Origin of the sequence: Nonomuraea sp. NPDC049309, assembly GCF_043196965.1 — a bacterium.
Lineage (GTDB): Bacteria > Actinomycetota > Actinomycetes > Streptosporangiales > Streptosporangiaceae > Nonomuraea > Nonomuraea fastidiosa.
Window position 1 is genome coordinate 972,841 of record NZ_JBICSH010000002.1, and the last position, 55,025, is coordinate 1,027,865.

At 71.4% G+C, this 55,025-nt stretch carries 50 protein-coding genes, 1 tRNA gene, 1 other RNA gene and 2 pseudogenes (2 of these 54 only partly in view); 26 read left to right on the forward strand and 28 right to left on the reverse strand.

Going from position 1 to position 55,025, the window contains the following annotated elements; translation table 11 throughout:
• Positions 1-241, reverse strand: partial view of a neutral zinc metallopeptidase gene (locus ACGFIM_RS18500; protein WP_393201723.1) — the 5' portion only. Its footprint begins 698 nt before the window's first position; the window shows 241 of its 939 coding nt (coding positions 1-241); the start codon lies at positions 239-241; its stop codon lies beyond the left edge, outside the window.
• A 97-nt stretch (positions 242-338) separates the two neighbouring features.
• Between ACGFIM_RS18500 and ACGFIM_RS18505 the strand changes: the two genes are divergently transcribed.
• Together ACGFIM_RS18505 and ACGFIM_RS18510 are read left to right on the forward strand one after the other, a co-directional pair.
• Complete coding sequence (locus ACGFIM_RS18505; RefSeq protein WP_393201726.1) at positions 339-980, forward strand: LysE family translocator; 642 nt, start codon at positions 339-341, stop codon at positions 978-980.
• A 350-nt stretch (positions 981-1,330) separates the two neighbouring features.
• Positions 1,331-1,759, forward strand: coding sequence for a DUF6463 family protein (locus ACGFIM_RS18510; protein ID WP_393201728.1), 429 nt, complete (start codon positions 1,331-1,333; stop codon positions 1,757-1,759).
• 141 nt (positions 1,760-1,900) lie between these two features.
• Here the strand turns inward: ACGFIM_RS18510 and ACGFIM_RS18515 are convergent.
• A tRNA-Ser gene (locus ACGFIM_RS18515) sits at positions 1,901-1,985 on the reverse strand.
• A gap of 104 nt (positions 1,986-2,089) precedes the next feature.
• Between ACGFIM_RS18515 and ffs the strand changes: the two genes are divergently transcribed.
• Together ffs and ACGFIM_RS18525 are read left to right on the forward strand one after the other, a co-directional pair.
• Positions 2,090-2,185: signal recognition particle sRNA small type (ffs, locus tag ACGFIM_RS18520), an RNA gene on the forward strand.
• 31 nt (positions 2,186-2,216) lie between these two features.
• Positions 2,217-4,847: a DNA polymerase III subunit gamma and tau gene (locus ACGFIM_RS18525; RefSeq protein WP_393201730.1), complete on the forward strand. Its 2,631-nt coding sequence runs from the start codon at positions 2,217-2,219 to the stop codon at positions 4,845-4,847.
• A 347-nt stretch (positions 4,848-5,194) separates the two neighbouring features.
• Here ACGFIM_RS18525 and ACGFIM_RS18530 read toward each other — a convergent pair whose 3' ends face one another.
• Positions 5,195-6,634: a GAF domain-containing protein gene (locus tag ACGFIM_RS18530; protein WP_393201732.1), complete on the reverse strand. Its 1,440-nt coding sequence runs from the start codon at positions 6,632-6,634 to the stop codon at positions 5,195-5,197.
• Positions 6,635-7,142: 508 nt separating this feature from the next.
• Here ACGFIM_RS18530 and ACGFIM_RS18535 point away from each other — a divergent pair.
• The 5 genes from ACGFIM_RS18535 to ACGFIM_RS18555 all read left to right on the forward strand — a co-directional run bounded on the left by ACGFIM_RS18535 (position 7,143) and on the right by ACGFIM_RS18555 (position 11,038).
• A complete protein-coding gene (locus ACGFIM_RS18535; protein ID WP_364064462.1) occupies positions 7,143-7,493 on the forward strand; it encodes a YbaB/EbfC family nucleoid-associated protein in 351 nt (116 codons plus the stop codon).
• A gap of 2 nt (positions 7,494-7,495) precedes the next feature.
• The gene (gene recR, locus ACGFIM_RS18540; protein WP_101787599.1) at positions 7,496-8,095 is read left to right on the forward strand and encodes a recombination mediator RecR; all 600 of its coding nucleotides are present in this window, start codon (positions 7,496-7,498) and stop codon (positions 8,093-8,095) included.
• Positions 8,088-8,618, forward strand: a complete 531-nt coding sequence (locus tag ACGFIM_RS18545) for a DUF5063 domain-containing protein (RefSeq protein ID WP_393201735.1) — start codon at positions 8,088-8,090, stop codon at positions 8,616-8,618. The genes recR and ACGFIM_RS18545 overlap by 8 nt, the downstream gene beginning before the upstream one ends.
• 84 nt (positions 8,619-8,702) lie before the next feature.
• Positions 8,703-9,977, forward strand: coding sequence for an aspartate kinase (locus ACGFIM_RS18550; RefSeq protein ID WP_393201737.1), 1,275 nt, complete (start codon positions 8,703-8,705; stop codon positions 9,975-9,977).
• Positions 9,974-11,038, forward strand: coding sequence for an aspartate-semialdehyde dehydrogenase (locus ACGFIM_RS18555; RefSeq protein ID WP_393201740.1), 1,065 nt, complete (start codon positions 9,974-9,976; stop codon positions 11,036-11,038). Before ACGFIM_RS18550 ends, ACGFIM_RS18555 begins: the two co-directional genes overlap by 4 nt.
• Positions 11,039-11,176: 138 nt before the next feature.
• Here ACGFIM_RS18555 and ACGFIM_RS18560 read toward each other — a convergent pair whose 3' ends face one another.
• Positions 11,177-12,145 (reverse strand): hypothetical protein, encoded by a 969-nt coding sequence (locus ACGFIM_RS18560; protein ID WP_393201742.1) that lies wholly within the window; start codon positions 12,143-12,145, stop codon positions 11,177-11,179.
• A 156-nt stretch (positions 12,146-12,301) separates the two neighbouring features.
• Between ACGFIM_RS18560 and ACGFIM_RS18565 the strand changes: the two genes are divergently transcribed.
• The 4 genes from ACGFIM_RS18565 (at position 12,302) to ACGFIM_RS18580 (ending at position 15,894) form a co-directional block, all read left to right on the forward strand.
• On the forward strand, positions 12,302-12,970 hold the full coding sequence (locus tag ACGFIM_RS18565; protein ID WP_364064447.1) for a TetR family transcriptional regulator: 669 nt from the start codon (positions 12,302-12,304) through the stop codon (positions 12,968-12,970).
• Between the two features lie 56 nt (positions 12,971-13,026).
• Positions 13,027-13,983, forward strand: coding sequence for an LLM class F420-dependent oxidoreductase (locus ACGFIM_RS18570; protein ID WP_393201745.1), 957 nt, complete (start codon positions 13,027-13,029; stop codon positions 13,981-13,983).
• Positions 13,984-14,000: 17 nt separating this feature from the next.
• Entirely contained in the window at positions 14,001-15,419 is a 1,419-nt protein-coding gene (locus tag ACGFIM_RS18575) for an amidase (protein WP_393201747.1), read from the forward strand.
• A 73-nt stretch (positions 15,420-15,492) separates the two neighbouring features.
• A complete protein-coding gene (locus tag ACGFIM_RS18580) occupies positions 15,493-15,894 on the forward strand; it encodes a YkvA family protein (RefSeq protein ID WP_393201749.1) in 402 nt (133 codons plus the stop codon).
• A 162-nt stretch (positions 15,895-16,056) separates the two neighbouring features.
• On the opposite strand, the gene ACGFIM_RS18585 is transcribed toward ACGFIM_RS18580, so the two are convergent.
• The 4 genes from ACGFIM_RS18585 to ACGFIM_RS18600 form a co-directional block, all read right to left on the reverse strand.
• Complete coding sequence (locus ACGFIM_RS18585) at positions 16,057-17,253, reverse strand: amidohydrolase family protein (RefSeq protein WP_393201751.1); 1,197 nt, start codon at positions 17,251-17,253, stop codon at positions 16,057-16,059.
• A gap of 159 nt (positions 17,254-17,412) precedes the next feature.
• On the reverse strand, positions 17,413-18,156 hold the full coding sequence (locus tag ACGFIM_RS18590; RefSeq protein WP_393201753.1) for a tyrosine-protein phosphatase: 744 nt from the start codon (positions 18,154-18,156) through the stop codon (positions 17,413-17,415).
• Between the two features lie 10 nt (positions 18,157-18,166).
• Positions 18,167-18,970: an SURF1 family protein gene (locus ACGFIM_RS18595; protein ID WP_393201755.1), complete on the reverse strand. Its 804-nt coding sequence runs from the start codon at positions 18,968-18,970 to the stop codon at positions 18,167-18,169.
• A 38-nt stretch (positions 18,971-19,008) separates the two neighbouring features.
• On the reverse strand, positions 19,009-19,485 hold the full coding sequence (locus ACGFIM_RS18600) for a winged helix-turn-helix transcriptional regulator (protein ID WP_393201757.1): 477 nt from the start codon (positions 19,483-19,485) through the stop codon (positions 19,009-19,011).
• Positions 19,486-19,543: 58 nt separating this feature from the next.
• On the opposite strand from ACGFIM_RS18600, the gene ACGFIM_RS18605 reads away from it, so the two are divergent.
• Both ACGFIM_RS18605 and ACGFIM_RS18610 read left to right on the forward strand, forming a co-directional pair.
• Entirely contained in the window at positions 19,544-20,062 is a 519-nt protein-coding gene (locus ACGFIM_RS18605; protein WP_393201759.1) for a GNAT family N-acetyltransferase, read from the forward strand.
• Entirely contained in the window at positions 20,059-20,652 is a 594-nt protein-coding gene (locus ACGFIM_RS18610) for a TetR/AcrR family transcriptional regulator (RefSeq protein ID WP_364064423.1), read from the forward strand. Before ACGFIM_RS18605 ends, ACGFIM_RS18610 begins: the two co-directional genes overlap by 4 nt.
• A gap of 58 nt (positions 20,653-20,710) precedes the next feature.
• On the opposite strand, the gene ACGFIM_RS18615 is transcribed toward ACGFIM_RS18610, so the two are convergent.
• Positions 20,711-21,049, reverse strand: a complete 339-nt coding sequence (locus ACGFIM_RS18615; protein WP_393201762.1) for a hypothetical protein — start codon at positions 21,047-21,049, stop codon at positions 20,711-20,713.
• Positions 21,050-21,202: 153 nt separating this feature from the next.
• On the opposite strand from ACGFIM_RS18615, the gene ACGFIM_RS18620 reads away from it, so the two are divergent.
• The gene (locus ACGFIM_RS18620) at positions 21,203-22,606 is read left to right on the forward strand and encodes a methyltransferase (protein WP_393201764.1); all 1,404 of its coding nucleotides are present in this window, start codon (positions 21,203-21,205) and stop codon (positions 22,604-22,606) included.
• 279 nt (positions 22,607-22,885) lie between these two features.
• Here ACGFIM_RS18620 and ACGFIM_RS18625 read toward each other — a convergent pair whose 3' ends face one another.
• The 3 genes from ACGFIM_RS18625 to ACGFIM_RS18635 all read right to left on the reverse strand — a co-directional run bounded on the left by ACGFIM_RS18625 (position 22,886) and on the right by ACGFIM_RS18635 (position 28,271).
• Positions 22,886-25,945: a BTAD domain-containing putative transcriptional regulator gene (locus ACGFIM_RS18625; protein ID WP_393201766.1), complete on the reverse strand. Its 3,060-nt coding sequence runs from the start codon at positions 25,943-25,945 to the stop codon at positions 22,886-22,888.
• Positions 25,946-26,201: 256 nt separating this feature from the next.
• Positions 26,202-26,873 carry a GNAT family N-acetyltransferase gene (locus tag ACGFIM_RS18630; protein ID WP_393201768.1) on the reverse strand — a complete coding sequence of 224 codons (672 nt, stop codon included), beginning with the start codon at positions 26,871-26,873 and terminating at the stop codon, positions 26,202-26,204.
• A 114-nt stretch (positions 26,874-26,987) separates the two neighbouring features.
• A complete protein-coding gene (locus tag ACGFIM_RS18635; RefSeq protein ID WP_393201770.1) occupies positions 26,988-28,271 on the reverse strand; it encodes a pyridoxal phosphate-dependent aminotransferase in 1,284 nt (427 codons plus the stop codon).
• Positions 28,272-28,350: 79 nt separating this feature from the next.
• Between ACGFIM_RS18635 and ACGFIM_RS18640 the strand changes: the two genes are divergently transcribed.
• The 3 genes from ACGFIM_RS18640 (at position 28,351) to ACGFIM_RS18650 (ending at position 31,384) form a co-directional block, all read left to right on the forward strand.
• On the forward strand, positions 28,351-29,370 hold the full coding sequence (locus ACGFIM_RS18640) for a LysR family transcriptional regulator (protein ID WP_393201772.1): 1,020 nt from the start codon (positions 28,351-28,353) through the stop codon (positions 29,368-29,370).
• A 137-nt stretch (positions 29,371-29,507) separates the two neighbouring features.
• The gene (locus ACGFIM_RS18645) at positions 29,508-30,179 is read left to right on the forward strand and encodes a ribonuclease HII (protein ID WP_393201774.1); all 672 of its coding nucleotides are present in this window, start codon (positions 29,508-29,510) and stop codon (positions 30,177-30,179) included.
• A gap of 224 nt (positions 30,180-30,403) precedes the next feature.
• Positions 30,404-31,384, forward strand: coding sequence for an LLM class flavin-dependent oxidoreductase (locus ACGFIM_RS18650; protein WP_393201776.1), 981 nt, complete (start codon positions 30,404-30,406; stop codon positions 31,382-31,384).
• Positions 31,385-31,584: 200 nt separating this feature from the next.
• Here the strand turns inward: ACGFIM_RS18650 and ACGFIM_RS18655 are convergent, their stop codons facing one another.
• The 3 genes from ACGFIM_RS18655 to ACGFIM_RS18665 form a co-directional block, all read right to left on the reverse strand.
• Entirely contained in the window at positions 31,585-31,971 is a 387-nt protein-coding gene (locus tag ACGFIM_RS18655; RefSeq protein ID WP_393201778.1) for an SCO5389 family protein, read from the reverse strand.
• A gap of 78 nt (positions 31,972-32,049) precedes the next feature.
• Complete coding sequence (locus ACGFIM_RS18660) at positions 32,050-32,988, reverse strand: ATP-binding protein (RefSeq protein ID WP_393201780.1); 939 nt, start codon at positions 32,986-32,988, stop codon at positions 32,050-32,052.
• 367 nt (positions 32,989-33,355) lie between these two features.
• Positions 33,356-34,681, reverse strand: coding sequence for an LCP family protein (locus ACGFIM_RS18665; RefSeq protein ID WP_393201782.1), 1,326 nt, complete (start codon positions 34,679-34,681; stop codon positions 33,356-33,358).
• Positions 34,682-34,859: 178 nt separating this feature from the next.
• On the opposite strand from ACGFIM_RS18665, the gene ACGFIM_RS18670 reads away from it, so the two are divergent.
• From ACGFIM_RS18670 to ACGFIM_RS18680, 3 genes are all read left to right on the forward strand, one after another.
• Entirely contained in the window at positions 34,860-35,591 is a 732-nt protein-coding gene (locus ACGFIM_RS18670) for a class I SAM-dependent methyltransferase (RefSeq protein WP_393201784.1), read from the forward strand.
• A 32-nt stretch (positions 35,592-35,623) separates the two neighbouring features.
• Complete coding sequence (locus tag ACGFIM_RS18675) at positions 35,624-37,066, forward strand: MFS transporter (protein ID WP_393201786.1); 1,443 nt, start codon at positions 35,624-35,626, stop codon at positions 37,064-37,066.
• A 245-nt stretch (positions 37,067-37,311) separates the two neighbouring features.
• The gene (locus tag ACGFIM_RS18680; protein WP_393201788.1) at positions 37,312-37,827 is read left to right on the forward strand and encodes a flavoprotein; all 516 of its coding nucleotides are present in this window, start codon (positions 37,312-37,314) and stop codon (positions 37,825-37,827) included.
• A 42-nt stretch (positions 37,828-37,869) separates the two neighbouring features.
• Here the strand turns inward: ACGFIM_RS18680 and ACGFIM_RS18685 are convergent, their stop codons facing one another.
• Entirely contained in the window at positions 37,870-38,739 is an 870-nt protein-coding gene (locus ACGFIM_RS18685) for a LysR family transcriptional regulator (protein WP_393201790.1), read from the reverse strand.
• Positions 38,740-38,810: 71 nt separating this feature from the next.
• Here ACGFIM_RS18685 and dapA point away from each other — a divergent pair, with 71 nt between their 5' ends.
• A complete protein-coding gene (gene dapA / locus ACGFIM_RS18690) occupies positions 38,811-39,677 on the forward strand; it encodes a 4-hydroxy-tetrahydrodipicolinate synthase (protein WP_393201792.1) in 867 nt (288 codons plus the stop codon).
• A gap of 125 nt (positions 39,678-39,802) precedes the next feature.
• Here the strand turns inward: dapA and ACGFIM_RS18695 are convergent, their stop codons facing one another.
• From ACGFIM_RS18695 to ACGFIM_RS18705, 3 genes are read right to left on the reverse strand one after another with little or no spacing between them, the layout of a single operon-like run.
• Positions 39,803-44,617, reverse strand: coding sequence for a DNA repair ATPase (locus tag ACGFIM_RS18695; protein WP_393201794.1), 4,815 nt, complete (start codon positions 44,615-44,617; stop codon positions 39,803-39,805).
• Positions 44,614-46,731 carry an SPFH domain-containing protein gene (locus tag ACGFIM_RS18700; RefSeq protein WP_393201796.1) on the reverse strand — a complete coding sequence of 706 codons (2,118 nt, stop codon included), beginning with the start codon at positions 46,729-46,731 and terminating at the stop codon, positions 44,614-44,616. Before ACGFIM_RS18700 ends, ACGFIM_RS18695 begins: the two co-directional genes overlap by 4 nt.
• Complete coding sequence (locus ACGFIM_RS18705) at positions 46,731-47,282, reverse strand: hypothetical protein (RefSeq protein WP_393201798.1); 552 nt, start codon at positions 47,280-47,282, stop codon at positions 46,731-46,733. Before ACGFIM_RS18705 ends, ACGFIM_RS18700 begins: the two co-directional genes overlap by 1 nt.
• 133 nt (positions 47,283-47,415) lie before the next feature.
• On the opposite strand from ACGFIM_RS18705, the gene ACGFIM_RS18710 reads away from it, so the two are divergent.
• A complete protein-coding gene (locus tag ACGFIM_RS18710) occupies positions 47,416-47,967 on the forward strand; it encodes a zinc-binding dehydrogenase (RefSeq protein ID WP_393201800.1) in 552 nt (183 codons plus the stop codon).
• A 105-nt stretch (positions 47,968-48,072) separates the two neighbouring features.
• On the opposite strand, the pseudogene ACGFIM_RS18715 reads toward ACGFIM_RS18710, so the two are convergent.
• The 4 genes and pseudogenes from ACGFIM_RS18715 to ACGFIM_RS18730 form a co-directional block, all read right to left on the reverse strand.
• Positions 48,073-48,591 (reverse strand): annotated as a pseudogene (locus tag ACGFIM_RS18715) (aminoglycoside phosphotransferase family protein); the annotation flags it as partial.
• 240 nt (positions 48,592-48,831) lie between these two features.
• A pseudogene (locus tag ACGFIM_RS18720) lies at positions 48,832-49,272 on the reverse strand (aminoglycoside phosphotransferase family protein); the annotation flags it as partial.
• Between the two features lie 318 nt (positions 49,273-49,590).
• Entirely contained in the window at positions 49,591-50,469 is an 879-nt protein-coding gene (locus tag ACGFIM_RS18725) for a 1,4-dihydroxy-2-naphthoyl-CoA synthase (protein ID WP_393201802.1), read from the reverse strand.
• A gap of 10 nt (positions 50,470-50,479) precedes the next feature.
• Positions 50,480-50,995, reverse strand: a complete 516-nt coding sequence (locus ACGFIM_RS18730; protein WP_393201804.1) for a PadR family transcriptional regulator — start codon at positions 50,993-50,995, stop codon at positions 50,480-50,482.
• Positions 50,996-51,075: 80 nt separating this feature from the next.
• On the opposite strand from ACGFIM_RS18730, the gene ACGFIM_RS18735 reads away from it, so the two are divergent.
• Entirely contained in the window at positions 51,076-51,630 is a 555-nt protein-coding gene (locus ACGFIM_RS18735; RefSeq protein ID WP_393201806.1) for a hypothetical protein, read from the forward strand.
• 6 nt (positions 51,631-51,636) lie between these two features.
• Here the strand turns inward: ACGFIM_RS18735 and ACGFIM_RS18740 are convergent, their stop codons facing one another.
• The gene (locus tag ACGFIM_RS18740) at positions 51,637-51,969 is read right to left on the reverse strand and encodes a metalloregulator ArsR/SmtB family transcription factor (protein ID WP_364064360.1); all 333 of its coding nucleotides are present in this window, start codon (positions 51,967-51,969) and stop codon (positions 51,637-51,639) included.
• Between the two features lie 86 nt (positions 51,970-52,055).
• Between ACGFIM_RS18740 and ACGFIM_RS18745 the strand changes: the two genes are divergently transcribed.
• Positions 52,056-52,226, forward strand: a complete 171-nt coding sequence (locus tag ACGFIM_RS18745; protein ID WP_393201808.1) for a DUF3073 domain-containing protein — start codon at positions 52,056-52,058, stop codon at positions 52,224-52,226.
• 69 nt (positions 52,227-52,295) lie between these two features.
• Here ACGFIM_RS18745 and ACGFIM_RS18750 read toward each other — a convergent pair whose 3' ends face one another.
• From ACGFIM_RS18750 to ACGFIM_RS18765, 4 genes are all read right to left on the reverse strand, one after another.
• Complete coding sequence (locus tag ACGFIM_RS18750) at positions 52,296-53,693, reverse strand: LCP family protein (protein WP_393201810.1); 1,398 nt, start codon at positions 53,691-53,693, stop codon at positions 52,296-52,298.
• 93 nt (positions 53,694-53,786) lie between these two features.
• Positions 53,787-54,053 carry a DUF6510 family protein gene (locus ACGFIM_RS18755; RefSeq protein WP_393201812.1) on the reverse strand — a complete coding sequence of 89 codons (267 nt, stop codon included), beginning with the start codon at positions 54,051-54,053 and terminating at the stop codon, positions 53,787-53,789.
• Position 54,054: 1 nt separating this feature from the next.
• Complete coding sequence (locus ACGFIM_RS18760) at positions 54,055-54,783, reverse strand: ferredoxin reductase (protein ID WP_393201814.1); 729 nt, start codon at positions 54,781-54,783, stop codon at positions 54,055-54,057.
• Positions 54,783-55,025: the end of a sulfite oxidase-like oxidoreductase gene (locus tag ACGFIM_RS18765; RefSeq protein ID WP_393201816.1), read on the reverse strand. 357 nt of this gene lie beyond the right edge of the window; the window shows 243 of its 600 coding nt (coding positions 358-600); its start codon lies beyond the right edge, outside the window; it ends in the stop codon at positions 54,783-54,785. The genes ACGFIM_RS18760 and ACGFIM_RS18765 overlap by 1 nt, the downstream gene beginning before the upstream one ends.

Here is a 55,025-nt window from a genome sequence, read left to right on the forward strand (position 1 = left end):
CGCCCTGGACGCCGGGATCGCCCTGCTCGCCCGGGTCTCCGGTGAAGGGCGTCGGGAGGATGCCGAACAGGAACATCGCGGCCACCGCCAGGATCAGCAGCAGGCAGCCGCCGCCCTTGCCGCCGATCGGCAACATGCAGCCGCCCGGCATCCTGCCGAACCCGCCGCCGGGGCGCGGGCCCGACGCTCGTACGTCCTCGACCTGGGATGGGTCGAGCGGTTTGTCGTCGTCGAACTGCATCGAAGCCTCCGACCGCAGTTCTGCCCCGTAGCAGGTCGATTACCCTCAGCGATGGAAATTCCTGGGACTTCTGTGATATGTCCGGTAATCTGCTGCTATGACGGCTGGGTTGATCGGCATCGCGCTGGTCTCGCTGGGCATGGTACTGACGCCGGGGCCCAACATGATCTATCTGGTCTCCCGCTCGCTCACCCAAGGCCGCCGATCAGGGCTGATCTCGCTGAGCGGCGTGTTCCTCGGGTTCACGGTGTACCTCGTCGCCACCTGCCTGGGCCTGACGGCCGTCTTCGCGTACGTGCCCGCCGCGTACACCGCACTCAAGATCGCCGGCGCGGCGTACCTGCTCTGGCTGGCCTGGAACGCCGTCAAGCCGGGCGGGATCTCCGCCTTCGAGCCGCGCGAGCTGCCCGTCGAAAGCCCCGGCAGGCTGTTCTCGATGGGCTTGCTGACCTGCCTGCTCAACCCCAAGATCGCCATCCTGTACATGTCGCTGCTGCCGCAGTTCGTCGACCCGTCGATGGGCCACGTCCTGCTGCAGAGCCTCGCGCTCGGCTCGGTGCAGGTCGCCATCGGCACCCTGGTCAACGGCCTGATCGTCATCACGGCCGGCAGCCTCGCCGCCTTCCTCGCCCGCCGCCCGGTCTGGCTGCGCATCCAGCGCTACCTCACCGGCACGGTGCTCGGCGTCTTCGCCGTCTCCATGGCCACCGACCGCTCCAAGGCCCTCGTGACCTCCTGACCTCCAGCCGGGCAGCCCCCGCGCGGCGGCGCGTCAGGGGGGCGGGTGCCGATCGGGACGTCCTCACCCTGTCCGGGGTGCGTCCATGCACTGCCCGGGGTGGCGAGTGAGGGGCTGGGTGCGGTCGGGGCGTCCTCGCGCTGTTTGGGGTGCGTACTCGCGCTTCCTGGGGTGGCGGAGTGAGGGGCTGGGCGCGGTCGGGGCGCCCAGGCGCTGCGCGGAGTGCGTTCTCGCGTTCTCCAGGGTGGCGATCGGGATGCTCTCGCCGGTGGGCCGTTCCCCGGGGTGGGGGAGCGACTTCCCCCTGCGGAGGGAGCCCGGCCGGGCCGCGGCCGGAGAAGCTGGCAATCATGAGAACGACATCCGAAGCCCGCGTACCAGCACTGTCCGCGCCCCCGAGCCGGCTCACCATCTGGGCCGGCCGCACCATGATCCTGATCGCGGTGCTGCACACCGCCCTCATCGTCCCTCTCGCCCCGTGGTCGAGCTGGCTCGCCGGAGACCTTCGCGGCCCTGTGGCGGACAGCGCGTCGCTGGCGACGTTCTGGGCGCTGCCCGGCGGCTTCGTCGTGGCGCTGGCGCTGCTGGGGCTTCAGGTGGCGCGGGCGGGGCGGCAAGGACAGCGCATGCCCGCGTACGTCGGCTGGGTGATCCTCGCCTGGGGAGCGATGGCCGTCAGCCTGATCGGGCCGAGCGGTTTCCTCTTCACCGTCGTCCCGGCCGGGCTGCTCATCGCCGCGAACATCACCGCCAGGCGCCACCCCCGCACGTCGTCCTGAGCACGTCCTGCCTACGGGACATGGCGATCAGCGAGGTCGACGGCGCGCTTCGCCGAGGGCCGAGAAGAGAGACGGGCCCTCGGGAAGACCTGAACGCCAGAGGGGGTGCGCCGTGATCTCGGCGCACCCCCTCTGTGCCAGCGGAGGATGGGGGATTTGAACCCCCGATAGGTTGCCCTATACACGCTTTCCAAGCGTGCGCCCTCGGCCACTAGGCGAATCCTCCGCCGACGAGCTTACCGGACTTCTGCGGGTGCCAAGACCACCTTTTTCGGCGGGGTGGGTTCCCGCAGGGTGGAGCGAGCACTGTGGCATACGGCTAGACTGTCAACGGACCCCTCGCGCGGCGTCATCCTGTGAACCTCCCCAGGGCCGGAAGGCAGCAAGGATAAGCGGGCTCTGGCGGGTGTGCGGGGGGTCTCTTCGTTGAGAGCCCCCTCGAAGGCGGGATGGTCGCATGAGCCTTGCGCTTTACCGCAAGTACCGACCCGGGACCTTCGCCGAGGTCAAGGGTCAGGAGCACGTCACTGACCCGCTGCGGCAGGCGTTGCGTACCGGCCGCATCAACCACGCTTACCTCTTCAGCGGCCCTCGAGGGTGTGGCAAGACCTCCAGCGCGCGCATCCTGGCGCGTTCGCTCAACTGCGAGCAGGGCCCGACCCCCGACCCGTGCGGCACGTGCGAGTCGTGCGTCGCGCTCGCCCCCACCGGCCCCGGCCACCTCGACGTCATCGAGATCGACGCCGCCTCTCACGGTGGCGTCGACGACGCGCGTGACCTGCGCGAGCGGGCCTTCTTCGCCCCCGTGTCCGCGCGCTACAAGATCTACATCATCGACGAGGCGCACATGGTGACCCGCGAGGGTTTCAACGCGCTGCTCAAGCTCGTCGAGGAGCCCCCGCCCCACCTGAAGTTCATCTTCGCGACGACGGAGCCGGAAAAGGTCATCGGCACCATCAAGTCGCGTACGCACCACTACCCGTTCCGGCTCATGCCGCCCGCCACGCTCAGGGGCCTGCTGGAGGAGATCCTCACCTCCGAGAACGTCCCCTTCGAGCCCGCCGCGCTGCCCCTCGTCGTACGCGCCGGCGCCGGCTCCGCGCGTGACTCCCTGTCGATCCTCGACCAGCTCCTCGCCGGGGCCGACGACGACGGCATCACGTACGCCAAGGCCGTCTCCCTGCTCGGCTACACCGACGGCGACCTGCTCGACGAGGTCGTCAACGCGTTCGCGGCCCGCGACGGCGGCCGGGTCTTCCACACGGTCAACCGCGTCATCGAGGGCGGCCACGACCCCCGCCGCTTCGCCTCCGACCTGCTCGAACGCTTCCGTGACCTGGTGATCCTGGCGAACGTCCCCGAGGCGGCCACCAGCGGGCTGCTCGACCGGCCGGCCGACGAGCTCGAACGCCTCGTCCAGCAGGCCGACTCCATGGGCCCGGCCGAGCTGACCCGGGCCGCCGAGATCTTCAACGCGGGGCTCACCGAGATGCGCGGTGCCACCTCGCCGCGCCTGCTGCTCGAGCTCATGTGCGCGCGCGTCCTGCTGCCCGGGGCCGATCAGGGCGAGGCGGCGCTGCTCGCGCGTATCGAGCGGCTCGAACGCGGCGGCGCCGTCGCCCAGATGGCGGCCCGGGCGGCGGTCCAGCCTGTTTCCGGTTCCGGTACGGCCGGCGTCGATGGGGCGGGTGCCCCGGCTCAGGCGGGCGGCGGAGGTGCCCCGGCTCAGGCGGCCGGTGGGGGTGCGCCGGTTGGTGGTGTGGCGTCCGGTGGTGCGGCGTCTGGTGGTGTGGCGGCCGGGGGCGTTCCGGCCGGGGGCACGACGGATACGCCCGCCGGTCCCGCGCAGGCCCCTGCCGCGTCCTCCGGCGACGACTGGCCCGAGCCCGTCCGCCCCGGATCGGGCGGCGCTCCGTCGGGTGCCGCCGCCTCCGGGCCTTCCGCCGGTACGCGTCCGGCCGCCGGCGGTCCCGCCCCGGCCGCGGCTCCGAGCGGTGGCGGTGCCGGGGCCATCCAGTCGCAGTGGCCTGCCGTACTGGCCGCGCTCAAGCAGCGCAGCATCGTCGTCTGGGCCAACGTGAGCACCAACGCCCAGGTGGTCGGCGTGGAGGGCAACCTCGTCACGCTCGGCTTCACCCAGGTCGGCGCGATGAAGAACTTCACCGGCGGCGGCAAGGACGCCGTGGTGGCCGCCGCGCTCGGCGACGTGCTCGGTGGCACGTGGCGGGTCGAGGCGGTGGTCGGGGGCTCCTCGGCACCGCAGCCGCCCCGTGGTCCCGGCCGTACCCCGTCGCACGGCGGCCCGCAGGCCGGTCCTCAGGGGAGCGGCGGCGCGCCTGGTCCCGGCGGTGCGCCTGGTCATGGCGGCGCTCCGAACGCTCCCGGCGGCGCTCCGGTCTCCGGGAACGGTTCCGGTGGTCCGGCGACCGCCAACGGTTCCGGTGGTCCGGCCGATGGCGGGCGTGGGCCGGGGGCTCAGGGGCGTGGCGGCGTACAGGACGTCCAAGGGGCAGCGGGCTCGCCGGGGTCCGCGGGTGCGGCCCAGGGGGCGCAGAGCCCGTCGGGCTCTCAGGGGCGTACGGCCTCGCACGGCTCCTCCGCCCACGAGGATCGCGGCGGACAGGACTCCGACCAGCCTCCGGCCGGTCCGGCAGGCGGCGCGGCTCGCCCTGCGGGAGATGCGGCCGGTCCTGGCGCTGCGGCGGGGGGTGCGCCCGCTCGACCGACCACGGACGAGTCCTGGCCCGACGCGCCCGACGACGACTCCGACTTCGGCCCGCCTCCCGGGCCTGGACCGGCGCAGACCGTACCGGCCGGGCCGCGTGCCGCCGCGGGCCCGGGCAGCGGGCTGGCCGCCGCCCGCTCGGCCGCCCAGGCCGCGGCCAAGGCGGGGCCGCGCCTTCAGTCGGCGAGGGGCGGCGCGGCCGCCTGGCCCGACGCGATCCCCGGCCGCGAACCCAAGCCCGCCGACTCCGACGACGTCGACCCGCTGAACGACGCCGACGCCGACGTGTCCGCCATCTCGGGCATGGCCCTGCTCGAACGCGAGCTGGGCGCCAAGGTGATCGGCGAGATCGACCACGCCTGACCCGCCGGGTTCGCCCCGAACGACCGGCGATCGACCGGACGGCCCGCATGCACGCCCGGCGGTGACCTTGCGCGGGTGGATGTGTGGTCGTGGCCTCGCGTGGACCGGTGTGTGGTCGTGGCCTGGGCGCGGGCGGATGCTCGGTCGTGGCCTCATACGGACGGGTGCGTAATCGTGACTTCTCCCTCGGCGGGTGGGTGGTCGTGGCCTCATGCGGACCGGCGCGCCCTCCTTCAGCGGCGCCGCGCCCCGTGTCTCCCCTGCGGTCCCGTGGGTGGGCCTGTCGGTTGCCCCTTCTGGCCGAGCGCGTGTGCAGGGATGCCTTTACGACGGTGCCGCGGGCTGAGTCAGGTGAGGAGGCGGGAACGGGCGGCGGCGCTGCGGGGGTCGGTGGGCGGGAGGGCGGCGAGGCGTTCGAGGACTTCGTAGTCGTCGCGGCCGTTGCACGTCTGCGCGTACGCCCACAGGTCGTCGGGCGTGCCGTGGCGCAGCAGGCAGGCGCGGACCTGGGCTTCGAGCTCGTCGCGTTCGCGGCGGATCTCGGGCGACTCGGAGCGGGGGAGCAGCGGGCCGGGGTAGGAGCGGGCGAGTGCGGCGGGGTCGCCGGCGGGCAGGAGGCGGCGCAGGGTGAGGAAGTCGGCGTCGACGGGGCAGGTCAGCCGGTACGGCTTGGCGGCGATGGCGTTGCCGAGCTGGGAGCGCAGCCGGTGGATCTCGGCCCGGATGGTGACGGGGTTGCCGTAGTCGCCGTACAGGTGGAAGGAGAGCTGTTCGGCGGTGAGGCCGTGGGGATGGAGCGCGAGGAGGGTGAGGATCTCGGCGTGCCGCAGGGACAGGGGGCGCTCGCGGTCGCCGTAGACGGCGGTGGGCGGGCGTTCGCCGAGGAAGGAGAGCCTGAGGAGGGGCGGGGCGGCGGGCGGTGACGGGCGCAGGAGGTAGCCGTCGGAGAAGGGCTCGAGGAGGGCGACGCGGCCGTCGCGCAGGATCATGCGCTGGCCGGCGAAGCGATCGGGGCGCCCGTCGAGGTGGACGCGTTCGCCGAGGGATCCGGCGGGGTCGCCGGAGATGACGCGGCCGGTGGCGGAGAGCAGGACGCCGGGCTTGCCGCGCAGGGACTCGTAGCGGCGGCGCAGGCGCTCGTCGCGTTCGTGCATGCGCAGGGCGAGCTGGGTCTCGGCGAGCTTGGCGGTGGTGGCGACGAGGGCGACGGTGGCGGGGTGGAGGCTGCGCGCGGTGCCGCTGATGTCGACGCAGCCGATGACGCGGCCGGAGTCGGGGTCGGTGATGGGGGCGGCGCTGCAGGACCAGACGTGCAGCACGCGCATGAGGTGTTCTTCGGAGAAGACGTGCACGGGCCGCCCGGTGGCGAGGGCGGTGCCGATGCCGTTGGTGCCGACGCGCTGCTCGCTCCACTGGTGGCCGTCGGCGAGCCCGATGGTGTCGGCGCGGGACATGGTGGCGTGGTTGCCCTCGCGCCACAGGACGCGGCCGTCACCGTCAGTGACGATCATGACGTGGCCGGTCTGCTCGGCGAGGCCCGACAGGGTCTGGGCGAGCAGCGGGAGCAGGGGCTGGAGCGGATGGTCGTCGCGGAGGTCTCTGATGCGGGAGGGGTCGATGACGAGCGGGGCGCTGGTGCTCTCCATGTCGATGCCGGCGTCGAGGGAGCGCATCCACGAGGCCTTGATGAGGTGGCGGGGCGCCTGGGGAAGGCTCTCGCCCGCCGCGACGGCCTCGTACGCGCCCCGCAGCAGGCGGGAGTACGCGTCGAGATGGGGGTAACTCATCGGTCACTCCAAGTAGTCAGAAAGAGCATCCGCCTTGCGGCGGGTGAGCGCAAGTCGTTCGAGGTGATTGCGGAGGGTGAGTGAATGAACGCAACGTGTGTGCAACGTTGCGCTCACTAGCGTCCTTGCCCAACGCGTCGGCGTGGTGCGGCCGCTCCGGCCGGCGTGGTGGCCGGGTCTCGGACGCTGGAGGGGGGCCGAGATCCGGCCAGAACACGCCGACACACGAAGGGGCGGCCATGGCACGCCGGCGCCCGAAACGAGCGGCCGTAACACGCCGGCGCCCGGCCGAGGGCCGGGAACGCGACGGAGACGCGCGACGGAAACGGGGGTGCGAGACCAGGTCAGGGCGGCGCAAAAGCCCGCCATGGGCGGCATCGGGGGAAGAGATGGTCGTCCCGTGCGGATAACCGGCGACGAAACTAGGGGACACCCCAGTACATGACGCCGCTCAAACACCGTAGGCTCGTGGCAGTCACGAACGCGGAGCCACGAGGAGCGCACGACGGTGAACCCAGGGGATGTCAACCTGCAGCAGCTGCTGGAGCAGGCCCAGCTCATGCAGCAGCAGCTTGTGAGCGCCCAGCAGGAGCTCAACGACGCGCAGATCGAGGGCTCATCAGGCGGCGGCATGGTCAAGGCCGTCGTCAACGGCTCGGGCGAGCTGCTGGAACTCAAGATCGACCCGAGCGTGATCGACGCGGGCGACCCGCAGGACACCGCGGACACGATCGCCGACCTGGTGATCGCGGCCGTCCGCGACGCCGTACGCGCGGCCGCCGACCTGCAGCAGGAGAAGCTCGGCCCGCTGGCCCAGGGGCTGGGTGGCGGCGGTCTCGGACAGCTGCCAGGGTTCTAGGCATGTACGAAGGGGTCGTCCAGAACCTGATCGACGAGCTGGGGCTGCTGCCCGGCGTCGGTCCCAAGAGCGCGCAGCGGATCGCGTTCCACCTGCTGGCGGCCGATCCAGCCGACGTCAAACGGCTGGCGCACGCGTTGCTGGAGGTCAAGGAGAAGGTGCGCTTCTGCCGGGTCTGCGGGAACGTGGCCTCGGAGGAGGAGTGCCGCATCTGCCGCGACGCCCGGCGTGACACGCACGTCATCTGCGTGGTCGAGGAGCCGAAGGACGTCGTGGCCATCGAGAAGACGCGCGAGTTCCGGGGCACCTACCACGTGCTGGGCGGTGCGATCAGCCCCATCGACGGGGTCGGCCCCGACGACCTGCGCATCCGCGAGCTCATGACGCGCCTGGCCGACGGCCGGGTGACCGAGCTCATCCTCGCCACCGACCCCAATCTGGAGGGCGAGGCCACGGCTACCTACCTCGCCCGTCTGGTCAAGCCGATGGGCGTCAAAGTGACACGACTGGCCAGCGGTCTGCCTGTGGGCGGTGATCTCGAATACGCCGACGAGGTCACTTTGGGCCGCGCGTTCGAAGGACGGAGGCTGCTGGATGTCTGACCAGTGGAGCGACCTGGCCGATGAGATCTCCGTGCACGCGCAGAACTACGTGGACGGCCTGACCAGGGTGGCGGGCGGCGAGGGCGGCGACGCCATCTGGTCGATCCTGCTGGTGGAGGTCGCCCAGGTGAGCCTGGCGGGCGCCAAGCTGGGGGCCAACCGCGACGTGATCCTGTCGGGCAACTACGAGCCGCCGATGAGCGAGGACCCCGACATCGACGGCGTGCGCACGGCCCTGGCGGAGCGGCTTGAGGCGGTCGACGACTACGTGGAGGTGTTCGACCCGTACAAGGACACCGCCGTCACGCCGTACCGGCTCTCCGACGACCTGACGGCCGTCGCGGCCGACCTCATTCACGGGCTGCGCCACTATCACGCCGGCCGCCCGCACGAGGCGCTGTGGTGGTGGCAGTTCTCCTACTTCAACACGTGGGGCAACCACGCGGGTGCGGCAATGCGGGCATTGCAGGCCCTTGCCGCGCATTCCCGGCTTGACGTGGCGGAGGAGAAGACTTCGGTCTGATCATCCACATACTGGTACGGACAAGTCAGCCCACGAGACGCCCCCGATAGACTGGCAGCTCACAGTCCAGACCGGGAGACTCTCGTGGCGCTCGTTGTGCAAAAGTACGGTGGTTCGTCCGTCGCCGACGCGTCCTGCATCAAGCGGGTCGCGCAGCGGATCGTCGCGACGAAAAAAGCCGGCAACGACGTGGTCGTGATCGTCTCCGCCATGGGCGACACGACGGACGAGCTGCTCGACCTGGCCGAGCAGGTGTCGCCGCTGCCTCCGGCACGCGAGCTCGACATGCTGCTGACCTCCGGCGAGCGCATCTCGATGGCGCTGCTGGCGATGGCGATCGCCAACCTCGGCCACGAGGCCCGCTCGTTCACCGGCTCGCAGGCAGGCGTGATCACCGACTCCACGCACGGCAAGGCGCGCATCATCGACGTGACGCCGAGCCGTATCCAGGAGGCGATCGACCAGGGCCACATCGCGATCGTGGCCGGGTTCCAGGGCGTCTCGCAGGACACCAAGGACATCACCACGCTCGGCAGAGGCGGCTCCGACACGACGGCCGTCGCGCTGGCGGCGGCGCTCGAAGCCGATGTCTGCGAGATCTACACCGACGTCGACGGTGTGTTCACCGCCGACCCGCGCATCGTCCCCGCGGCGCGCAAGATCCCCAAGATCTCGTACGACGAGATGATGGAGATGGCGGCCTGCGGCGCGAAGATCCTGCACCTGCGGTGCGTCGAGTACGCTCGCCGCTTCAACCTGCCGATCCACGTACGCAGCTCGTTCAGCACCAAGGAAGGCACGTGGGTCGTAGCCGACCCTTACAACGAAGGAACCGAGATGGAGCAGCCGATCATCTCCGGCGTGGCGCACGACCGGAGCGAGGCCAAGATCACTGTTGTCGGCGTGCCCGACAAGGTCGGCGAGGCTGCCACGATCTTCAAAACGCTGGCCGACGCCGAGATCAACATTGACATGATCGTGCAGAACGTCTCGGCCGCGGCCACGGGCCGTACCGACATCTCCTTCACGCTTCCCACGGCCGACAGCCAGACGGCCCTCGCGGCGCTGAAGAAGATCCAGCCCCAGATCGGTTTCGAGTCGTTGCTGTTCGACGACCAGATCGGGAAGGTGTCGCTGGTGGGCGCGGGCATGCGCTCCCACCCCGGCGTCACCGCGACGTTCTTCGCCGCCCTCGCCGACGCGGGGGTCAACATCGAGATGATCTCCACCTCGGAGATCCGCATCTCAGTGGTCGTCGGGCAGGACGGTGTCGATGCGGCCGTGGCGGCCGCCCACCGCGCCTTCGACCTCGACGCCGACCAGGTCGAAGCCGTGGTGTACGGAGGTACAGGACGATGAGCAACAGGCCCAATCTCGCACTGATCGGCGCGACCGGCGCCGTGGGCACCGTCATGCGCGACATCGTGTCGACGCGCGAGGACATCTGGGGCGAGATCCGTCTCGTCGCCTCGGCCCGCTCGGCGGGCAAGGTGCTGAAGGTGCGCGGCGAGGACGTCGTGGTGCAGGCGCTCGCGCCCGAGGTGTTCGACGGCATCGACATCGCCATCTTCGACGTCCCCGACGAGGTGTCGGCCGTGTGGGTGCCGATCGCGGCCGAGCGCGGCGCGATCGCCATCGACAAGTCGGGCACGTTCCGCATGGACCCCGACGTGCCGCTGGTGGTGCCCGAGGTCAACCCGCAGGACGCGCGGCAGCGCCCGCGGAACATCATCTCGACCCCCAACTGCACGACGCTGTCGATGATGGCCGCGATGGGCGCGCTGCACGCCGAGTTCACGCTCAAGGAGCTGGTCGTCGCCTCCTACCAGGCGGTGTCCGGGGCCGGCGTGGCCGGTTCCGCGCGGCTGTACGACGAGGTCGAGGCGCTGGCCGGCGACCGTACGATCGGGCAGGCCGCGGGCGACGTGCGCAAGGTCCTCGCCAACAAGCTGCCGGCCGAGTCGCCGTTCCCCGCGCCCATCGCGTTCAACGTGGTGCCGTGGGCCGGCTCCGACAAGGGCGACGGCTGGGCCTCCGAGGAGCTGAAGCTCCGCAACGAGTCGCGCAAGATCCTCGGCATCCCCGACCTGAAGGTCTCCGCGACCTGCGTGCGCGTGCCGGTGGTCACGACGCACTCGCTGGCCGTGCACGCCCGCTTCGAGCGCGAGATCACGGTGGCCGACGCGCGTCGCGTCCTGGAGGCGGCGCCGACGGTGGTCGTCATGGACGACCCGGCGAACGGCGTCTTCCCGACGCCCGTCGACGTGGTGGGCACCGACCCCACCTACGTCGGCCGCATCCGCCAGGCGATCGACTTCCCCAACACGCTCGACCTGTTCGTCTGCGGTGACAACCTGCGCAAGGGCGCGGCGCTCAACGCGGCGGAGATCGCCGAGCTGGTCGCGGCCGAGCTTTCCTGAGTGCTCACTGACGCGTCCGATGACGTGACCTGGTGTGGCGCCGTACGTTCGCGTGCGGCGTCACACTTTTTCAGTGCGCGGTGTTCCGGGTTCTTGCGGCCGGGGGCTCGTGCGCGGCCCTGGCCGGCCGTGGCCCTGTCACCGGAAGAGGATGTCCCAGTGGTCGCCCTCGTCGGCGAAGACCGCGCCGTGGCCCTTGTAGAGCCGCGCGCCGTCACTGCGGATGCCGGACCGGTCGTAGTGCTTGTGAATGTACCGGTCGATGCAGGAGTTGTGGGCGATGTCGAGCTTGTAGCCGTTGCCGTGGCTGTAGACGCCGGGGGCGTGGCCCCGCTCGGTGCCGCCGGTCACCAGGATCGGGCAGCCGCTGTCCTGCTTCAGCTCGATGATCTTGGCGAGGGTGCCCGTCCTGATGCGGTCGAGCGACGTGCAGTGACGCAGGTGCTTGCTGGTGCAGTGGCCGGTGGACTTGGTCTGCACCCCGGCGTACCTGAGCCAGCTCGCGGCGGTGGTGTGCGACATGGTCACCGACGCCCTCCTGGGCAGGACCCGCGCGAGATCGACCTGAGCGCGCCTGTGAGCGGCGTGCGCGCGCGTCCTGGGGATCCTGGCCGCCCTGGAGCGCAGGCGCTCCCTCTTCGCCTTCCGAGCCCCGGGACGCGCCTTCTGCTTGGCCTTGGGTGCGGCCGGATGCGCCTTCGTCTGTGCCGGCCGGGCCTCGATCGGCGCGGGCCAGGCCTCGATCGGCGCCGGGCGGGCCGTGAACGAGTCCATCGCGTCGATGGCGGCCGGGTCGTGGGAGTCCCAGAAGCCGTCCTGTGCGCTCTCGTCCCACGACGGCCAGTCGCCGGCCTCGCTGAGCCGGGTGCGTGCCTCGAAGAGCCGCTTGTACGCCCACCTGGCCGCGGCGCGCGGACCGATCTCGTACGCGTCCGCGAGCGCCGGCAGCGCCGGGTTGTGCTCCCATCCGCCGGGCCCGTGCAGGCTGCCCGGTGCCGGCACCCATTCGGGGCGGGTGGCGGCCGAGGCAGCGGAGGCCGGCGCGATTATGGTGATCTGAATGCCGAGGAGTGCGGCAAGGAGCCGCACGGTTCCACGTATCCACATGTCGATGCCTTTTCGCGGAAATAGCCCTTCCGCCTGAAACGACAATCCCACCATTCACTGGAGATAACTCATGCCGCGGACGCAACTTTGCCTTGTGGCGGCGATCACCGTGCGGCTCCATGACCTAACCGCGTTCGACGACGTAAAGTGACGAACGTGTCCGAAGCCCGAAACAGAGGAGCGGAGAGCACTCGAGAGGTCATCGTCGAGACGGCCTTGCGGCTGTTCAGGGAGCGCGGCTTCGAAGCGACCACCATGCGGGCCATCGCGGCCGAAGCCGGTGTGTCCGTGGGCAACGCTTACTACTACTTCGACAGCAAGGAAGCGTTGATCCAGGCTTATTACGACCGCGCGCAGGCCGAGCACGAAGCCGCATGCCGGGAGTTCCTGGCCACTGAGGAGTCGTTCGCGGCCAGGTTGAGCGGAGTGTTGCGGGAGTGGGTGCGGGTTTCCGAGCCGTACCACGAGTTCGCGGTGAAGTTCTTCAAGCACGCGGCCGAGCCGACCAATCCGCTCAGCCCGTTCAGCAAGCAGTCGTCGCCGGCGCGTGAGGCGTCGATCGCCATTTACCGGGAGGTCGTCGAGGGATCGCGCGACAAGATGAACGCCGAGTTGCGCGAGGAACTGCCCGAGCTGCTCTGGCTGCTGTCGATGGGCATGGTGCTGTTCTGGGTGCACGACACCTCGCCGGGGTGCGCGCGCACGTACCGGCTCATCGAGGTGACGGTGCCGCTGGTGGACCGGCTCGTCGGGCTGTCGCACCTGCCGGGGCTGCGGGGGATCACGAAGGACTTCATCGCGGCGGTGCACGAACTCCGGGCCTAGGGCTACATACCGAGCGGTTGGTATGGTCCTCCTGTCAGCCGAATGGGAGGCCGTGCATGACGCAGAACTGGGGCATGACGATCCCCTTTTACGACCGCTCGCTGTCCAGGGCGCAGGACCTCGTCGCCGAGCTGCCCGCGCTCGGCTACACCGACGTGTGGTCGGCGGAGGTCAACGGCACCGACGGGTTCGTGCCGCTGGCGCTGGCCGCGCAGTGGGCGCCGCAGGTGCGGCTGGGCAGCGCGATCGTGCCCGTCTCGACGCGCGGCCCGGGTCTGCTCGCCATGTCCGCGGCCACGTTGGCCGACCTCGCGCCCGGTCGGTTCGTGCTGGGCATCGGCGCGTCGTCGCCGGCGATCGTCGAGCGGTGGAACGCCGGCACGTTCACCAAGCCGTACGCGCGTACCCGCGACACCCTGCGCTTTCTGAAGAAGGCGCTGGCGGGGGAGAAGGTCTCCGAGCGCTACGAGACCTTCGAGGTGAAGGGCTTCAAGCTGGAGCGCGCGCCCAAGACGCCCCCGAAGATCGTGCTGGCCGCGCTGCGCCCGCGCATGCTGCACCTGGCCGCCGAGGAGGCCGACGGCGCCATCACCAACTGGCTCTCGCCCAGCGACGTGCGCAAGGTCCGCGCCGAGATCGGCGCGGGCACCGAGCTGATCGCCCGCCTGTTCGTCTGCGTGGACGACGACGCCGAGCGGGTCCGCCAGACCGCCAAGCGGATGCTCGCGGGTTACCTCACCGTCCCCGTGTACGCAGCCTTCCACGACTGGCTGGGCCGCGGCGAGGCGCTGCGGCCGATGCACGAGGCGTGGGCCGCGGGCGACCGGCAGGCCGCGCTCAAGGCCATCCCCGACGAGGTGGTGGACGATCTCATCGTGCACGGCGACGCCGCCACCTGCCGGGCCCGCATCAAGGAGTACGTGGCGAACGGCCTCGACACCCCGGTGCTCGCGCCCCTGCCCGGCCCGACGCCCATCGATCAGGCGGTGCGCGAGCTGGCCCCGGAGGCGTAGCCGTCGAAGGAGCGGTGATGAAGGAGCTACTGCGGCTGGACGCGGTCGGCCAGGCCCAGGCGGTCAGGGACGGCCAGGTGTCGGCCCGCGAGCTGGCCGAGGCCGCGATCGCGCGCATCGAGGAGGCCGACGGCGAGCTGAACGCGGTCATCCACCGCCGCTTCGAGCGCGCGCTCGCCGAGATCGACGCCATCCCGGCGGACGCGCCGTTCCGCGGGGTGCCGATCCTGCTGAAGGACCTGGGCTGGCGGGAGGCGGGCGAACCCTACAGCGCGGGCTCGAAGGTGCGCGACGAGGCCGAGGACGTGCCCGACGCGTACGGGGTGGTGCGGCTGCGCGAGGCCGGCTTCGTGCTGCTCGGGCGGACGAACACCCCCGAGTTCGGCACCACCATCACGACGGAGCCGGTGGCGTTCGGGCCGACGCGCAACCCGTACGACCCGGCGTACTCGGCGGGCGGGTCGAGCGGCGGGTCCGCGGCGGCGGTGGCGGCCGGGATGGTCGCGCTGGCCACGGCGAGCGACGGCGGCGGGTCGATCAGAGTGCCCGCCTCGATGTGCGGGCTGGTGGGCCTCAAGCCGTCGCGTGGGCGGGTCAGCCACGGGCCCGCGCTCGGCGAGAGCTGGAACGGTTTCGCCTGCCCCGGCTTCGTCACCAGGACCGTACGCGACACCGCGGCGGCGCTGGACGTCGTCTCCGGCATGGAGCCGGGCGACCCGTACGGCGCCCCGCCGCTGCCCGGCAGGCTCGCCGACGAGGTGGGCCGCGACCCCGGGCGGCTGCGCGTCGGCTTCCTCACCGCGCACCCGCGCGGCGACGTACCCGAGGATCCGGAGCTGACGGCGGCGGTCACCGGGGCAGCGGCGCTGCTGGAGTCGCTCGGTCACGACGTCACGGAGGGCGGTCCCGACGCCCTCGCCGATCCCGAGTTCCCCCGGCACTTCGCCGCGATCGTCTCGGACAACGTGGCCGCGCTCGTCGCCGGGCTCGGCGCGTGGCGGGGCAGGCCGGTCGAGCCGGACGAGCTGGAGCCGCGCAACGCCGCCATGGTCGCGGCCGCCCGCGAGCGCAGCGCCGCCGACCACCTGCTGTCGTCGCAGTGGATCGACCGGTTCCGCCGCCGGATGGCCTCCTGGTGGAGCTCCGGGTACGACCTGCTGCTCATACCGTCGATGGGGACGGCGCCGTTCAGTCTGGGCTGGATCCCGCCCGACGACGTCACCACCGCGTCAAGCCGCACCCTGTCCGTCGTCGCCTACACCGGGCCGATGAACGCGACCGGCCAGCCGGCGATCTCGCTGCCCCTGCACAGGACCGCGTCGGGGCTGCCGGTGGGCGTGCAGCTCGTGGCCGCCGCCGGCCGCGAGGACCTCCTCGTACGGGTGGCCGCCCAGATCGAGCAGGCCAGGCCGTTCGAGCACCCCTGCCTGCCCTGAACCGAAGGGGGTGAGGAACCTCTGGCCGTTCCGACGCGTTATGTCGTGAGAAGCCGGGGGTAGGGGGTTGCACATGATGGCGAAGGCAGCACGGGCGGCCGCGGCGTGGCGGACCTATCGCGAGGTGACCAGGCCGGGCACACCACCGCTGATGACCAGGGTCCGGGCGATCCCGAGGATGCTCGGCGCGGTCATGCGGGGGCGCTACTCCGGCCTGGGCAAGGGCAAGCTCGCCCTGATGGGGCTCGGCGTGGTCTACCTCATCTCGCCGATCGACGTCATCCCCGACTTCCTCATGCTGATCGGGGTGGCCGACGACTTCGGCGTGCTCCTGTGGCTGTTCGCCTCACTGCTCGGCGAGAGCGGGCGCTACGTCGAGCACGAGCGCGCCGTCATCCAGGGCCATGTCGAAGAAGACCTCTTGCGGGGCCGGATAGCGGGCGATGCCGCCCGGCGCCGGCCCGAGGAGGCGTGAACCGCTCCAAACGCACGGCCGGCGCCGAGCCAGGCTTGACCGTACGGCCGGCGCCGAGCCAGAGAGCTCAACCGCATGGCCGGCGCCGAGCCAGGGGCTGGACCGTACGGCCGGCGCGGGCCGAGAGGGTTTGACCGCACGGCCGGCGCCAGGCCGGAGGGTTCAGATCTCCTCCATCCGCAGCCACGCCCGCGACGGCAGCGGGTGGCCGAACAACCGGGCGGCGTTGCCGTAGGCGACCCTGGCGATGTCGGCCGGTGGGAGCGTTCCGAGATTGCGGGCCACCGACTTCTGCGTGTCGGGCCACGTGGAGTCGGAGTGCGGGTAGCCGCTCTCCTGGAGCACGTGGTCGAGCCCGACCGCGAGGCGCACGCCCGACAGCGCGTGGTCGTCGAGCGTGCCGAAGAAGAAGTTGCGGCGCAGCACCTCGCTGGGCTTGAGCCCGCCGTCCCACGACGTCTCGCCCGCCACCGGGTGGTCGAGCGCGTAGTCGGCGCGCTCGGCCAGCATCGGCAGCCAGCCCACGCCGCCCTCCACGATGAGGATGCGCAGCGCCGGGAAGCGCAGCGGCAGGCCGGACCAGAGCCAGTCGGCGCAGGCGAACATCGCGCTCGTCGGCATGAGCGTGGTGATGGCCTCGATGGGCGTGTCCGGTGACGGCACGGGCGACCAGGAGGAGTCTCCCGCGTGCAGGCAGACGACGGTGCCGGTCTCCTCGCACGCGGCGAAGAACGGGTCCCAGTGGCCGGAATGGATCGACGGCAGCCGCAGCCTGGTCGGGAACTCGGGGAACACCACCGCCTTGAAGCCCCGCGCCGCGTTGGCCCTGATCTCTTTGGCCGCGATGTCGGGGTCGGGCAGCCACGGCAGCTGCAGGCCGATGATGCGCTCGGGGTAGGTGCCGGCCCAGACCTCGATGTGCCAATCGTTCCACGCCCTGACCAGGGCGAGACCGAGCTCCTGGTCGCGGGTCCGCGCGAACGGCATGCCGGCCTGCTGGGCGAGCATGCCGGGGAAGCACAGCGCCGCCCAGATGCCGGCGGTGTCCATGTCCTTGATGCGGGCCTCGATGTCGTGGCAGCCGGGGCGCATGTTCTCGAACCGCACCGGGTCGAGCGTCCACTGCTCGCGCGGCAGGCCGGCGCCCACGTCGATGCCGGCACACGGGTAGGTGGCGCCGCCGTAGCGCCACACTTGGTGACCGGACTCCGTCTCCACGACCTTGGGCGCGACTTCGGCGTATTTCTCCGGCAGACGCCCTTCGAACAGGTCGGGCGGCTCGATCAGGTGATCGTCTGCTGAGATGATCACGTAGTCGCGCCGCCTGGGTTCAGGGTCGGGGAGCAGCGGCGTAGTCACGCACGTAACCGTACGACGGCGGCATAACGTCGAACAAGCTGCGACGTATCCGTTGGGTCTCTGCGCACAATCGCCGGCCGGGAAACGCCGGGAGAGTGACGGCCGGCGAGGTGCGGATGACCAGGCCCGCCCCGCGCGGCGAGCGCGCAGGCCGTCCCATTACCCTGCACCGTTCGCGTCGGTCAGGAGATGCGTCCGCAGGTCCGCCACAGCGTCGCGGGAAAGTTGGAGCACCTGCGTGACGTATCTCTCGATGCCGCCGTGCCGGGCGTTCATGTCGGCGAGGAAGAGCCGCATGGCCTCCGGCGGCGCGAGCCCGAACCCCGGCCAGACCATCGCGTCCGGGTGGCGCGTCTTCCAGTCGGCGATGAAGCGCTCGGTGGCCAGGCCCGTGAGCGCGTAGTCGGCCACGATGTCGTCGTCGTGCACGCCGACCAGCGACAGCACGAGCGCGGTGAGCACGCCCGTGCGATCCTTTCCCGCCGCGCAGTGCACGACGACGGGCGCGTTGTCCGCCTGCGCGATGGTCTCCAGGGCGGCTCTGAGGTTGGCGACGCCGTCCTCGGTGATCTCCAGGTAGCGGTCGGCGAGATAGCGGGGGACGCCCACCTCCTCGGTGTACGGGGTGAGGTCCCAGCGCCGGCCCTCGATGGGCAGGTTGAGATAGAGGGGGCACTCGCTCTCGGGCACCCGTCCCGCCTTCTCCACCTCGAAGGGATGGCGCAGGTCGATGACGCTGCGCACGCCCAGCGCGCGGTAGGCGTCGAGGTCGTCGCCGGCCAGCCAGCCGAGCGAGTCGGCGCGGTAGAGCCGCCGCCACTTGACGGCACGCCCGCCTGCGGCGCGGTATCCGCCTACGTCGCGGAAGTTGCACAGGTTGGTGAACTCGATGTGGCGGATCACGCTCCACACCCTAATCGGGGGTGGCCGTCGATGCCGCCGTCTCCTTCACGTGCTGCTGTGCCTGAGCGGAGCGGCGTTCGGCCACCTCGCGCCGGATCAGCATCACCCAGCCGCCGATCGCGATGCCGATGAACAGCCACCACTGCACGCCGTAGGCGAGGTTGAGCCCGCCCCCGGAGCCCACGTCGGGCTCCGGTACGGGCGCGGGCGCCGTGGCGGGGGCCGGCTGCTGCTCGATCAGCTCGACGTAGCCGCCCACCAGCCGGTACGGCAGCCCCTTGCCGATCGCGTCGGCGTTGATCAGCAGCACCTGGCCGGGCGGCAGCCCGCCGCGGTCGCGGATGCCGCTGTTCTCCTCGGTCTCGCTCGGCCGCAGCCGCCCGGTCACCGTGACCTGCCCGGAGGGCGGTGCGGGCACATCGGGCGCGGTGTCGGCGGTGGCGCCCGCGGGCACCCAGCCGCGGTTGACGATGACGGCCGTGCCGGGGCCCGTGACCAGCGGGGTCAGTACGTAGAAGCCGTTGCGGCCCTCCTGGGGGCGGCGGCGTACGACGAGGCCGTGCGCGGTGTCGTACGTGCCGGTGACCGTCACCTTCCTGAACCGGTCGTCCTGCTTGACCTGCTGCCCCGGCGCGGCGAGCCGGTCGATCGGCACGGGCGGGGCCTCGATGTTGGCGGTGACCCGCTCGCTGTTGGCGGAGCGCTCTTCGAACCTGCCGAACTGCCACCGCCCGAGCAGCACGAAAGCGGGGATGACCAGCAGCACCACGACGTGGAGCACGAGCCATCGAGGCGTCAGCAGGAACCGGTACACGCCTTCAAGACTAGGCACCGGCACCAGTGGTGCCGAACTCAGGCGGTTTCCAGGTGGGCGCCCCTGCCCGGGATCGGGGTGACCTCGCGCGGCCCGCCCACCTCGTGGCCCTCGGCGCAGCGGAAGCGCAGCTCGATGGGGGCGCCGCAGTCGCGGTGGGTGAGCACTACCGGTGGGCCGTCCTCGCCGGCCAGGTATTTGTCGCCCCAATGCATGAGGGCGACGAGCAGGGGATAGAGGTCGCGGCCCTTGTCGGTGAGCCGGTATTCGGCGCGCTGCCGCTGACCGGGCTCGCGGTAGGGCACCTTGCGCAGCAGGCCCTCGCTGACCAGCCGGGCCAGGCGGGCGCTGAGCACCTGGCGGGGCGCGCCGGTCATGGCCTGCATGTCGGCGAACCGCCGTACGCCGTTGAACGCCTCGCGCAGCACCAGGAAGGTCCACTTCTCCCCGACGATCTCCAGGGTGCGCTCGATCGAGCAATCGTCCCGGAAACCCATGCGAGAAGGCATGTTCATTGTTGCAGTATACCTGAGTTCGATTGACAGACTCAGCCTCGGAGGGCAGGCTGAGTCCATGCAACGAACTCAGCTCCGTCCGGTGTGCCCCGGCGACGAGGAGCGGATCAGGCGGTTCCTCGCCGGGCTCTCGCTGCACACGCAGACGCTGCGCTTCTTCACCGGCGTCTCGGCCCCCTCCGCCGCGCTCGTACGGGCGCTGCTGGCCGTGGACGAGCACCGCGAGGCCCTGGTCGCGACCGACGACCGCGGCGAGATCGTCGCGCACGCCATGAGCTTCCGCGGCGGTGGATACGCCGACGTCGAGATCGCCGTCGTCGTCGCCGACGCCTGGCAGGGCCGCGGGCTCGGCACCAGGCTCGTGGACGAGCTGCTGTCCAGGGCCGCGCTGCGCGGCGCGCGCACCGTGGGCATGGACGTCATGGGGGAGAACCGGCGCGTGCTGAGGCTCATCCGCCGCCTCTGGCCGGACGCCGTGATGCGGGTACAATCCGGTACGGTCGAAGTGACCGCTATGATCGGTCAGCCGGGCCTATTTGCGGAACAACGTTCTGGTGCCACACCATTGACAGTGTGAAGAGTGTCAAGAACGGACGCGACGGCCGCACCAGGATCATCGAGGGCGCCCTCCGCCGTTTCAGTCAGGACGGCGTGTCCGCCACCACCCTGGCCAGCCTCCGCGAGGAAAGCGGCGTCAGCGTCGGCAGCTTCTACCACCACTTCGCCAGCAAGGAGCACGTCTTCGGCGTGCTGTACGGCGAGATCCTCGACGCTTACCAGAAGGAATTCCTCGCCGAGCTGGTCCGCCACGACGACGCCAAAGCCGGCATCGAGGCGATCGTGGCCTTCCACATGCGCTGGGCCGGCGAGCATCCGGAAAAGGCCCGGCTGCTCATCAGCGAGCGCCCGCCGCGCAAGCACGAGCCGGGCGGCGCCGAGGTGGCCGAGGCGCGGCGCGCGTTCTTCAAGCAGGTCTCCGACTGGTGGCGGCCGCACATGAAGAACGGGCTCCTGCGGCCCGTGCACGCCACCATGTGCTACGTGCTGTGGCTCGGGCCGGCGCAGGAGATGTGCCGGCTGTGGTTCGCGGGGGCGCACACACCGACCGAGGAAGAGATCAAGGATCTGGGCGAGGCCGCCTGGCAGAGCCTCCGCCAGCGCTCCTGAACCGGCTCCCGCTCCAGGCGGGGTCGCGCCGAAAAGGGGTCCTGCATGCGGGTGAGGGTCAGGTACGCCGTGCGGGCGCGGCAGGAGGCCGGCCCGCGAAGCAGGCTGGGCGCCGCGTTGGAACGTGCCATATCGAGCGGTCGAGAGTGATGTCGAGGCGCATGTCTCCCCGCCTCCGGCGCAGTCCCGGCACGCGTACGCGGTCGTGCACGTCGAACCTGCCACCGCTCGGATAGCCGAAGCCCAGCTCGCCCGGCAGCACCCGCAGGTCGTCGCGGTTGCCGCAGCGCGGGCACGTCCATGAGACGAGGTCCAGCGCCCGGTCGTAGTCGGAGCAGGCGCTGAAGTACTCATCGGGCCGGAACGTCGCATCACAAGCCAGGCAGGGCAGCAACATGGGCCTGCTCCAGGGGTGGCGCGGGTGCTTGCTCTCTAGAGATATCGCGGCTCCCTTGCCGCACGCTTGCAGAACGCTTGGACGTCTCCGTAGCGGTATGAACACAGTCGGTGGCGATTCATGTGGATGTGTCCGCGGTGAAAGGATGGTCGGGTGGAACGACTGCGCCATCATCTCCTCGACACCGGTTACACGATCGACGGCGTACGCGAGCGCCTGGGCGACACCGCCGCATCGGCACTCGCCCGCGAGGAGCTGATACCGGCCCTGCGCGCCACCGCCGGCGGAGACCCGCTCGGCACGCTGATCAGGCTGTGGTGGCTGGGCGTTTCCGTGCCCGCCAAGAGCCTCGCGCCCGAGGTGCTCGAATCCGGGCTGGTCGCGGCCGACGGCGACCAGGTCACCGCGACCGTGCACCTGCAGCCGTGGGAGACCGGCGGCTACCTCGTCTCCGACAGGAAGGTGCGTCCCGGCGACCCCGCGCTGCGGCCCGACCACGTGGTCGGCGCCGGGGGAGCGTCGGCCAACCTGGCCCAGCTCGTCACCCGCCGCCCGGTGGGCGGCGCGCTCGACCTCGGCACCGGCTGCGGGGTGCAGGTGCTGCACCTCGCCGGGCGGGCCGAGCGCATCACCGCCACCGACGTCAACCCGCGCGCGATCGAGCTGGCCCGGCTGAGCTGGGAGCTGTCGGGGATCTCCGGGGTGGACGCGCGGGTGGGCTCGATGTACGAGCCGGTCGAAGGCGAGCGGTTCGACCTGGTGGTGAGCAACCCGCCGTTCGTGATCGCGCCGCGGCGCGAGGGACGGCTGACCTACCGCGAGTCGGGCGCGTCCGGCGACGATTTCTGCCGCGACCTCATCCGCCGCACCCCCGCCTTCCTCAACCCCGGCGGCCAGGCCCACTTCCTGGCCAACTGGCTGCACGTCAGGGGTGAGGACTGGCATGACCGGGTCGGCGGCTGGCTGCGCGAGACCGGCTGCGACGCCTGGGTGGTGCAGCGCGACGTGCAGGACCCGGCCGAGTACGTCGAGCTGTGGCTGCGCGACGCGGCCGAGCAGGGCACCCCCGCCTACGCCGAGCACTACGACCGCTGGCTCGCCTGGTTCGAGGAGCAGCGGGTCGAGGGCGTCGGGTTCGGCTGGATCACGATGCGCAACTCCGAGACGCTCGACCCCGTCGTACGCGTCGAGCATCTGGCGCACCAGGTCGCGCTCCCGGTCGGCGACTACGTGGACGGGGTGATCGACGCGATCGCGTCGGCGCACCGGGCTCAGGGGCTTGAGTCGGCGAAGCTGCGCACCGCCGACGGCCTGCTCGACGAGCGCATCGGCCTGCCGGGCGCGGAGGACCCGATGAAGATCGTGCTGCGCCAGACGCAGGGGCTGCGCCGCAGCCGGGAGGTCGGTACGGTGGAGGCCGCGCTGGCCGGCGTGTGCGACGGCGAGCTCGCGCTGGGACCGCTGCTCAACGTGATCGCCGAGCTGGTCGGAGACGGCGAGATCCCCAACGCCGACGCGCTCAGGCCGCTCATCGCCGAGGGGTACTTCCTGCTTTGATCCGGCGTTGATTCGACGTTGACCCCGGGGGTGGAGGCTTCGGGACATGGCACGGACCTGGGGGGTTCGAGGGCCGTGTCAGGTCCGGCCGGTCGTCTTAGTGAGGCGGCGGGCCGCCGCGCGGAGCATCCGGAAAAACCGGGCCCCCTAGCGACGCGTGGTGGCCGGAGATGGCCGGCCGGGCTGAACACCCATCGATCACGAAGCTCTTTCGTGGCACCCCTAAGGACAGCCTTGATCAACCATGTGTGGATGACACGTCTGGACGACGAGCTGTACTCAGGACTCGACGACGGAACCGGCGCCGTTCCTGGCTCCGGGCCTGCCGGAGGGATCAGCGGTGGTGCTGTCGGGGGGGAAGCCGTCGAGCATGGCCTTGAGGTCGCCGGCCTCGGGCGCGCCGAGCCTGGTGAAGATCTCGAAGGCCCGGCGTAGGCAGTCGCGGCTGCGGGGGAGGTTGCCGAGGCCGCGCAGCGCCTTGCCGAGCACGGTGAGCGACAGCGCCTCCCCGTACGGGTGGCCGATGTCGCGGGAGACCACCAGGGCCTCCTCCGCGTGGCGCACGGCCTCGGGGTAACGCTCGGCGGCGATGAACGTCTCGGCCAGGCGGGAGCACACCCGCTGCTCCCAGACCCGCTGCTTGCTGGCGCGGAAGAAGGCCAGGCACTCGGCGTGGTGGTGGACGGCCTCGGTGAGCCTGCCGACCCGCGACAGGACGATGCCGAGGTGGTAGCGGGCGCGGGCGGTGCCGGCCCCCGAGCCCATCTCGGTGAAGATGGCCAGCCCCTTCTCCGCCGCGGCGATCGCGTCGTCGGCGCGGCCGAGACCCAGGTGGTCGCGGGCGGAGTAGCTGAGCACCAGCGCCTCGCCGGCCGGCACGTCGTTGTCGCGGTAGAAGCGCATCGCCTCGTCGAAGAAGGCCAGCGCTTCGGTGTGGCGGCGCTGCCTGCCGACGACGACGGCCAGGGCGTTGAGCACCTCGCCGGTGACGACCTTCTCCTTGCGGGCGACCGACAGCTCGTGGACGATCCTGAAGTGCTCCTCGGCCTCCTTCAGCCGGTTGGCGGCGAACAGCACCCGGCCGAGCACGTACCTGGCCCGCAGCTCGCTGCCCCGGTCGCCGTTCTTCAGCGCGGCGGCGAGCACGGCGCGGGTGCTCTGGCCGAACTCGCGCGTGTGGGTGCCGGACTCCAGCAGCGGCTCCATGGCCACCAGCAGGTCGGCGGCGGGCAGCAGGTCCTCCTCCGTGCGCGCGCCGGCGGCGGTCTGGTGGATGGTGGCGAACAGCGAGTCGCCCTCGGCGATGAGCCAGGCCACGGCCTCGTCCACGGTGGTGAACGTGCGGCCGGTGCCGATCACGACGAGGTTCGCCGAGATCATGCTGCCCTCGTAGGCGAGGGCGTGCGCCGACTGCGCCGAGGCCAGGTAGTAGCCGAGCAGGCGGCGCAGGGCCAGCGCGCGCTCCTCGGGGCTCTCGGTGCGTTCGAGCTCCCGCCGGGCGAAGAGCCTGAGCAGGTCGTGGAAGCGGTAGCGGCCGGGGGCGGGCGCTTCGAGCAGGCTCGCGTCCACCAGCGATTCGAGCACGTCCTCCGTCTCCAGCGCGTCGGCGGCGAGCACGGCGGCCGCGGCGCCCGCGGAGATGTGGGGGCCGTTCGACAGCGACAGCAGCCGGAACGCGCGGGCCTGCACGGGGGTGAGCTGCCCGTAGCCGAGCGCGAACGTCGCCTCCACGGCGAGGTTGCCCACCCGCAGCTCGTCGAGGCGGCGCTGCTCGTCGGCCAGCCTGGGCACCAGCGAGGCCACCGTCCACGAGGGGCGCGCGGCCAGGCGGGCGGCCACGATGCGGACGGCGAGCGGCAGGAAGCCGCAGGCGGCGACCACGTCCATGGCGGCGCCGTGCTCGGCCGAGACGCGCTCGTCGCCCGCGACGGCGGAGAAGAGCTGCAGCGCCTCGTCCGGCTCCATGACGTCGAGGTCGATGAGCCGGGCGCCGGGCAGGTCGGCGAGCTTGCCCCGGCTGGTGACGATGGCCGCACAGCCCGGCGAGCCCGGCAGCAGCGGGCTGACCTGGCCGGCGTCGCGGGCGTTGTCGAGCAGCACGAGGATGCGGCGCTCGGCCAGGATCGAGCGGTAGAGCGCGGAACGTTCCGCGAGACCGTCGGGGATGACGTCCGGCGGGATGCCGAGCGCGCGCAGGAACCCGCCGAGCGCCGACTCGGGCGCCACCGGCTCGTCGCTGTAGCCGCGCAGGTCGGCGTAGAGCTGCCCGTCGGGGAAGACGTCGGTGAGCAGATGCGCGACGTGGACGGCGAGCGTGGTCTTGCCGACGCCGCCGATGCCCGAGATGGCCGCGACCGGCACGCCCTCGGCCGCCGACTGGGCCGAGAGCATCGTCCGCAGGCGTACCGCGACCTCCTTGCGGCCGGTGAAGTCGCTGACGGCGGCGGGGAGCTGGGCGGGCCTGGGCAGCTCGGGAGCCGCGGGCTGCTCGTCCTCGGCCCCGGGCGGCTCCACCTCGGCGGGCGCCTCCGCACCGGGCCTGGCGGGAGCGGCCAGCGTGGGGTCGGCGGCGAGTATCCGCTGGTGCAGCGAGGTCAGCTCGGGGCCCGGCTCGATGCCCAGCTCGTCGATCAGCGCCTCGCGGGTCTCGGTGAAGACGTTGAGCGCGTCGCCCTGCCGGCCGCAGCGGTAGTAGGCGAGCATGAGCTGGGCGCGCAGGCGCTCGCGCAGCGGGTGCTCGGCGGTCAGCGCGATGAGCTCGGAGACCACCTTGGCGTGCTCGCCCAGCTCCAGGTCCACGTCCATCAGCGTCTCGATGACGCTGATGCGCCGCTCGATCAGGCGGTCGCGCTGGTGCTCGGCGTAGGGGCCGACAGTGCCGGCCAGCGGCTCGCCCTCGAACAGGTCGAGCGCCTCGCGCAGCCCGCGTGCGGCCGCGGCGTGCCTGCCCGCCTTGCGGGCCTTCTCGGCCTGCGCGACCAGGCGCTCGAAGCGGGTCAGGTCGAGCGAGTCCTCCGGCAGGCGCAGCGCGTAGCCGCCCCTGCCGATGGAGGTCAGCAGCTCGGGGCGGGAACGGGCGGGCCTGCCGGGTTCGAGCACCGTGCGCAGGCGCGAGACGTACGTGCGCAGCGCTCCGAGCGCGCGCGGCGGGGCCTCCTCGCCCCAGACGGCGTCGATCATCTCCTGTGGTGTGACGGCGTGGCCCTCGCGCAGCAGCAGCATGCCGAGGATGGAACGCTGCAGCGGGGTGCCGAGGTCGAGTTCCTGGCCGTCATGCCAGGCGCGGACAGGACCGAGCACGGCGAACCGCAGCCCGCCTTCGCCGCTCTGACCCACCATGCCGTTCGTCTCCCAGCCAGCGAGATGATTTGTTGCCAAATGATAAGTCCATCGTTCTTTGCCCACCTAGATCCCGACAGATCCGTTCATTCGCCCGTTGATCCGCCGTCAATCAGGTGTTGAACTCGCCCCTGGATGCTGAGAACCGGTGACGCGGGCACGCATCGCGGGGGCGTGTGTCTACAGAGTGCGGGCCGGGCCGGAAAAATACCGGCCCCGCCCGGATATTCCGGGCGGGGCCATGGGTGGACGGTTGTCAGGCTGCCTCGACCAGACCGAGCCTCGTGCGCAGCCGGTCGCGAACGGCCGGCCATTCAGAGTTCAGGATCGAGTAGAAGGCGGTATCTCGGACCGTATTGTCGGCGCCTCGGCTGTCCGCTCGCCGCACCCCGTCGAAGTGTGCGCCGAGTGCCTCGATGGCGGCCCGGGATCTGGTGTTGCGTACGTCGGCCTTCAGCGTGATGCGGTGGACGTTCCATTCGTCGAAGGCGTGCGAGAGCAGCAGGTATTTGCTCTCCCGGTTGACCCCGGTGCCCTGGGCGCTCGCGCCCAGCCAGGTGTAACCGATGTCCGCCACGGACGGGATGTCGCCCACCGCACCTCGCGTACCCGGTGGCCAGGGCATGGGACCCTGCCAGTACTCCAGGTGCATGAGACGGGTGGCACCGACCACGCGGTCGGTGTTGAGCCACCGGATGGCGAAGGGCAAAGAGCGGCCCTCCGCCTGCTCAGCCATGGCGGCCTCCACGTAGGAGACCACCTCGTCCCTGCCGTTGGGGACGCGAGTGAAGGCGTAAGTGGAACGGTCTTCACTCGCCGCGGCGACCAGGTCATCGACCGCCGCGAGGCTGAGAGGTTCCAGGCGCACGAAGCGCCCGGACAGGGTGACAAGAGCGGGCATGAGCACATGATGGAGGCTGGTGGGCACCCCTGTGACCAGGCTGCGCGCAGGAACTTTCCGCCGCTGTGACGGCCATGGTGTTTCCGCAGGTCAAAGGCCCCTTTTGGGGGAGGGTCAACCCGCTCTTGGGGAAAGATTCGCCTAACCGTGACAGGGGGCGGTGACGAGCGCCGGATGCGGCCGGCTCACCGCGCCGTGACGGACCAGGGCCAGCTCTTTCAGACCCGTCGACAGGAAGTCGAGATTGTCGGCGATCCACGGCAGCCCGAGCGGGTCCGGGCTGTTCAGCGCGGCCTCGCGCTGCTCGGCGGTGTCGCCGTAGAGCAGGCTCACCGCGACGCGCACACGGGCGGCCGAGGGGTCGTCGCCGAAGGCGTGGCCGGGCAGCACGCCGATGCCGTGGTTCTCCAACAGGATCTTGGTGATCTCGGCGGAGCCGCCGAGCCTGAGGTGGCCGAGGTCGGGATAGAGGTAGAAGCCGCCCTGCGGGACGGGCGCGACGGCGCCGATCTCCGCGAAGCGCTCGTGCACCGCCCTGGCCAGCGCGCCGTGCAGGCGGCGGCTGCGCTCGATGCGGTCGGTCAGCTCGGGCGGGTCGCTGAAGGCGTACGTGGCGGCCTCCTGGACGGGCGCCGCGGGGGCGGACCAGATCTCGCTGGCCACCGCGAGCAGGTTCCTGCGCAGGGTGCCGTTCTCCGGCAGCCGGGCCACGCCGATGCGCCAGCCGCCCAGCGCCAGGCTCTTGCTGAGACCGGTCGTGATGATCGTGCGCTCGGGCGCCAGCTCGGCCGGGGAGGTGTACGTCAGGCCGGGCTCGTGCACGAGGTCGCGGTAGATCTCGTCGGAGATGATCGTCAGGTCGAGCTCGCGGGCGACCTGGGCCAGGCGGGCCACCGTCTCGGGAGTGGCCAGCCGGCCCGTCGGGTTGTCGGGCAGCGTCACCAGCACCGAGCTGACGGTCCTGCCGCGCGACCTGGCGCTGCGCACCTCGGCCGCCACCACGTCGGGATCGGGCACACCGCCCTCTCCTGGTGGTGCGGGCACCAGGATGGGGCGCGATCCCACCAGGTCGGCCTGCGCGGCGTAGCTGACCCAGCTGGGCACGGGCAGAACGATGTCACCGCCGATCGCCAGCAGCAGGCCGTACAGCAGCGACTTGCTGCCCGGTCCGCAGACGACCTGGTCGGAGTCGGTGGTCAGCCCCCGTCGTGTCCAGTAGCCCGCCGCCGCGGCCCGCAGCTCGGACGCCCCCGCGACCGGCCCGTAGCCGTTGCGTTCTGATGCGGCGGCCAGCTTGTCGCGCAGCGCCGGGTGGACGGGCAGACCGGCCTCACCGAAGGCCAGGTGCAGCACTCGTTCCCCGGCGCGCCGTCTTCGTTCGATGTCCTCGTTGGCCGCCAGAGTGGCGGACAGGGTCACGGTCATGTTTGTCACGTTCCCAGGGTGATTGGATGAAGGCATCAGCACAAGCGAGGCTTTTCGTGGGTAGGCATAAGGAAGTCTGATGCTCGAATTGAGGCGTTTGGTACTGATCTGCGAGTTCGCGCGGAAGGGCAGTATCGCCGCGGCGGCGGAGTCGCTCGGGTACAGTCCTTCGGCCGTCTCCCAGCAACTGGCCGCGCTCGAACGCGAGACCGGCACCGCGCTCATCGACAGGACCGCGCGCAGCGCCGAGCTGACCGACGCAGGACGCCGGCTCGTCATGCACGCCGAGCGCATCCTGTCGATGGTCGAGGAGGCCGAGTCCGACCTGTCCGCCCACGCCGGCAAGCCCGCCGGGCGGGTCGTCGTCACCGCCTTCCCCACCGCCGCCGTGGCCTTCGCGCCCGCACTCGCCCGCTCCTTGCGCCGCCACACCGAGCTGACGCTGCGGCTCGGCCAGAGCAGGTCGGGACGAGGCCTGCGCGAGGTGCAGTCGGGCGAGGTCGACATCGCGCTCGTGGACGACTGGTACGGCCGCGTCCGCGACAGCGACAGCCTGCGGGTCTTCCCCCTCCTGCACGACCCGCTCGTGCTCGTCGTGCCGCGCAAGCACCGCCTGGCCGACCCTGAGGTGCCCGTGGACCTGCGCGAGCTGCGCGACGAGCCGTGGATGGCCACGCCGGACGGCGAACCGTCACGACTGGCCGTCGACCGGCTGCTCGTCGACGTGGGCGGCACCAGGCCGAGCCCGTGGGAGTTCGAAGGACTCGGGACCATCCTGTCGCTCGTCGCCAAAGGCATCGGCATCGCCGCCGTGCCCGCGCTCGCGCTCGCCGCCGGGGTGCGGGGGCTGGCCGTGCGGCAGTTCCCCGGCAACCCGGTGGGGCGCGACGTGCACGCCGTCGCCCGCGGCTCCAGCGTGCACCGGCCGTCGGTGTCGGTGACGCTGCGGGCCATCCACGTGGCCGCCCGCCTCATCGCCGCCGACCTCGAACCGGTCAGCCTGGCCGAACGCTCCCGCACCGACCAGCCGGCCCTCGACGGGTTCGACATCCGCGTCGGCTCGGCCAAGCACGCCGCCGGACGGCAGTTCAGCGAGTGACGCTCGACCGGCCGGGCTCCGGCCGTCGGGCCGCATCGGCCGGGCGGCGTCGCCCCGCTCGCGTCCGGCCTGGCGTTCGGCCTGCCCTGGGCTGGTCGGGCTGTCGTGGGCGCGCGATCGCGGTAACGTCTGCGGCCATGGCGCCTACGTACGAGATCGAGCGACTCCTGCTCTCCCAGCCAAGCACGCGCACGGTCGCGGGCGTCGACGAGGTGGGCCGCGGCGCCTGGGCCGGTCCCGTCCTGGTCTGCGCGGTCGTCACCGACCTGTCAGAGCCGCCCGCCGGGCTCACGGACTCCAAGCAGATCTCCGAGGCCAAGCGCGGGCCGCTCGCCGCCGAGCTGGCCGAATGGGCCGCCGGCGTCGGCTACGGCGAGGCCGGCCACCGCGAGATCGACACGCTCGGCATGACCGAGGCGCTGCGCCGGGCCGCCCGCAGGGCGCTCGAAGCCCTGCCGGTGCGCCCCGACGCGGTGATCCTCGACGGCAAGCACGACTACATCGGAGCACCGTGGCCGGTGCGCCTCGAGGTCAAGGGGGACGCGGCCAGCATCTCGGTCGCCGCCGCCTCCGTCCTCGCCAAGGTGCGCCGCGACGCCTACATGGCCTCGCTCGGCTGCGACGAGTACGGCTTCGCGGAGAACGCGGGCTACCCCTCGCCCGCGCATCAGGAGGCGCTGGCACGGCTGGGGCCCACCCAGCACCACCGGCTCTCCTGGTCATACCTTGACGAGCTGCCCCAATGGCGGCATCTGAAGCATCACCGCGACCCCCTCGTCGGAGAAGGCCAGGTCAGCCTCTTCGGCTGAGCGGCCCACCCACCGGGCCTACCGCCGAGCGCCCGCCCGGGCGCGGGCCGCACGTTCGCGAGGGAAGGGCGCCGGCCCCGCGCCGTGCGCGGGGGCGGCTTCGGCGGTGCGGGGAGATGGGTGCCGGGTGTGCCCCGGGCGCGTGCACGCGTTGCTGCGCGGGTGTGGGTGAGGTCCGCATGTCGCGGGGTGTGCGCGGCCTGGCATCGGTCATCATTCCGAGCATGCGGATCGGGATCTTTGTCGTCGCGGGGCTGTTTCCCGGGCGGGAGGCCGGGCGGGTGCTGGCCGACGCCGTCGAGTGGATCGTCGCGGCGGAGGAGGCGGGGTTCGACGACGCGTGGATCGCCGAGCACCACTTCATGCCGTACGGCGTGTGCCCGTCGCCCACCACGCTGGCCGCCGTCGCGGCGGGACGTACCAGCCGGATCGGGCTGGGCACGGCCGTGAGCGTGCTGTCCACGCAGCACCCCGTCGCGCTCGCGGAGCAGGCGGCGATGCTGCACCACCTGTCGGGCGGGCGGTTCACGCTCGGCGTCGGCAGGGGCGGGCCGTGGGTGGACCTCGAAGTGTTCGGCACCGGGCTCGAACGCTTCGAGCGGGGCTTCGGAGAATCGCTCGACCTGCTGCTCGCGGCCCTGTCGGACGGGCGGGTCTCAGCGGACGGCGAGTTCTTCCGCTTCCGCGAGGTGACGATGGTGCCGCAGGCGCGGATGCGGCCGGTCGTCGCCTGCACCTCCGAGCCGACCGTGCGCCTCGCGGCGGAGCGCGGGCTGCCCATGCTGCTCGGGCTGCACATCGGGGACGACGAGAAGGCCGCCATGGTCGAGCGCTACCGGGCTTTCGGCGGGCCGCCGGTCGAGCACGTGGCGGCGGGGGTGGCGTACGTGGCCGACTCGACGATCGGGGCGGCGCACGAGCTCCAGCGTACGATGCCCGCCTGGCTCGGGCCCGGCCTCGCCGGATACCGGCCGGTGGACGACCGGCCGCGGCCGCACCGCGACGTGGACGACTACGTCGAACTGCTCACGAAGATCCACCCGATCGGGTCGCCCAAGCACTGCGCCGACACCCTGCGGCGGACCTCGGAACGCACCGGCATCGAGCACTTCGTGCTGCTGGTGGAAGGGCTCGGCGAGCACGAGCGGACGCTGGAGAACATCAGCCGCTTCGGCACCGAGGTCCTGCCGCTCCTCCGCGACTGAGCGCGGGTGCGGCTGCGCGGCCCGCTCCGTCGCTTTGCGTGCCTCGCTCTCGCTCCACTTCCCCGGTCGGCGCGGCCCGCTCCGGTGGTGCGTAGGGCTCCGGCGCTGCGCGGCGGCGCCGTTTGCGAGTGTCCTGGTGTGGCGTGGTGGAGTCGCCGGCCGGCGAGCCGGGGGGGGGGAGCCGGCTCGCCGGAGGAAGCTCAGCAGTCGACGAGCTCCGGTTTCTGGTTGAGGATCTGCGCGCGCGGGGTGACGAAGTCGGCCAGCGCCTTCGTGGCCGTCGGGTCGAAGACGGCGACCCGGTGGCAGTTCTGGAAGGCCAGGCGCACGCCGTAGTGGCGCTCGAGCGCGCCGCGCATCGCGTCGCTCGCCATGCAGCGCAGGAGCTGGCCGCGTGCCTCTTCCGACGGCGGCGGCACCTGGTTGTCCGCGAACTCGGCCCCGCTCTGCTCACGCTGCTTGACCAGGTCGCTGATCAGCGACCACGCGTACGGAAGCGAGTCGCGGACGCAGGCGAGGAACGCCTCGTCGTCCACCTCACCGGCCTTGGCCTGGTCGAGCAGATCGTTCGGAACGGTCAGCGACATGCTGTCTCCTCTCGGAAGGGATCACATCGGACGTTAGATCGCTGGAGCGGGCATGCTCCAGAGCCTTGACCGGCACAGTCATGTGGTCGTGGGGCCGTAGACGAAGTCGGGGTCGATCTGCTCGGCCAGGTCGTGACCGGTGCGGGCGTTGCCCCACGCCTCGGCGTTGCGCAGGTGGAACTCGATGGTCTGGCGGCCGAACTTCGCCCAGTCTTTCTGCTGCTCATCGAGGGTCTTGCGGAGCAGCGCGAGCGCGTCGGCGTTGGCCGGCTCGAGGTCGTCGAGGGTGAAGTGGCGGCCCTGCTCCAGGGCGCGGACGGCAGCGGAGTGCTCCATCCAGGTAAGGAGATCGTCACCCACGTGTTCGCGCAGGAACTCGACGTCGGACTCGTTGTGCACCTTGTTGCCGACCACGGCCAGGGGGACGTCGAACTGGGAGGCGTGGTCGCGGTACTGGCGGTAGACGCTGACGCCCTGCCGGGTCGGCTCGGCCACCAGGAACGTCAGGTCGAAGCGGGTGAACAGGCCAGAGGCGAAGGAGTCGGCGCCCGCCGTCATGTCGACGACGACGTACTCGCCGGGGCCGTCGATCAGGTGGTTGAGCAGCAGCTCGACGGCGCCGACCTTGGAGTGGTAGCAGGCCACGCCCAGGTCGTCCTCGCTGAACGGGCCGGTGGCGAGCAGGCGCACGCCGTCGGGGGTGGTCAGGCCGTAGGGGTCGGTGAGCAGGTCTTCGACGTTGAGCAGGGTGGAGCCGCGGCCCGGAGGGGTGGTCTTGACCATGGCGTCGGCGGACGGGATGCGGGGGTTGGTGCCGCGCAGGCGGTCTTTGATCTCGGTGAGGTGGGCGCCCAGCGGCTCGGGCTGGCGCTCCAGGCCGAGCACCAGGGCGAGGTGCTGGTTGATGTCGGCGTCCATGGCGACCACCGGGGCGCCCTGACCTGCCACGTGCCTGGCGAACAGGGCAGAGATCGTCGTCTTGCCGCTGCCGCCCTTTCCGACGAACGCCACTCTCACGGGATGCTCCAAGAATGATGATGAAAACCGTTTCCAATCGCGGTGGTCATCATCATGCCACAGTGCGTGCAGGTTGACAGCGCCTTTCCGCCTGTACGGGGCGAGGTGGCGGGCGCGCGGCGACCATCTGTGCCGGTACGCGGCTTATCGGCGGGCGAGGCGTGCGGGCCGCCCATCCGCCGCGCGGTGACCTTGGCCGGTGGGCCCCGGCTGATGGCGGTCGCGGGGCCCGAGAGGCGCGGGGTGGGCGGCGGGCTCCCGCAGGGTGCCTCACCGTGTCCGGCGGCGTTCACCCGTGCCCTCGCGGCGTTCGCCGTGCCTGGCGGTGCTCACGGCGTCCGGCGGTGCGCTGGTGGGTGGGGGAGGGCTACTGGCAGGCGGTGTCCAGGGTGAGGGGGGTGTCCTGGGCGGGGGTCGCCGTCGGGGCGTGGGCGGAGGCGGTCCTGGTGGAGGCGGGTGGGTCGAGGGCTTCCTTGACCTTGCGGCGGATGAGGTACCAGTCCGGGTACGCGGTGTTGATCAGCGGCGGCACGAAGCTCAGGCTGCGGATCTTGGCGTTCTTGACCTTGCCGGCCAGGTCGATGACGGCGGGCAGCAGGTCCTGGGGCAGGTCGGTGGAGATGGCGCGCTTGGTGGCGGCGGCGAGGCGTTCGAAGCTGTTGAGCACGGTCACCGGGTCGGCCTGCTTGGCGACGGCGTTGAGCAGGCACTTCTGGCGTCCCATGCGGACGTAGTCGTCGCTGTCGGTGCGCGAGCGGCCGAACCAGAGCGCCTCCTGGCCGGAGAGCTTGCGGGTGCCGGCGGGCAGCAGGCCCTCGCGGTACTTGCCGTACACGATGGGGGTCTTGATCGTGACCTCCACACCGCCCATGGCGTCGATGATCTCGGCGAAGCCCTTCATGTCCACCATGGCGTAGTAGCTCACCGGGATGCCGAGGATGTCGCTGATGGTGGCCTTCAAAAGGGTGGATCCGCGCTTGCCCGCCGCCACGCCGGGCACCATCTCGGGGTGATCCTCGGCGTACTGGTAGATCTCGTTGAGCAGCCCCGGCGTGTCGGGGCCGCTGCCGGTGAAGCCGTACGGGAAGAGGTCCCTGGCCGGGCCGGCGGGCAGCGGTACCCGCTGCAGGTTGCGCGGCAGGCCGAACAGCACGGTGGCGCCGGTCTCCACGTCCACGCTGGCCACGGTGATGCTGTCGGTGCGCACCCCCGGACGCCCCGGCGCGGCGTCACCGCCGAGCAGCAGGAAGTTGACCCGCTCCGCGCCGTTCCACGGGTCCTGGGCGAGCACGGGCGCGCCGGTGCTGCTGGGCGTGAACAGCGTGTTGACGACGTCGCGCGACAGGTAGGCGAGGCGGGTGGCGTACACGGTGGGGGCGAGGATGAGCGCGCAGAGCGCGACCGTCAGCGTGGTGCTGAGGAAGCGGCCGACGGTGTCGGAGCGCTCGGGCCGGACGAGCAGCCACGACCAGACGATCACGCCGGTCCACACCAGGGCGATCGCCACGAGTCCTGCGGTGAGCCAGGACAGCCAGTAGGGCTGCACGGCCAGCGAGAGCAGGTTCGTGCTGAACGCGGTGAACACGGTCAGCACGCCGGCCAGCATCAGCACGTACGCGGCCATCAGCGCCAGCCCTGTTCTGCGGCGCTCGACGGCGAGGTGGGCGACTCCCCACAGCAGGGTCGAGGCCACGGTGAGCGCGAGGCTCGTGCCGAGTCCAAAGCGTCGATTTGCTCCCGTCATGCCTGGTCAAACCCCCATAGACGGCCCATCCAAGCAACGGTAGTAATGCTCCCCTCCGGGCCCTCGACGCGAAAGGGAAGAGTTGCTTCAAATACCAGTCAAGCGAAACTTGAGATATAACGTGAGTGTGCGCAAGCGACACGGTCGTTACGGTTTCGACGCGCCCTGGCCGCTGGTGGGCCTCTTCCTCGGCGCGACCCTGCTGCTGGCCCTCGCGGCCATCTCCTTCGTCCTCGACGTCACCGCCGCGGGCGTCGCCTTCACCTTCGGCGGCCTCTACACGCTGGCCAGCGCGCTCAGCTACCTCTACACGACACGGCGCGGCAAGTTCGCGGTCTGGGACGAGGAACTGCGGCGGCTGCGCGGCGACGAACGCGTGCTCGACCTCGGCTGCGGCCGGGGCGCGGTGCTGATGGCGGCCGCCGGGCGGCTGACCGACGGCGGCCGGGCGACCGGCGTGGACCTGTGGCGTACGAAGGACCAGACGGGCAACACCGAGGCCGCGGCCAGGGCCAACGCCGAGGCGGAAGGCGTCGCCGACCGGGTGGACCTGGTCACCGGCGACCTGCGCGACCTGCCCTTCCGCGACGACGGCTTCGACGTCGTGCTCTCCGGCCTGGCCCTGCACAACATCCCGTCGGCCGAGGGTCGCGCGCAGGCCGTGCGCGAGGCGTACCGGGTGCTGCGGCCCGGCGGGCTCATGCTGCTCGCCGACTTCCAGCACACCCCCGACTACGAGCAGACGCTGCGCGATCTCGGCGTGATCGACGTGCGGCGGCGCGACGCCGGATGGCGCTACTGGTACGGCGGCCCCTGGTTCGCCACCACGATCGTCGAGGCCAGGAAGCCGACCGGATAGAAATTCCGCTCACCGGGTAGCGACGTGACCTTATGAGCGATGTTGAAACCGGCACCATCACCACGAAGGTGCCCGGCCGGCTTGACCGGCTGCCGTGGTCCCGCTGGCACTGGATGATCGTCATCGGCCTCGGCACCGTGTGGATCCTGGACGGGCTCGAGGTCACGATCGTCGGTAACCTCTCGGCGCAGCTGGCCAAGCCAGGCAGCGGCCTCGACATCACGCAGGCGCAGGTGGCGGGCACGGCGGCCGCGCTCTACGTCGCGGGCGCGTGCTCGGGAGCGTTGTTCTTCGGCTGGCTGACCGACAGGTTCGGCCGCAAGAAGCTGTTCATCATCACGCTGGTCGTCTACCTGGTGGCGACACTGCTGACCGCGTTCTCGTTCAGCGCGTGGTGGTTCTTCCTGTTCCGGTTCATCACGGGTTTCGGCATCGGCGGCGAGTACGCGGCCATCAACTCCGCCATCGACGAGCTGATCCCGAGCCGGCACCGAGGCCGCATCGACATCGTCATCAACGGCAGCTACTGGCTCGGCGCGGCGGGCGGCGCCTTGCTGACCGTGCCGCTGCTCAACGACCTGCCGGTCTACATCGGGTGGCGCATCGCGTTCGGTCTGGGCGTGGTGCTGGGCCTTGCCATCCTCTTCGTACGCCGCAACGTGCCGGAGAGCCCGCGCTGGCTGTTCATCCACGGCCGGGCACGCGAGGCCGAGCAGCTCGTGGACGACGTCGAGCGCCAGATCGGCGCCGACGACCTGCCGGAGCCCGACAAGGCGATCACCATCCACCAGCGCAAGTCGATCGGGTTCGTCAGGATCGCGCACACCATGGTCGCGCTCTACCCCAAGCGCACGGTGCTGGGACTGTCGCTCTTCATCGGGCAGGCGTTCCTCTACAACGCCATCACCTTCGGGTACGCGCAGATCCTGTCCACGTTCTTCAAGATCGACACCTACACGGGCTACTACTTCGCGGTCATCGCGCTCGGCAACTTCTTCGGCCCGCTGCTGCTCGGCCACCTCTTCGACACGATCGGCCGGATCCCGATGATCTCGGCCACGTACATCGGGTCGGGCGTGCTGCTGCTGGGCACGGCGTGGCTGTTCAACGAGGGCGCGCTCACGGCGGTGACGCTGACCGCGTGCTGGTCGCTGGTGCTGTTCGTGGCCTCGGCGGGGGCGAGCTCGGCGTACCTGACGGTCAGCGAGATCTTCCCCATGGAGACCAGGGCGATGGCCATCGCGTTCTTCTTCGCCATCGGTACGGCGGCGGGCGGCATCGCCGGTCCGCTGGTGTTCTCCTCGCTGGTGGAGAGCGGGGTGCCGGGGGACACGGCGCTGGCGTTCGCGATCGGCGCGATCGTGATGATCGCGGGCGGGCTCGTGGAGCTGTTCCTCGGCGTGAAGGCGGAACGCAAGGGGCTGGAGGACATCGCCGCGCCGCTCTCGGCCGCGGAGAGCACGAAGACCGCCTGACGGCGGGGGCACTCGTGTGACGGCGGGCCCGGGGGGCGGGGCGGCGCGTCCGGCGGCGCGTCCGGCGGCGAGGGCGGCGCGTCCGGGGCGGGCCGGTGCGCCGGCGGCGGGTTCGGCGGCCGGCGCGGTGGTGCGGGCGGCGCGGTGGTGCGGGCGGCGTTAGAGGCGGCGCCGTCGCGCGTCGTGTTCTCCGGCGAAATGGGGGATGCTGGACAGCGGTTTCGCCAGGTGTGGGAGGGCAGCGCGTGAAGGGGGAGCTCTACCTCGTCGTCTGCGCCGCGGGCGCGGCCTGCGAGGTCGGCAGGTTCGTCGGCATGGCGCAGGACGACGGCTGGCAGGTGCAGGTCGTGGCCACGCCGTCGGCGCTCGACTTCATCGACGTCCCGGCCCTGGAACGCCAGACCGGCCGCCCCGTGCGCAGCCGCTACCGCAAGCCGCACGAGCCCAAGCCGCCCAGGGCCGACGCCTTCGTGGTGGCGCCCGCCACGTACAACACGATCAACAAGTTCGCGCAGGGCATCGCGGACACGTACGCGCTCGGCGTGCTCGCCGAGGCGCCGGGGCTGGGCCGTCCTGTGGTGGTGCTGCCGTTCGTCAACGAGGCGCTGTCGTCGCGCACCGCGTACCGGCGCAGCGTCCGCGACCTGGAGGCGGACGGTGTGCGCTTCGTCCACGGCCACGACGGCGACCCGTGGGAGCGGGCGCTGGCCGAGCTGCGCGCGGCCACGTCCGGCCCGCGAAGGGGTGACGCGAAGGGATGACCATGGGCATGGCCGGGCGCTCCCGGTCTTCCGTGCAGCCGGTCAGAGCGGCAGGTGGGCGGTGGCGGTGCGGAAGGCGGTGACGGCGGCCCTGATGGCCGGGTGCTCGCCGTTCCCGCGCCTGAAGGCGGCGAGGGTGCGGCGGCTGAGCGGCAGGCGGGTGAGCCGGACGCCCGCGGGCGGTGCGGTGGCCGCGAGGTGCGGCACGAGCGCGACCCCCTGACCGGCGGCGGCGAAGGCGAGCACGGTGTCGAAGTCGTCGATGTGGTGCCGGACGAGCGGGTCGAACCCGGCCGCCTGGCAGGCCCTGATCGCCATCAGGTGGCAGAGCGTGCCGGGCTTGCCGGTGATCCAGGCGTCGTCGCGGGCGGCGGCGATCGAGGGCCGGTCGGTGAGGTACATCGGCTCGCTGAACAGCGGCTCCGTCTCGATGGACGCGTCGGTGACGGGCGGGACGAAGTCGTACTCGTGCACGAGCGCGACGTCCAGCTCGCCGGCCCGCAGCGCGGCCGAGACGTCGGCGGGGTCGATCTCCGACACCATCGGTTCAAGGCCCGGGTGCGAGCCGGTCAGGTCGGCGAGCGCGGGCGGCAGCAGCACGCGGGCCGCCGTGGGGAACGCGCCGATGCGCAGCGGACCGAGCGGCCCGCCGCGGGCCGCGGCGAGCGCGGCGGAGGCGCGTTCGAGCTGCTCCAGGACGGCCTGCGCATGCTCGACCAGCAGGTGGCCTGCGGGCGTCAGCGCCACCGTGCGCCCGGTGCGCTCCAGCAGCGGCACCCCCGCCTCCCGTTCGAGCGCGCTGAGCTGCTGGGAGACCGCGGACGGCGTGAACGTGACGGCCTCGGCGACGGCGGCGATCGTGCCGCGCCTGGCCAGCTCGCGGAGAAGGTGCAGCTTGCGAGGATCGAGCATAAGCTCAGCTTAAGCTCGAACGAAGAAATCCGTGCTGGACCTAACGTATGCCGGGGCGGCACGCTCGAAGCATGCTGACAGGAATCCACGTACCGCTGATCACTCCCTTCGACGCCGCCGGCGCGGTGGCCGTGGACGCCGTCGAGAAGCTCGGCCGCCAGGTGCTCGACGAGGGCGCGTCCGGGCTGGTCGCGCTCGGCACCACCGGGGAGGTCGCGGCGCTCGGCCAGGACGAGCGGGCGCGGGTGATCGAGGCGTGCGCGCGGGTCTGCGCCGAGCGGCAGGTCCCGCTCACGGTGGGCGTCACCGGCAACGACACCCGCTCGACGGCGGCCGCCCTGCGCGCGCTGCCCTCCGGGGTGAGCGCGGCGCTGGTGACCGTGCCGTACTTCCTGCGGCCCGGCGAACGCGGCGTCATCGCGCACTTCGAGGCACTGGCCGAGGAGTCGCCGGTGCCGCTGGTGATCTACCACATCCCGTACCGGACCGGGCAGGCCGTGAGCGCGGCCACGCTGCGGCACCTCGCCGGGCACCCGAACATCGCCGGCGTGAAGTACGCGGCGGGCGGCATCGATCAGGAGGCGGTCGCGCTGCTCGCCGACGTGCCCGAGGGCTTCGCCGTGCTGGGCGGCGACGACGCGGTCATCTCGCCGCTGCTCGCGCTCGGCGCGGCGGGCGGCATCCTGGCCTCCGCGCACCTGGAGACCAGGAGCTTCGCCGACCTGGTGACCGCCTGGCACTCCGGGGACGTCGCGCGGGCCAGGGAGCTGGGCGGGCGGCTCGCCCGGCTGTCGGCGGCGCTGTTCGCCGAACCGAACCCGACCGTCATCAAGGGCGTGCTGCACGCCCGCGGGCTCATCCCGACCCCGGACGTCCGCCTCCCGCTCGTGCCCGCGAGCCAGGAGGCGGTCACCCGCGCCGCCGCCATCCGCCTCTGACCGGCCGGGCCAAGGGGGGGCACAGGCTTTCCCTCCGGTTCCGGCCGCTTCCCGCCGAGGGGATGCCCCGCGGCGCCTCCCCTGGTTCGGGGGCGGCGGTCCTGCCACGCCGCCCCCGAACGCTCTCAGCGGTGCGAGCGCTCGATGGCCGAGCCGACCTCGCCCACCCGGTCGGCGAGCAGGCCGAGCGCGCCCACCGCGCGCACCATCGGGTCGTCCTCGGCCCCGCCCAGCGCCTTGTCCCGCAGGTACGCGGCCTTGACCGCCGCCCACCGCTCCGCCTGCTCGGGGGTGAGCCGGCCGCGCAGCTCGGCCAGCTTGAGCAGGTTCGCCTCGGCGTCGGCGGTCAGCGTCTGCGCCTCGCCCAGGTAGTGATCGTCGATCAGCGCCTCCAGCTCGGCGTCGTTCATCGCGGGCACGATGCGCTCGGCCATCTTGTTCATGTTCCGGTACGAGCCCTGCAGCCGGTACGGCGGCTCCGTACGCGCCGAGTCCGCCTGGCCCGCCGAGGCGATGTAGGCCCGGTTGTTGGCCAGCACCACCTCCTGGACCCTGATCAGCTTGCCCAGCACGTCGAGGATCCGCTCCAGCTCGGGCTTGGTGTACGGGTGCTTGAGCTGGTCGGGCTGGACGGTCGTGTCGCCCTTGGCCAGGCGTACCAGCAGCTCGACGTCGGAGCGGTCACGGCCGGAGAGCGGCGCGAGCACCGGGTTGGAGGTCAGCGCGTTGTCGATGTAGCTGAGCGCGAACAGCTCCTCCCGCCCGGCCAGCACGTCGCCCAGGTTCCACACGTCGGCCCGGTTGGCGAGCATGTCGGGGATCTGGAAGCGCTTGCCCGACTCGGTGTACGGGTTGCCGGCCATGACCACCGCGAACCGCTTGCCGCGCAGGTCGTAGGTCTTCGTGCGCCCGTTCCAGACGCCCTCGATGCGGCGCTGGGCGTCGCACAGCGAGATGAACTTCTGTAGCAGCTCGGGCGAGGTGTGCTGGATGTCGTCCAGGTAGAGCAGGGTGTTGTTGCCCGTTTCCAGCGCGAACGAGATCTTCTCGACCTCCTGCCTGGCGGTGGCGTCCGGCGCCTCGGCCGGGTCGAGCGAGGTCACCGCGTGGCCCAGGGCGGGCCCGTTGACCTTGACGAAGACCAGGCCGAGGCGGCTTGCCACGTACTCCATCAGCGTGGTCTTGCCGTAGCCCGGCGGCGAGATGAGCAGCAGCAGGCCGTTCTGGTCCGTGCGCTTGCCGGAACCGGCGGCCCCGAGCTGCTTGGCGAGATTGTCGCCGATGAGCGGCAGGTAGACCTCGTCCAGCAGCCGGTTGCGGACGAACGAGCTCATCACCTTCGGCTTGTACTCGTCGAGGCGCAGCCGGCGGCGCTCGGCCTCGACCAGCTCGCTCCTGCGCCGCTGGTAGGCGCGGAAGGCCGGCACCCGCTCGGCGGCGAAGCGCCGCACGCGCGGCAGGATCTCGTCCAGCCGCAGGTCGAGCGAGCGGTCCTTGATGCGCGGGTGGGTGCCGAGCAGGCCGTGCACGGTCTCGGCCGTGTGGGCGCTGGAGTCGTGGCGGGGCAGGTCGCACAGCAGCACGGCGACCGCCTCGGGCAGCTCAGGGCCTTGGCGGTAGGAGGCGAGCCAGGCCTCGGCGAGCTGGAGGCGTTCGGGCAGCGGGAGCGCCTTGAGGTCGTCGTCGAACTCGCGGCTTTTGGCCGGGCCGAGCGCGTCGCGGAAACCGGCGAGCAGGTCGCGCGCCGCCTTCCCGGTGACGAAGCCCGCCGGCGTGCCGCCCAGCTCCTCCACCAGGTACTCGCCCGCGAGCGGCGCGAGCCCGGCCGGCCAGGAGGGTGCGGTCTGCTCGATGAAGCGGGCGATCGCCGCCCCGAGCTCCTCGGCCAGCTCGGCGACCGCCTGCGAGGGACCGAACAGCTCCCTGGCGCGCACCAGCGACGCCGCCCGCGTGGCGAATGTTTTACGTGAAACCTCGTCGGTGCCGAAGGCCCAGAAGAGCTGCGCCGCCGCCCGTACGTCCGCCGGATAGCGCAGCAGCCCCGCGCCCTCGCGGAGCCGGACCAGCGTGTCGAGGATGAGCGTGGCGTCGTGGTCGTGGACGCCGCGCTCGTACCCCTCGTCGTAGCGGGACTCGGCGGCGCGCCTGACGACGTCGGCGAGCGGCGCGCCCGGCGCGACCTCGTCGAGCAGGGACACCGCGAGGTATTCGGCCCGGTACACCTCCGGCGTCTCCGACACCAGCGTCTGCTCCCAGAACGGCCGGGTGTCGGCGAACGAGTCCGGCACCGGCGCCCGGTAGTCGGTGCCGGTGATCGCGAAGTGCATCGTGCCGTCGTGCGGCACCAGCGTCAGGTCGATCGGCTGGGTGTTGACCGCGAAGCGGTGGTGGCCGAGCCGCAGCGTCTCGCCGCCGTCGTCGTACAGGTCGAGCCGGTCGCGCAGGGCCCGGCCCGCCTCCTGCTGCGCGGCCTTGACCCGGCCCTCCAGCTCCTCGGCCCGTACGGCGTCGCCCAGCTCGCGCAGCTCGGCGGCGGCCGAGCGGACCTTGGCCACCATCGGGTCGGTGGCGAAGTACGTGTTGACCTCGTCCAGCGACCCGAGCGTGCCGACCCGCCTGCTGACGCCCGACAGCACCCGCTCGGCGGAGGCGAAGACCCGGTCGGCGCGCCTGGCCAGCTCGTCGAGCTGGGTCTGCTTGCGCGCGGAGAACGCCTCGTAGACGTCCTCGCGCTTGGCGGCGAGCTGCGCGGCGAAGTCGTCGAACTCGCCGAAGCGCGTCTCCAGGTTCTCGATCTGCAGCAGCAGCCGGCCGAGCTGCTCGTCGCACTTGGCGGGCGTGTCGGCCATCGCGAGCGCGCCGGTGACGGCCTGCCCGAGCAGCGCGAACTCGGCGGCGAACGCGGCCCTGCCCTCCGCGCCCAGCAGCTCGCGGCGGCGGCCGTCGAGCACGGCCCGCGCCCGGTTCACGCCGCCGAGCACCTCGGCGATGCGGCTCAGAATCGAGGTGCGCACGGTCGCGTCGGCGATGTCCAGCGACCCGACGACCTCGGTGACGACCTCGAGCCCCTCGGCCTGCTCGGTGAGCCGGTCGGCGACGGGCGCGGCATCGGCGGCGGTCTCGATGGCGGCGGCCTCGGCGGCCAGGCGCTCCACGGCGGCGTGGTACTCGGTGAAGGCGTCCTCGCCCGACAGGAACGCGACGGCCCGCCGCCCGGTGTCGTCCACCGCCTCGGAGACGGCCTCCGACAGCCGGTCGAGCGCGGCCAGATCGATGTAGCGGGTCTCGCGCAGCGTCACCAGGTGGCCCTGGGCGCGGCGCAGCGTGGCCAGCAGCGTCACCCAGGCGTCGGCGGTGGCCGGGTCGTCGGCCTGCGCGCGGCGGACGAGCCGGCCGGTCTCCTCCTCGGCCTCCGCCAGCGTGCGCGCGGCCTCACGGGTGAGCTGCTCGACGTTCTCGTACTCGTCGAGCACCTGCTCGGCGGTGGCGCGGACGTCGGTGAGCGGCCCGAGCAAGCCGTGCTCGCCCAGCCAGTGGTAGGAGTCGAACGCCCGCGTGCAGGCCGCGATCAGCCCCTCGAACGTGCCGGCCGACGGCGCCATCTCCTCGACCATCCGCGCGATGGACAGGCAGTCGGAGATGCCGCGCACCAGCTCGGCGTTGCCGATGCGCTCCAGCGGGCCGGTGCCGACGGGCTGGGCGGCGGCGTACGTGTCGGACACGTACGGCGTCTGCCACACCTGCATCGGGTGCACCCGCGTCGGCTCGTCGGAGGTGGCGCGGAAGACCACCATCGTGCCGTCGTCGAACAGCGAGTACCCGTGGCAGACGATGGGGGTGGCCACCTCCTTCCTGATCACGTTGTACGGCAGCAGCAGCGAGCGCCCGTCGCCCCTGGCGTGGAAGACGTACAGGACGTCCTCGCCGTTGGGCGAGCGGACCACGCGCTCGAACTCCAGGTCCGTGACGTCGGTGTCGAACGTCTTGCTGACCCCGGTGGCCAGGTAGTAGCCCCCGGGGAAGATCAGCCCCTGGTCCTCGGGCAGCCGCTGGCACGCCTGCCCGATGCCGTCGAGCCGCTCGACCGTCTTGGTGCGGGTGTTGAAGACCAGGTAGCGCCAGTCGGGCTCCTTGTACGGCCGGATCCGCAGGAGGATGAGCGGCCCGACGCGGGCGTACTCGACGTCGGCGTCACCGAGGCTCTGCAGCGGCTCGGCCACGGGCTCGGCGTAGATGCCCGCCCCGGTCTCCGTGTTGTTCTCGATCTTGATGGTGAGGTCGCCGCCGACGGTCTCGACGAACACCTCGCCCTCGATCGAGATGTGCGGGTGGCGGCCGAGCACGTGGTCGTCTCGGGTGGTCGCGGTCCACTCGAAGTCGTGGGACGGCGGGAACACGTGGTCCCGCTCGCCCCGGTTGTCGAGATATCTCGGGACGCCGTGCTCGTCGACAGCCCAGCGCAGCACCCGCGTGTCGCCCGGCCCGGTCGTGAACACCGCGAGCAGCTTGCCCTCGACCCGCCTGAGCTGCTGCAGCCGGGTCTCCTTGTAGTACCGGTACAGCTCGGCGAAATCCCTCGTGAACGCCGGGTCCTCCAGCGCCGCAAGCCGGTCGGCGTCGAAGCGGAAGGCGTCGCCGTCCCTGGAGAAGCGGTGCACGGCGAACACGTCGGACACCGTCGTCTCCGGCTTCAACCCGATGAAGACGTTGTAGCCGAAGAGCATCACGTCGCCCAGGGAGACGATGTCCCTGGGGACGCAGTTGTGCTCCGTGCGGATGCGCTCGGTGCCGAGCAGGCGCAGCTCGGCGCCGCCGAACACCTTCAGCCGCTCGTCGTTGAGCCTGGCCGCCGCCTCCGCGAGGGTTTTGGCCTGAGCCTGGAGGCGGTTCCGCAGCACCTCGTAGGTGCCCGCCTCCAAGCTCGTTTCGACGGTGCTCACTTGGCGCCGGCCGGCACGGACACCGGCTCGGCGGCCGCCTCCGAGACCGGCGCGTCCGCCACGCCCAGCCTGCGTGCGGTCTCCAGCAGCTCATTGAGGGCCGACGACTGCGGGCCGCCGTTTCGGATGAGCCGCATGAGCAGGGCCGAGACGGTGACGTTCTTGAGGTCTTCCGTGCGCACGCCGCCGATCACGTTCGCCAGGTCCTGCGCGAAGCTCGCCTCGCCGTTGACGTACGGCGCGGTGATGGCGTCGGCCAGCTTGGAGTGGTTCACGAACCCGTCCACGGCCTTGCCCGCGGTGATCGAGCCGACCACCTTGTCGAAGAACATCGTGTCGCCGCCGACGATGTCGATGTTCGCCTTGGACAGCCCGGCCGCGAGCACGCTCGCCTGCGACTCGGCGACCTGCCGGGTGACGTCGATGTGCTTGAGCCGGATCTCCTTGTCGGCCTCCAGCCGCAGGCGGTACTCCTCGTGGGCGCGGCTCGCCTCGTCCAGCGCGGCCATCGCGGCGGCCTTCTCGGTCAGGCCCTCGGCCTCGGCCTTCAGCTTCTCGCCCACGGCGGCGGCGGTGGCCTGCGCCATCGCCTGCTCGCCCTCGGCCTGGGCCTTGAGCCGCTCGCCCTCGACCAGCGCCATCGCCTTGGCGCCCTCGGCCTCGGCGGCCAGCCGCTCCTTCAGCGCCAGCGCCTCGGCGCGGCCCACCTTCTCGATGGCCTCGGCCTCGCGCTCCTTGACCTGTACCTCCGCCAGGCCCGCCGCGGCGGCCTCGGCCTGCAGGCCCTCGGCCAGCCGGATCTTGGCGCGGGCGTCGAGGTCGGCGGCCTGCTGCCGGGCCTCGGCGAGCACCAGCTCCTCGCGGGCCTTGAACTTGGACGCGGCCTCGGCGGCCTCGGCGGCCTTGATGTCCTTGACCAGGTTCTCCTGGGCCTCGGCCTCGGCGGCGATGATGATCTGCTGGCGGTTGCGCTCGGCCTCCTCGACCGCGCGCAGCCGCTTGATGGCCTCTTCCTGCTCGGCCACGGTCTTGTCCACCGCGATGCGCTCGCGGATGACCTCGGCGATCGAGCGCTTCTCGGTCTCAATCTCCTTGTCCTTGGCGATGCGCGACAGCTCGGTCTCTCGCTCGCGCGCGATGACCTCCAGCAAGCGGTCCTTCTCGATGCGCTCGGCCTCGATGGCGATGACCCGCTCGCGGTTCTTCTCGGCGACGGCGATCTCGCGGGCGCGGTTCTCGTTCGCGACGCCGAGCTGCTCGTCGGTCTTCAGGTGCGCGGTCTGGGCGCGCAGCCGCTCCTCGGCCTGGACGCGGGCGATCTCCGCCTCCTCGCGGGCCTTGACGGTCTCGATCTCCCTGCGCTGCTTCATCTCGGCGTCGGCCTGGCGGCGCTCCAGCTCGAGGATCGCCTCGCGGGCGTCCACGTTCTGGCGGGTGATCTCCTTCTCCTCGTTGCGCTGGTACTCGTTGGTCCGCACGTGCTCGATCGCCGTCAGCTCGGTGATCTTGCGGATGCCCTGCGCGTCGAGGATGTTGTTCTTGTCGAGCTGGTGCAGCGCGGTCTGCTCCAGGTAGTCGATGGCGGCGTCCTCGAGGCTGTAGCCGTTGAGGTCGGTGCCGATCAGCCGGACGATCTCGTCGCGGAACTCGTCGCGCTTGGTGTAGAGGTCGACGAAGTCGAGCTGCTTGCCGGCGGTCTTCAGCGCCTCGGAGAACTTCGCGTTGAACAGCTCCTGCAGCGTGGCCTCGTCGCTGGCGCGGGCGGTGCCGATGGCCTGCGCCACCTTGATCACGTCTTCTGCGGTCTTGTTCACGCGTACGAAGAAAGTGATCTTGATATCGGCTCTGATGTTGTCGCGGCAGATCAGGCCCTCGCGGCCGGTGCGTTCGATCTCGATGGTCTTCACCGAGATGTCCATGACTTCGGCTTTATGGATGACCGGAAGCACCACCGCGCCGGTGAACGTCACATCGACCTTGTTGATCTTCGACACGATGAGCGCCTTGCCCTGCTCCACCTTGCGGAAAAGGCGGCCGATCACGAACAGCAGGCCGATCGCGATGACGAGGATGACGGCGAGGAAAACGCCGAAACCGGTGGAGATGACGTCCATCAATGCTCACTTTCGTACGGCATGACCAAGAAGAATTCGCCGTCTTTGTCGTAGTCGAAGATCAGTGCGTGCTCGCCGCGGGACAGGCGGTCGGCGCCGGTCGTGCGCACCTGCACGACCGCGGATGAGCCGTCGGCGGCGGTGACCTCGGCCTGGCCGAAGTCCGGAGTGGCGGTGCCGGTGCGGATCACGCACATCTGGCCCACGAACTCGCTGCGTGAGCGGGTCTCCCCTTGCGGGAAGAGCGCTCGCAAGGGTTTCAGCAGCGTACGGACCGCGAGCCAGGCCACGACCAAAGCGGCGAAGGGAACGGTCACGAGCAGGCCGCCGCTCGTCACCGTGGCGCCGATCAAGCACAGCAGCCAGGCGAGCGCGACGAAGATCGACAGCGCCACGCCGGCGGGAACGCCCCCGAATCCCAGCCATGCGGCGTCGTCTTCAAGCTCGAAGAGACCGGTGATGACGGCCAGCCAATAGGCGATGACCACCACGAGAAGGAACGTGAAAATGACGGTCGGAAAGGACAGTGAGATGTGGATGAAGTCGGTCATGCAGCCTCGTGTGTCGCCCCGTCCCCCGTGTGTCCAGTCGGACTATATCTGGATAAAGTACGAGTAAAGCGAAAAGTTCCCGACTCGGTATCGAGTTGACCTCGAGTGCGGTTGAGGTTGCAGCCTGGTCGGCATGAGCGAGGTCATGCGAGCGGCCGCCGTCGCCGAATCGGGCGGCCCGGAAGTGCTGACGGTCATGGAGCCGCCCGCTCCGCAGGCCGGGCCGGGCGAGGTCAGAGTGCGCGTGCGGGCCGCCGGAGTGCAGCCGTTCGACACGGCCGTCCGGCAGGGGTGGCTGCCCGCGTGGATGGGGGAGATGCCGTATCCGCGCATCCCCGGCAACGCGTTCGCCGGCGTGATCGACCAGGTGCGCGCCCTCGCGCCCGGCGGGGTGCACGCCGCGCTCGACGGGGCCGGCGGGCACGCCCTGGACGTCTCCCTCGAGCTGGTCGCCGACCGGCAGCGCATCGTCACGCTCGTCGAACACGGCAAGGCCGATGCGCTCGGCGTGCGGCTCGTGCGCGGCGAACGCTCCGCCGAACGGCTCGGCCGCTACGCGCGCCTGTACGCGGAGGGCGAGTTCGCCTGGCCCGTGCGGCGGACGTACCGGCTGGAGGAGGCCGCGGGGGCGCACCGCGAGGTCGAGGGCCGCCACGGCGCCGGCAAGGTCGTCCTGACGATCTGACACCCCTCCACGGTCGCCCCGCGCACCGCCTGAGGCGGGGCGCGTCTTGGACCGGCGGCCGGCGGGGCGTTTTCGGCCGGGTGCCTGCTTCTGGTCGCTCGCCGCTCACCAACGGGTGTGCACGGCTTCGGCGATCGTGAGCTGGACGTCGTCCAGTTCGCGCGCGCCTTCGCGGACCAGCCAGAGGCAGTTCTGCAGCACCCGGCCGAGCGTCCAGCCGGCCGCCCTGCGACGGTCGATGCCGAGCCCGTCGGTCATGAGGTCGAAGCGCCGCAGCACCGCCCGGCGCGCGTCGCCGGTGGCCACGGCCTCGTCCCAGCGGTTCCACAGGGCGGGCAGCAGCTCGAACCCGGGGTCGCCGGCCAGCGGCTTCGGGTCGATGGCGAGCCACGGCTCCCGCTCGGCCGCCAGCACGTTCGCGTAGTGCAGGTCCCAGTGCAGGAGCCGGTCGCGGTGGCCGCCCGCCGGCTCGCGCGTCAGCTCGGCGACCGCGGCCGCGCACCGGCGCAGCCAGTGGCGGTCGCGCTCGCGCGGCAGCTCCGCCACGGCCCCGTCCACCTCCGCCAGCATCCGCCGCGCGATGTCCTCCAGCCGCCGCAACCCGCCGAACCCGGGATTCGCCACGCCCGCGCCACCGGCGGAGGCCGTTTCCACCCCCGTGGAAGGGGGAGCCGAGTCCGCGGGCGCGGTGTCGCCGGTGGCGGGACCGCCGGGCGCGGCCTGGCCAGGCGTGAGCCGGCCGGACGTGGTGTGGTCGGGCGCGGTGTCGTGGGGTGTGGTGTGGTCGGGCGCGGTGTCGTCGGACGTGGTGTGGTCGGACGTGGTGTGGTCGGGTGTGGGGGCGCCGACGCCGGGCGTGAGGCGGTCCGGTGCGGGCTGTGGGGCGGGGTGGGCTGAGAGGCGGCGGAGGAGGGCGGTCAGGACTTCGAGTGCGGCCATGACGTCGGGGACGGTCTCAAGCGACCGGCCCGCCTCCAGGCGTTCGAGCAGCAGGGTGCCGGTGGCGGGGTCGGCGTCGAGCAGGCGTACGGAGCCGTCGCCCGCCCACGTGCGCAGCGCCGGCGCCTCGTGCGCGGTCTCCTCGGTGACGGGCTGGAGCTTGAGCGCCGCGCGCGTGCCGTCGGCCCGCACCACGGGCAGCACGAGCGCCACGATGCCGTGGCTCGGCTCTCCGTCGGGCCGCAGCTCCCACTCGTCCAGGAAGCGTTCGGCGAGCGCGGGCAGCGCGGCGACCCAGGCCGGCCCCGCGTCCTTTGCGTAGCGCAGGTGAGAGGCGGTCAGGGCCGGGGGCACCGTGATCCTCATGGCCTCAGTCTGCCAAGAAGCACGAACCCGTCGGCCCCGGTGGCCTGCGCCCGCGTCGGCCCGTCGCCCCGGTGGCCTGCGCTCGCGTCGGCCCGTCGCCCCGGTGGCCTGCGCTCGCGCCGGCCCGTCGCCCCGAGCCTGCGCCTTCCGGAGCGGGGAGGGGCGTGCGGCCGCCGCCCCTGGCGTTCGCTGAGGTGCGCGGGAGGGCGCCGCTCCTCTGGGTGCCGGGGCGGGTGGCCGCTGTCTCAGGTCGTGTGGCGCGGGGCCGGGGCTTTCGGGAGGAGGGTGCGCTGGACGCACAGCCCCGGCCGGCGCGGGTCAGTAGTGCCAGGGGAAGCGGGACCAGTCGGGCTCGCGCTTCTCCAGGAACGCGTCGCGGCCTTCGACGGCCTCCTCCGTCATGTACGCCAGCCGCGTCGCCTCGCCCGCGAACACCTGCTGCCCCACGAGCCCGTCGTCGACGGCGTTGAAGGCGAACTTGAGCATGCGCTGCGCGGTCGGCGACTTGCCGTTGATCTTGCGGGCCCACTCCAGCGCGGTGGTCTCCAGCTCGGCGTGCGGTACGACGGCGTTGACCATGCCCATGCGGTGGGCGTCGGCCGCGGTGTAGGTCTCGCCGAGGAAGAAGATCTCGCGGGCGAACTTCTGCCCGACCTGCCGCGCCAGGTAGGCGGAGCCGAACCCGCCGTCGAAGCTCGCCACGTCGGCGTCGGTCTGCTTGAAGCGGGCGTGTTCTGCGCTGGCGATGGTGAGGTCGGCGACGACGTGGAGGCTGTGCCCGCCACCGGCGGCCCATCCGGGCACGACGCAGATGACGATCTTCGGCATGAACCTGATGAGCCGCTGCACCTCCAGGATGTGGAGGCGGCCGGTGGAGGGGGTGCCGTCGGCGTACTGGTAGCCGTCCTTGCCCCTGATGCGCTGGTCGCCGCCGGAGCAGAAGGCCCAGCCGCCGTCCTTGGGCGAGGGGCCGTTTCCGGTGAGCAGGACGCAGCCGACGTCGGTGGTCTGCCGGGCGTGGTCGAGCGCGCGGTAGAGCTCGTCGACGGTCTGCGGCCTGAAGGCGTTGCGGACTTCGGGACGGTTGAACGCGACGCGCACGGTGCCCTGATCGACGGCCCGGTGGTAGGTGATGTCGGTGAAGTCGAATCCCTCGACCGGCTGCCACGCCTTGGGATCGAACAGCTCGGAGACCATGGCCGAGAGCCTAACCGATCTGCTTCTCCGCCCATTCGGCCCACTCCTGCTGGCTGCGGGCGAGGCGGTGGCCGTATTCGAGGACGAGGCGGCCGTACGTCGACAGGTTGCCGGAGCCGCCCTCCACGACGCCGCGGATGCTCTCGAGGTGCTCGAGCTGCTTGCGCGCGAGCTGCGCCTGGGTGCTGAGGTACGCCTTGGCCTCCTCGGGTGACAGGCGCCCGAGGAAGAAGACGCGCAGCAGCATGTCGCTGCGCACCACCCGCGTGGGCTCGACCTCGGTGAGCCAGCGGCGCAGCTCGGCCCGGCCCTTCTCGGTGATCGTGTACTCCTTGCGGCCGCGCGGCCCTTCCGCCGAGACGTCGATCAGTCCCGCTTCGGCGAGCTTGCCGAGTTCGGAGTAGAGCTGGCTCTGTGTCGCGGGCCAGACGTTGGCGAGCGAGACGTCGAACAGCTTCATCAGGTCGTATCCACTGGCGGAACCCTCTTCGGAGAGCAGTCCCAGCACGGCATGTCGAAGACTCATATTCCTATGTTGACATATCGAACTTGGAAGGTCTAGCTTCGACCTGTCACAAGTGGAACGTCAAACGGGGGTCATCACCCATGCGCGGACTGATCGGATTCCTGCCCTGGATCGTCTACGCGTTCGTCGCCACCAGCGACGAATGGCGCTGGGGCGCCATCACCGGCCTCGTCATCGCCGTCGTCCTCGTGCTCATCGACCGCCGGTCGGGCAAGGCATGGGATGAGATGGTGATCGAGAGCAGCGCGGCGATCTTCTTCGCCTGCCTCACCGCGCTCTCGCTCGCGGACCCGCACTCCCCGCTCACGCCGTACGGGCCCGCGCTGGTCAATGTCTGGCTGGCCGGCACCGCCTGGGGCTCGCTGGCCATCCGCAAGCCGTTCACCCTGGGCATCGCGCGTACGAGGGCGCCCAGGGAGGTGTGGGACCACCCGCGCTTCTACCGGCTCAACGCGGTGCTCACCGCGGTCTGGGCGCTGGCCTTCACCGCCGCCGCCATCGCCCTGACCCTGGTGCTGCACGCCTCCCTTCACGCGACGGCGCTGGTCGTCGCCATCAAGGTGCTGTCGTTCGTGGTGCCCGCCGCCTTCACCGCGTGGTACCCCAACCACGTGCGGCGGGCGTACGCCGAGTGATGCGTTCTAGGTGACCTCGGCGCGCAGCTCCGCGAGCAGCTCGCCCTGATCGGCCAGCATGTCGGTGAGGATGCGCCGCGCGGCGTTCAGCAGATCGGCGAGCTCCGGCGTGGCCAGCGTGTAGACCACCGTGCTGCCCTCGCGGATCGCGCTGACGATGCCGGCTCTGCGCAGGACCGCGAGCTGCTGCGACAGGCTTGAGGCCTCGATGTCGATCTGGGCCAGCAGATCCCTGACGGGTAGCGGCCCGTTCTGGAGTAGCTCCAACACTCGGATGCGAGCGGGGTGGCCGAGCGTCCGGAAGAAGTCGGCCTTGGCCTGGTAGACCTCCACGTGCATATTGTCAGAGTAATCCAGCGCAGTTGCATAATTCTTCAAGTCGCTATGTTGTTGGATAGCATGACAGCGGGGACTAGGGAGGCGCCATGGGCCGAGGAAGAGCCAAGGCGAAGCAGACGAAGGTCGCTCGCCAGCTGAAGTACGCGCACCACAACATCGACTACGACCGGCTTCGCGAGGAGCTGGGCGCCGACACGCGACGCGAGGAGATGTACCAGCCGACCACGTCGGAGCAGGAGCCCGAGCGCGGGCGCTGACCGGGGCCGGCCTCGCGGCACGCCGGAGCCCCATGCTCCGGCGGGCCCCAAGACGGCCCCGTCCACCGGTCAGGTGGCGCACGTGTCGTGCGTGGCGTCGAAGCCCTTGAGCGCTTCCGCGTCGTTCGCCCGCAGGGGCTTGAGTCCCTGCCAGTCGTCACCGATGACCAGCACCAGCCTGCTGGTACGCGCTGCCTCCAGCTCTCGCGGCCGGCTCTTCAGCAGGTCTTTCGTGAGCGTCGGCACCCGCGTCGCGCCGTTGGGCCCGTAGAGCACGGTGGTCGCCCGCTGCGGCTTGCGGGCGGTGTCGCCGATCTTGGCGATGTGATACCCGCGCTGTTCGAGTGCGGCGGCCACCTGGGTGGCAAGGCCCGTACGCCAGGTGCCGTTGCGCAGCTCCACCTGGATCTTCGAGCGGGCCACCTTCTCCTGGCCGCCCTTGACGCCCTCGACGCTCTCGTCCTTCGCGACGATCTGGAACAACCTGCGCGCCTGGGGCTGCACCCACTCCACCCGGCCAGGGTTGGTCAGCGAGTAGTGCCACGGCGTGGTGATGAAGCGGATCTTGCCGGCGTCGATGCCCTGGAGGCTGGTGGCGAGATCCTTCATGACGCCGATGGTCAGGCCGCGGTCGGTGGTGACCGCCTTGGTGCCGGCGTCGAGGACGGAGAGCAGCTTGGCGGGGTTGCTGAGCGTGTCGCCGTTCAGCACCTTCTTCACCATCGACGCGATGAACATCTGCTGCCGCTGGATGCGCCCGATGTCGGAGCCGTCGCCGAGGCTGTAGCGGGCGCGCACGTAGCCGAGCGCCTTCTCGCCGTCCAGCGTCTGGCGGCCCGCGGGCAGGCGCAGCAGCGCCTTCTTGTCGTCGATCGGCTCGGGCAGGCACACCTCCACGCCGCCGACCGCGTCGACGATGCCCTTGAAGCCGGTGAAGTCGACCTTCACGAAGTGGTCGATGTGGATGCGGGTGAGCGACTCGATCGTCTTCCACGTGCAGCCGATGCCACCGGAGTTGAACGACTCGTTGATCATGCCGATGTGGGCCCGCTGACCGGGGAAGGAGCCGGTGGCCCGGCAGTCCGGGAGCTGCACGAGCGAGTCGCGCGGGAAACTGATCACCATCGCGTTGTCGCGCCGCGACGACACGTGGACCAGCAGGATCGTGTCGGTGCGCTCGCCCGCGACGCGGCCGTACTTCGCGTTCTTGCCGTCGCGCTGGTCCGAGCCGACGACCAGGAGGTTCATCGCGGTCGTGGCGACCTTGGGCGGGCGGGTGGCGCCGAGGTCCTCGGCGGTGATGTCGGTCTGCTTGACGTTGCCGGTCAACCGGGCGAAGACGCCCACGGCGACGCCGACGACGAGGAGCACGACCACCACGGAAACGGTGATGACCCAGCGCAGCCAGTGGCGGCGCGGCTGGAGGCGGTGACCGGACGGCGGCGCGTCGGCAAGACCCCTGCTCACGTGACATCCCCCTACGACCGGGGCCGAGGGTGGCGCCCGTGGCCAAGAGCCTCGCCGTACAGATCTCGGCCGGTGAACGAAGCCAGAGTGTACTCAGTCGGGCACGCTCATGCGCAGGGAAACGGTGCCTCGCAGGTCGAGCCAGGCCGTGCCGGGGCCGCGTACCAGCCTGAGCACCACTTCGTCGCAGCCCGGGCAGCGGCCGACCAGGCCGGGGTCGGGGCCGTAGACGCGCAGCGAGGCGATCGGCCCTTCCAGGCCGCAGCTCGTGCAGCGGCCGGTGGCGGAGACCACGTCCACCGCGAAGATCTCGCCCAGCGGGCCGGCCAGCGCGTTGCCGTCGAGGTGTTCCGCCGTCATGTCAGCCTCCGGTGGGACCGAATCGTTCGGTTCTGATGCGTTCGGGGGCGTGGCCGAGCGCGAGCAGCAGGTCGGCCGCCGTCTCCACGAACCCGGTCGGCCCGCACACGAAGCAGTCGGGCTCGAACGCGGCCGGCCAGCCGCCCTCGGCCAGGTCGTCCAGCATGATGCGGCGCGGCGGCCGGGACGAGCCGTCGGGCGCCGAGCGGGTGTAGAGGTAGGTGACGTCGAGCCCGGGGTCGGGGGTGCGCAGCTCGTCGGCGTAGTAGCGGCGGTCCGGGGCCCGCAGCGAGTACACCAGGCGGAACGGCACGCGGCTGCCCGCCTGCCGGCGCGCCCTGATCATCGCCATCAGCGGCACGATGCCGGCCCCGCCGCCGACCAGCAGCACCGGCGGGTTGCTGCCGGGACGCCAGACGAACCAGCCGCCCACCGGGCCGCGCACCTCGATCCGGTCGCCGACCTCCATCACCTCGGCCAGGTAGGGCGACACCTCGCCGTCGGGCACGCTCTCCACCGTCAGCTCGATGACGTCGCCGTCGGCCGGTGCGGCCAGCGAGTAGCTGCGCTGGGCGGTGTAGCCGTCCTCGGCCGTGAGCCGCACGTCCACGTGCTGGCCGGCCAGGTGCCCTGGCCAGCCGGACACCCGCAGGCGCAGCGTGCGCGCCGTGGGGGTCTCCTGCTTGACGGCGACCAGCTCGGCCGGCCGCCAGGCGTGCCTACGGCGCATCAGTCGCCCTCGTAGCGCTGCTCGCGCCAGGGGTCGCCGTAGTTGTGGTAGCCCGCGGTCTCCCAGAAACCCGGCCAGTCCTCGTTGAGCAGGCGGATGCCGCGTACCCACTTGGCGGACTTCCAGAAGTACAGGTGCGGGACGAGCAGCCGGGCGGGACCGCCGTGCTGGGGCGCCAGCTCCTCGCCGCCGTAGCGGTGCACGATCCACGCCTTGCCGTCGAGCAGGTCGTCGACCGGCAG

What these genes read in the sequence shown, in the direction of transcription:
- ACGFIM_RS18655 (WP_393201778.1), bottom strand. Translation starts at nt 31,971, where the DNA reads ATGTCGCTGACCGTTCCGAACGATCTGCTCGACCAGGCCAAGGCCGGT.
- ACGFIM_RS18505 (WP_393201726.1), top strand. Translation starts at nt 339, where the DNA reads ATGACGGCTGGGTTGATCGGCATCGCGCTGGTCTCGCTGGGCATGGTA.
- ACGFIM_RS18555 (WP_393201740.1), top strand. Translation starts at nt 9,974, where the DNA reads ATGAGCAACAGGCCCAATCTCGCACTGATCGGCGCGACCGGCGCCGTG.
- ACGFIM_RS18640 (WP_393201772.1), top strand. Translation starts at nt 28,351, where the DNA reads ATGCTCGAATTGAGGCGTTTGGTACTGATCTGCGAGTTCGCGCGGAAG.
- dapA (WP_393201792.1), top strand. Translation starts at nt 38,811, where the DNA reads ATGCTGACAGGAATCCACGTACCGCTGATCACTCCCTTCGACGCCGCC.
- ACGFIM_RS18510 (WP_393201728.1), top strand. Translation starts at nt 1,331, where the DNA reads ATGAGAACGACATCCGAAGCCCGCGTACCAGCACTGTCCGCGCCCCCG.
- ACGFIM_RS18740 (WP_364064360.1), bottom strand. Translation starts at nt 51,969, where the DNA reads ATGCACGTGGAGGTCTACCAGGCCAAGGCCGACTTCTTCCGGACGCTC.
- ACGFIM_RS18685 (WP_393201790.1), bottom strand. Translation starts at nt 38,739, where the DNA reads ATGCTCGATCCTCGCAAGCTGCACCTTCTCCGCGAGCTGGCCAGGCGC.
- ACGFIM_RS18710 (WP_393201800.1), top strand. Translation starts at nt 47,416, where the DNA reads ATGAGCGAGGTCATGCGAGCGGCCGCCGTCGCCGAATCGGGCGGCCCG.
- ACGFIM_RS18700 (WP_393201796.1), bottom strand. Translation starts at nt 46,731, where the DNA reads ATGGACGTCATCTCCACCGGTTTCGGCGTTTTCCTCGCCGTCATCCTC.
- ACGFIM_RS18545 (WP_393201735.1), top strand. Translation starts at nt 8,088, where the DNA reads ATGTCTGACCAGTGGAGCGACCTGGCCGATGAGATCTCCGTGCACGCG.
- ACGFIM_RS18615 (WP_393201762.1), bottom strand. Translation starts at nt 21,049, where the DNA reads ATGTTGCTGCCCTGCCTGGCTTGTGATGCGACGTTCCGGCCCGATGAG.
- ACGFIM_RS18755 (WP_393201812.1), bottom strand. Translation starts at nt 54,053, where the DNA reads ATGACGGCGGAACACCTCGACGGCAACGCGCTGGCCGGCCCGCTGGGC.
- ACGFIM_RS18730 (WP_393201804.1), bottom strand. Translation starts at nt 50,995, where the DNA reads ATGAGTCTTCGACATGCCGTGCTGGGACTGCTCTCCGAAGAGGGTTCC.
- ACGFIM_RS18625 (WP_393201766.1), bottom strand. Translation starts at nt 25,945, where the DNA reads ATGGTGGGTCAGAGCGGCGAAGGCGGGCTGCGGTTCGCCGTGCTCGGT.
- ACGFIM_RS18650 (WP_393201776.1), top strand. Translation starts at nt 30,404, where the DNA reads ATGCGGATCGGGATCTTTGTCGTCGCGGGGCTGTTTCCCGGGCGGGAG.
- ACGFIM_RS18530 (WP_393201732.1), bottom strand. Translation starts at nt 6,634, where the DNA reads ATGAGTTACCCCCATCTCGACGCGTACTCCCGCCTGCTGCGGGGCGCG.
- ACGFIM_RS18580 (WP_393201749.1), top strand. Translation starts at nt 15,493, where the DNA reads ATGATGGCGAAGGCAGCACGGGCGGCCGCGGCGTGGCGGACCTATCGC.
- ACGFIM_RS18600 (WP_393201757.1), bottom strand. Translation starts at nt 19,485, where the DNA reads ATGAACATGCCTTCTCGCATGGGTTTCCGGGACGATTGCTCGATCGAG.
- ACGFIM_RS18705 (WP_393201798.1), bottom strand. Translation starts at nt 47,282, where the DNA reads ATGACCGACTTCATCCACATCTCACTGTCCTTTCCGACCGTCATTTTC.
- ACGFIM_RS18725 (WP_393201802.1), bottom strand. Translation starts at nt 50,469, where the DNA reads ATGGTCTCCGAGCTGTTCGATCCCAAGGCGTGGCAGCCGGTCGAGGGA.
- ACGFIM_RS18570 (WP_393201745.1), top strand. Translation starts at nt 13,027, where the DNA reads ATGACGCAGAACTGGGGCATGACGATCCCCTTTTACGACCGCTCGCTG.
- ACGFIM_RS18560 (WP_393201742.1), bottom strand. Translation starts at nt 12,145, where the DNA reads ATGTGGATACGTGGAACCGTGCGGCTCCTTGCCGCACTCCTCGGCATT.
- ACGFIM_RS18675 (WP_393201786.1), top strand. Translation starts at nt 35,624, where the DNA reads ATGAGCGATGTTGAAACCGGCACCATCACCACGAAGGTGCCCGGCCGG.
- recR (WP_101787599.1), top strand. Translation starts at nt 7,496, where the DNA reads ATGTACGAAGGGGTCGTCCAGAACCTGATCGACGAGCTGGGGCTGCTG.
- ACGFIM_RS18735 (WP_393201806.1), top strand. Translation starts at nt 51,076, where the DNA reads ATGCGCGGACTGATCGGATTCCTGCCCTGGATCGTCTACGCGTTCGTC.
- ACGFIM_RS18635 (WP_393201770.1), bottom strand. Translation starts at nt 28,271, where the DNA reads ATGACCGTGACCCTGTCCGCCACTCTGGCGGCCAACGAGGACATCGAA.
- ACGFIM_RS18745 (WP_393201808.1), top strand. Translation starts at nt 52,056, where the DNA reads ATGGGCCGAGGAAGAGCCAAGGCGAAGCAGACGAAGGTCGCTCGCCAG.
- ACGFIM_RS18760 (WP_393201814.1), bottom strand. Translation starts at nt 54,783, where the DNA reads ATGCGCCGTAGGCACGCCTGGCGGCCGGCCGAGCTGGTCGCCGTCAAG.
- ACGFIM_RS18605 (WP_393201759.1), top strand. Translation starts at nt 19,544, where the DNA reads ATGCAACGAACTCAGCTCCGTCCGGTGTGCCCCGGCGACGAGGAGCGG.
- ACGFIM_RS18525 (WP_393201730.1), top strand. Translation starts at nt 2,217, where the DNA reads ATGAGCCTTGCGCTTTACCGCAAGTACCGACCCGGGACCTTCGCCGAG.
- ACGFIM_RS18645 (WP_393201774.1), top strand. Translation starts at nt 29,508, where the DNA reads ATGGCGCCTACGTACGAGATCGAGCGACTCCTGCTCTCCCAGCCAAGC.
- ACGFIM_RS18575 (WP_393201747.1), top strand. Translation starts at nt 14,001, where the DNA reads ATGAAGGAGCTACTGCGGCTGGACGCGGTCGGCCAGGCCCAGGCGGTC.